The 56994-nt window shown below is 70.2% G+C and carries 49 protein-coding genes, 1 tRNA gene and 1 pseudogene; 21 read left to right on the top strand and 30 right to left on the bottom strand.

The annotated features are described in order from the left end of the window. Together G6048_RS15535 and G6048_RS15530 are read right to left on the bottom strand one after the other, a co-directional pair. Positions 1-1143, bottom strand: a 1143-nt coding sequence (locus G6048_RS15535) for a serine/threonine-protein kinase (RefSeq protein ID WP_165340113.1), incomplete at its 3' end; no start/stop codon positions are given. A 92-nt stretch (positions 1144-1235) separates the two neighbouring features. Continuing rightward, positions 1236-2198, bottom strand: coding sequence for an ABC transporter substrate-binding protein (locus tag G6048_RS15530; RefSeq protein WP_165340112.1), 963 nt, complete (start codon positions 2196-2198; stop codon positions 1236-1238). Positions 2199-2552: 354 nt separating this feature from the next. Here G6048_RS15530 and G6048_RS51380 point away from each other — a divergent pair, with 354 nt between their 5' ends. The 4 genes from G6048_RS51380 to G6048_RS15510 all read left to right on the top strand — a co-directional run bounded on the left by G6048_RS51380 (position 2553) and on the right by G6048_RS15510 (position 6911). Next, the gene (locus G6048_RS51380) at positions 2553-5369 is read left to right on the top strand and encodes an ATP-binding protein (protein ID WP_328826052.1); all 2817 of its coding nucleotides are present in this window, start codon (positions 2553-2555) and stop codon (positions 5367-5369) included. A 7-nt stretch (positions 5370-5376) separates the two neighbouring features. Then, positions 5377-5853 (top strand): roadblock/LC7 domain-containing protein, encoded by a 477-nt coding sequence (locus G6048_RS15520; RefSeq protein ID WP_165340125.1) that lies wholly within the window; start codon positions 5377-5379, stop codon positions 5851-5853. A 61-nt stretch (positions 5854-5914) separates the two neighbouring features. Next, the gene (locus tag G6048_RS15515; RefSeq protein WP_165340111.1) at positions 5915-6346 is read left to right on the top strand and encodes a DUF742 domain-containing protein; all 432 of its coding nucleotides are present in this window, start codon (positions 5915-5917) and stop codon (positions 6344-6346) included. Continuing rightward, positions 6297-6911, top strand: coding sequence for a GTP-binding protein (locus G6048_RS15510; protein WP_165340110.1), 615 nt, complete (start codon positions 6297-6299; stop codon positions 6909-6911). Before G6048_RS15515 ends, G6048_RS15510 begins: the two co-directional genes overlap by 50 nt. Positions 6912-6949: 38 nt before the next feature. Here the strand turns inward: G6048_RS15510 and G6048_RS15505 are convergent, their stop codons facing one another. The 4 genes from G6048_RS15505 to G6048_RS15490 all read right to left on the bottom strand — a co-directional run bounded on the left by G6048_RS15505 (position 6950) and on the right by G6048_RS15490 (position 9805). Beyond that, positions 6950-7624, bottom strand: a complete 675-nt coding sequence (locus G6048_RS15505; protein WP_165340109.1) for an ABC transporter permease — start codon at positions 7622-7624, stop codon at positions 6950-6952. Continuing rightward, entirely contained in the window at positions 7621-8364 is a 744-nt protein-coding gene (locus tag G6048_RS15500; RefSeq protein WP_165340108.1) for an ABC transporter permease, read from the bottom strand. Before G6048_RS15500 ends, G6048_RS15505 begins: the two co-directional genes overlap by 4 nt. Next, on the bottom strand, positions 8361-9539 hold the full coding sequence (locus G6048_RS15495) for an ABC transporter ATP-binding protein (RefSeq protein ID WP_165340107.1): 1179 nt from the start codon (positions 9537-9539) through the stop codon (positions 8361-8363). Before G6048_RS15495 ends, G6048_RS15500 begins: the two co-directional genes overlap by 4 nt. A gap of 128 nt (positions 9540-9667) precedes the next feature. Next, positions 9668-9805, bottom strand: a complete 138-nt coding sequence (locus G6048_RS15490; RefSeq protein ID WP_165340079.1) for a hypothetical protein — start codon at positions 9803-9805, stop codon at positions 9668-9670. Positions 9806-10005: 200 nt separating this feature from the next. Here G6048_RS15490 and G6048_RS15485 point away from each other — a divergent pair, with 200 nt between their 5' ends. The 3 genes from G6048_RS15485 to G6048_RS15475 all read left to right on the top strand — a co-directional run bounded on the left by G6048_RS15485 (position 10006) and on the right by G6048_RS15475 (position 11780). Continuing rightward, positions 10006-10410, top strand: coding sequence for a VOC family protein (locus G6048_RS15485; RefSeq protein ID WP_165340106.1), 405 nt, complete (start codon positions 10006-10008; stop codon positions 10408-10410). 279 nt (positions 10411-10689) lie between these two features. Next, entirely contained in the window at positions 10690-11049 is a 360-nt protein-coding gene (locus tag G6048_RS51375) for a S1C family serine protease (protein WP_206341629.1), read from the top strand. 152 nt (positions 11050-11201) lie between these two features. Beyond that, on the top strand, positions 11202-11780 hold the full coding sequence (locus tag G6048_RS15475) for an AMIN-like domain-containing (lipo)protein (protein ID WP_165340105.1): 579 nt from the start codon (positions 11202-11204) through the stop codon (positions 11778-11780). Between the two features lie 89 nt (positions 11781-11869). Here G6048_RS15475 and G6048_RS15470 read toward each other — a convergent pair whose 3' ends face one another. The 4 genes from G6048_RS15470 to G6048_RS15455 all read right to left on the bottom strand — a co-directional run bounded on the left by G6048_RS15470 (position 11870) and on the right by G6048_RS15455 (position 17751). Beyond that, the gene (locus G6048_RS15470) at positions 11870-13279 is read right to left on the bottom strand and encodes a Cys-Gln thioester bond-forming surface protein (protein ID WP_328826046.1); all 1410 of its coding nucleotides are present in this window, start codon (positions 13277-13279) and stop codon (positions 11870-11872) included. Positions 13280-13534: 255 nt separating this feature from the next. Beyond that, positions 13535-14005, bottom strand: a complete 471-nt coding sequence (locus G6048_RS15465) for a single-stranded DNA-binding protein (protein ID WP_165340103.1) — start codon at positions 14003-14005, stop codon at positions 13535-13537. Between the two features lie 156 nt (positions 14006-14161). Beyond that, entirely contained in the window at positions 14162-16033 is a 1872-nt protein-coding gene (locus G6048_RS15460) for a YfjP family GTPase (protein ID WP_235989881.1), read from the bottom strand. Between the two features lie 110 nt (positions 16034-16143). Beyond that, a complete protein-coding gene (locus tag G6048_RS15455; protein WP_165340102.1) occupies positions 16144-17751 on the bottom strand; it encodes a dynamin family protein in 1608 nt (535 codons plus the stop codon). Positions 17752-18061: 310 nt separating this feature from the next. On the opposite strand from G6048_RS15455, the gene G6048_RS15450 reads away from it, so the two are divergent. Continuing rightward, positions 18062-18134 (top strand) — tRNA-Arg (locus tag G6048_RS15450). 694 nt (positions 18135-18828) lie between these two features. Here G6048_RS15450 and G6048_RS15445 read toward each other — a convergent pair. Further along, entirely contained in the window at positions 18829-19623 is a 795-nt protein-coding gene (locus G6048_RS15445) for an SAM-dependent methyltransferase (RefSeq protein WP_165340101.1), read from the bottom strand. A 319-nt stretch (positions 19624-19942) separates the two neighbouring features. Here G6048_RS15445 and G6048_RS15440 point away from each other — a divergent pair, with 319 nt between their 5' ends. The 3 genes and pseudogenes from G6048_RS15440 to G6048_RS49530 form a co-directional block, all read left to right on the top strand. Beyond that, positions 19943-22084 (top strand): hypothetical protein, encoded by a 2142-nt coding sequence (locus tag G6048_RS15440; RefSeq protein WP_165340100.1) that lies wholly within the window; start codon positions 19943-19945, stop codon positions 22082-22084. Between the two features lie 4 nt (positions 22085-22088). Next, positions 22089-23726, top strand: a complete 1638-nt coding sequence (locus G6048_RS15435) for a type 1 periplasmic-binding domain-containing protein (RefSeq protein WP_165340099.1) — start codon at positions 22089-22091, stop codon at positions 23724-23726. 81 nt (positions 23727-23807) lie between these two features. Beyond that, positions 23808-24167: pseudogene (locus G6048_RS49530) on the top strand (hypothetical protein); the annotation flags it as partial. Positions 24168-24173: 6 nt separating this feature from the next. Here the strand turns inward: G6048_RS49530 and G6048_RS15425 are convergent. Beyond that, positions 24174-24773: a TetR/AcrR family transcriptional regulator gene (locus G6048_RS15425; protein ID WP_165340098.1), complete on the bottom strand. Its 600-nt coding sequence runs from the start codon at positions 24771-24773 to the stop codon at positions 24174-24176. A gap of 101 nt (positions 24774-24874) precedes the next feature. Between G6048_RS15425 and G6048_RS15420 the strand changes: the two genes are divergently transcribed. Continuing rightward, on the top strand, positions 24875-25522 hold the full coding sequence (locus tag G6048_RS15420; protein ID WP_165340097.1) for a peroxiredoxin-like family protein: 648 nt from the start codon (positions 24875-24877) through the stop codon (positions 25520-25522). 51 nt (positions 25523-25573) lie between these two features. On the opposite strand, the gene G6048_RS15415 is transcribed toward G6048_RS15420, so the two are convergent. The 3 genes from G6048_RS15415 to G6048_RS15405 form a co-directional block, all read right to left on the bottom strand. Next, positions 25574-30511 (bottom strand): DNA repair ATPase, encoded by a 4938-nt coding sequence (locus tag G6048_RS15415; protein WP_165340096.1) that lies wholly within the window; start codon positions 30509-30511, stop codon positions 25574-25576. Between the two features lie 96 nt (positions 30512-30607). Further along, the gene (locus G6048_RS15410) at positions 30608-32653 is read right to left on the bottom strand and encodes an SPFH domain-containing protein (RefSeq protein WP_165340095.1); all 2046 of its coding nucleotides are present in this window, start codon (positions 32651-32653) and stop codon (positions 30608-30610) included. A 78-nt stretch (positions 32654-32731) separates the two neighbouring features. Further along, positions 32732-33265 carry a hypothetical protein gene (locus tag G6048_RS15405; RefSeq protein WP_165340094.1) on the bottom strand — a complete coding sequence of 178 codons (534 nt, stop codon included), beginning with the start codon at positions 33263-33265 and terminating at the stop codon, positions 32732-32734. Positions 33266-33625: 360 nt separating this feature from the next. Here G6048_RS15405 and G6048_RS15400 point away from each other — a divergent pair, with 360 nt between their 5' ends. Beyond that, the gene (locus G6048_RS15400; RefSeq protein ID WP_165340093.1) at positions 33626-34432 is read left to right on the top strand and encodes a hypothetical protein; all 807 of its coding nucleotides are present in this window, start codon (positions 33626-33628) and stop codon (positions 34430-34432) included. Between the two features lie 75 nt (positions 34433-34507). Here the strand turns inward: G6048_RS15400 and G6048_RS15395 are convergent, their stop codons facing one another. The 4 genes from G6048_RS15395 to G6048_RS15380 all read right to left on the bottom strand — a co-directional run bounded on the left by G6048_RS15395 (position 34508) and on the right by G6048_RS15380 (position 38402). After that, positions 34508-35686 (bottom strand): aromatic ring-hydroxylating oxygenase subunit alpha, encoded by a 1179-nt coding sequence (locus G6048_RS15395; RefSeq protein ID WP_165340092.1) that lies wholly within the window; start codon positions 35684-35686, stop codon positions 34508-34510. Positions 35687-35811: 125 nt separating this feature from the next. Next, positions 35812-36561 carry a hypothetical protein gene (locus G6048_RS15390; protein ID WP_235989879.1) on the bottom strand — a complete coding sequence of 250 codons (750 nt, stop codon included), beginning with the start codon at positions 36559-36561 and terminating at the stop codon, positions 35812-35814. Positions 36562-36739: 178 nt separating this feature from the next. Then, positions 36740-37276 (bottom strand): MarR family winged helix-turn-helix transcriptional regulator, encoded by a 537-nt coding sequence (locus G6048_RS15385; protein ID WP_165340091.1) that lies wholly within the window; start codon positions 37274-37276, stop codon positions 36740-36742. 58 nt (positions 37277-37334) lie between these two features. Continuing rightward, positions 37335-38402, bottom strand: coding sequence for a PP2C family protein-serine/threonine phosphatase (locus G6048_RS15380; RefSeq protein ID WP_165340090.1), 1068 nt, complete (start codon positions 38400-38402; stop codon positions 37335-37337). A gap of 169 nt (positions 38403-38571) precedes the next feature. Between G6048_RS15380 and G6048_RS15375 the strand changes: the two genes are divergently transcribed. The 3 genes from G6048_RS15375 (at position 38572) to G6048_RS15365 (ending at position 40486) form a co-directional block, all read left to right on the top strand. Further along, positions 38572-39093, top strand: a complete 522-nt coding sequence (locus G6048_RS15375) for a nitroreductase family deazaflavin-dependent oxidoreductase (RefSeq protein WP_165340121.1) — start codon at positions 38572-38574, stop codon at positions 39091-39093. A 344-nt stretch (positions 39094-39437) separates the two neighbouring features. Next, positions 39438-39944, top strand: a complete 507-nt coding sequence (locus G6048_RS15370) for a hypothetical protein (protein WP_165340089.1) — start codon at positions 39438-39440, stop codon at positions 39942-39944. A 173-nt stretch (positions 39945-40117) separates the two neighbouring features. Next, positions 40118-40486 (top strand): hypothetical protein, encoded by a 369-nt coding sequence (locus G6048_RS15365; RefSeq protein WP_328826039.1) that lies wholly within the window; start codon positions 40118-40120, stop codon positions 40484-40486. Positions 40487-40595: 109 nt separating this feature from the next. Here the strand turns inward: G6048_RS15365 and G6048_RS15360 are convergent, their stop codons facing one another. Genes G6048_RS15360 through G6048_RS15310 form a run of 11 tightly spaced genes read right to left on the bottom strand, consistent with a single transcriptional unit; the run spans position 40596 to position 48774 of the window. After that, entirely contained in the window at positions 40596-42278 is a 1683-nt protein-coding gene (locus G6048_RS15360) for a Na(+)/H(+) antiporter subunit D (RefSeq protein ID WP_206341627.1), read from the bottom strand. Then, positions 42278-42637 carry a hypothetical protein gene (locus G6048_RS15355; RefSeq protein WP_206341626.1) on the bottom strand — a complete coding sequence of 120 codons (360 nt, stop codon included), beginning with the start codon at positions 42635-42637 and terminating at the stop codon, positions 42278-42280. Before G6048_RS15355 ends, G6048_RS15360 begins: the two co-directional genes overlap by 1 nt. Then, positions 42634-44115, bottom strand: coding sequence for a proton-conducting transporter transmembrane domain-containing protein (locus G6048_RS15350; RefSeq protein ID WP_206341625.1), 1482 nt, complete (start codon positions 44113-44115; stop codon positions 42634-42636). The genes G6048_RS15355 and G6048_RS15350 overlap by 4 nt, the downstream gene beginning before the upstream one ends. Continuing rightward, complete coding sequence (locus tag G6048_RS15345; RefSeq protein ID WP_165340087.1) at positions 44108-45586, bottom strand: monovalent cation/H+ antiporter subunit D family protein; 1479 nt, start codon at positions 45584-45586, stop codon at positions 44108-44110. The genes G6048_RS15350 and G6048_RS15345 overlap by 8 nt, the downstream gene beginning before the upstream one ends. Next, positions 45583-45987 carry a cation:proton antiporter subunit C gene (locus G6048_RS15340; RefSeq protein ID WP_206341624.1) on the bottom strand — a complete coding sequence of 135 codons (405 nt, stop codon included), beginning with the start codon at positions 45985-45987 and terminating at the stop codon, positions 45583-45585. The genes G6048_RS15345 and G6048_RS15340 overlap by 4 nt, the downstream gene beginning before the upstream one ends. Continuing rightward, positions 45984-46976, bottom strand: coding sequence for a DUF4040 domain-containing protein (locus G6048_RS15335; protein WP_206341623.1), 993 nt, complete (start codon positions 46974-46976; stop codon positions 45984-45986). Before G6048_RS15335 ends, G6048_RS15340 begins: the two co-directional genes overlap by 4 nt. Further along, on the bottom strand, positions 46973-47287 hold the full coding sequence (gene mnhG / locus G6048_RS15330; protein WP_206341622.1) for a monovalent cation/H(+) antiporter subunit G: 315 nt from the start codon (positions 47285-47287) through the stop codon (positions 46973-46975). The genes G6048_RS15335 and mnhG overlap by 4 nt, the downstream gene beginning before the upstream one ends. Next, positions 47284-47565 (bottom strand): monovalent cation/H+ antiporter complex subunit F, encoded by a 282-nt coding sequence (locus G6048_RS15325; RefSeq protein WP_165340086.1) that lies wholly within the window; start codon positions 47563-47565, stop codon positions 47284-47286. The genes mnhG and G6048_RS15325 overlap by 4 nt, the downstream gene beginning before the upstream one ends. Beyond that, the gene (locus tag G6048_RS15320; protein WP_165340085.1) at positions 47562-48101 is read right to left on the bottom strand and encodes a Na+/H+ antiporter subunit E; all 540 of its coding nucleotides are present in this window, start codon (positions 48099-48101) and stop codon (positions 47562-47564) included. Before G6048_RS15320 ends, G6048_RS15325 begins: the two co-directional genes overlap by 4 nt. Further along, positions 48098-48313: a hypothetical protein gene (locus G6048_RS15315; RefSeq protein ID WP_165340084.1), complete on the bottom strand. Its 216-nt coding sequence runs from the start codon at positions 48311-48313 to the stop codon at positions 48098-48100. Before G6048_RS15315 ends, G6048_RS15320 begins: the two co-directional genes overlap by 4 nt. Next, complete coding sequence (locus G6048_RS15310) at positions 48310-48774, bottom strand: CBS domain-containing protein (protein ID WP_165340083.1); 465 nt, start codon at positions 48772-48774, stop codon at positions 48310-48312. Before G6048_RS15310 ends, G6048_RS15315 begins: the two co-directional genes overlap by 4 nt. Before the next feature lie 245 nt (positions 48775-49019). Here G6048_RS15310 and G6048_RS15305 point away from each other — a divergent pair, with 245 nt between their 5' ends. The 5 genes from G6048_RS15305 to G6048_RS15280 all read left to right on the top strand — a co-directional run bounded on the left by G6048_RS15305 (position 49020) and on the right by G6048_RS15280 (position 56804). Beyond that, entirely contained in the window at positions 49020-50201 is a 1182-nt protein-coding gene (locus G6048_RS15305; protein WP_235989877.1) for a PucR family transcriptional regulator, read from the top strand. A 122-nt stretch (positions 50202-50323) separates the two neighbouring features. Further along, positions 50324-51181: an NmrA family NAD(P)-binding protein gene (locus G6048_RS15300; RefSeq protein WP_165340082.1), complete on the top strand. Its 858-nt coding sequence runs from the start codon at positions 50324-50326 to the stop codon at positions 51179-51181. Positions 51182-51391: 210 nt separating this feature from the next. Beyond that, positions 51392-52318: an aminoglycoside phosphotransferase family protein gene (locus G6048_RS15295; protein WP_165340081.1), complete on the top strand. Its 927-nt coding sequence runs from the start codon at positions 51392-51394 to the stop codon at positions 52316-52318. Between the two features lie 223 nt (positions 52319-52541). After that, entirely contained in the window at positions 52542-55298 is a 2757-nt protein-coding gene (locus tag G6048_RS15290; RefSeq protein WP_235989876.1) for a GH59 galactosidase, read from the top strand. 177 nt (positions 55299-55475) lie between these two features. Next, positions 55476-56804: an aspartate aminotransferase family protein gene (locus tag G6048_RS15280; RefSeq protein ID WP_165340080.1), complete on the top strand. Its 1329-nt coding sequence runs from the start codon at positions 55476-55478 to the stop codon at positions 56802-56804. Positions 56805-56994: the final 190 nt, after the last annotated feature.

Genomic DNA, 56994 nt, shown 5'->3' with positions numbered 1-56994 from the left:
GGTCGGGGTCGGTGCGGGGGTCGTCTGCCGGTTCGGCTCGGGGGTCTGGCGCGTCGGCTGCGTCACCGGTGTGGGGGACGTACCGCCGCGGGCCTCCTTGTCGGTCTTGTCGCCGAGCATGAGGGCGAAGGCGGTGGCGGCGGTGACCGCGAGGGCGACCGCGATGACCGCGATGACGATCGACGTACGGCTGCGGGTGCGGGTGCGGCCGGGCGCCTGGTGGTACTGGGGGTGCGGCGGCGTCGGCCGCGGGGTGTCGACCTGGGTGAGCGGGTGCGGCACCGGGTCCGGGGCCGGCGGTCCCGTCGTCGTCAGCGTGGGCTGCGCCCAGTGCGGGGCCGCGCCGTGCTCCACCTGCGCGAGCATCGCGTCGAGGTGTGCCGGGGCGGGGCGGGCCGCCGGGTCCCGTACGAGCAGGGCCTGGAGTACGGGTGCGAGGGGGCCGGAGCGCACCGGCGGCGGTACGGGGTCGTCGAGCACCGCGGCGAGGGTGGCGAGCGTGGTGCCGCGGCGCAGCGGACTGACGCCCTCGGCGCAGACGTACAGGACGAGGCCCAGGGACCAGAGGTCGGACGCCGGGAGGTCGTCGTTGCCGCGGATCCGCTCGGGGGCGATGTACTCGGGGGAGCCGATGAGTTCGCCGGTGGCCGTCAGGGAGGTCGAGCCCTGGAGGGCCGCGATGCCGAAGTCGGTGAGGACGGCGGTGCCGTCGGGGCGCAGGAGGATGTTGGCGGGCTTGACGTCGCGGTGCTGGATGCCGGCCGCGTCCGCGGCCCGGAGGGCGGCGAGTACCTGACGGCCGATGCGGGCGGCCTCGACGGGGAGCAACGGGCCGTTGTCGAGGCGCTCTTGGAGCGAGATGCCGCTCACCAGCTCCATCACGAGCCAGGGGTGCGGGTCCTGGTCCACGATGTGGTGGATGGTCACCACGTTCGGATGGCTGAGCCGGGCGAGGGCCCGCGCCTCCCGCAGCACCCGCTCCCGCATGGCATCCGACGCCGCCGCGTCCGCCCGTACGGCCTTGAGGGCGACCTCCCGGTGCAGGACGCTGTCGCGCGCCCGCCACACCGTGCCCATCCCGCCACTGCCGAGCCGCTCAATCAGCTCGAACCGGCCGTCGATCACGTCCCCCGGTGCGTTCATGTGCGACAGGTTAGAGGAGTGACGGGAGGGTTCGCCGGGCGGGAAGGGGCGGCCGGGTGGGCGGAGGCTCGCCCACCCGGCCCCCGCAGCCGTCAGGTCAGTCCGTTGGAGGACAGCCAGGTTTTGGCCACCTCCAGCGGGTCCTTTTTGTCGTTCTGCACCTGGCCGTTGAGACTGATCAGGGTTTCCGTGTCGAGCTTCTCCGATACGGCGTTGAGCGCGGAAACGCCCTCTGCCGGGAGATCGCTCTTGTATGCCAACGGAGTTACGTTCTGGAAGCCGAAGAGGTTCTTCGGGTCCTGAAGGATGAGGAATTTGTTCTTTTCGATACCGGGGTCGGTTGTGAAGATGTTCCCGGCCTGGATGTTGTTGCCCTTGAGCGCCGCCGCCGTCAGCGGGCCGCCCGCGTCCAGCGCCTTGAAGGACTTGAATTCGAGCCCGTAGTCCTCCTTCAGGCCCGGCAGCCCGTGGTGCCGGGTCTGGAACTCGGGCGAACCACCGATGACCAGCTCAGGCGCCAGTTCGGCGAGGTCGGCGAGCGTCGACTTCTCCGTCAGCTTGTACTTCTTGGCCGTGGCCTCGTTGACCGCGACGGCGTCCTTGTCCTGGGCCTCCGAAGACTCCAACAGCGTGAGCTTGGAATCGAGTTCGGACCCGATGGCCTTGTTGGCCTCCTCAGACGACGTCGGTTGCGTGTCCTTGTTCAGGTAGGACAGCAGCGCCCCGTTGTACTCGGGCAATACCGTGATCGTGCCGTTCTTGATCAGACCGTAGGTCGTTTCGCGGCTGCCGATGTTCAGTTTGTAACTGACCTTGACGCCCTTGGACTTGAGGGCTTCGCCGTATATGTCGGCGAGCAGGATGCTCTCGGGGAAGTTGTTGGAACCGACCACGACGGTCCCGCCCTTGGCTTCGTCCTCCTGCAAGGGGTCGGAGCTGCCGGAGGAGTCGTCGGAGGAACCGCAGCCCGCCAGCGCGGCCGTGGCCACAACCAGCAGGGAAACGGCGTACGTTGCGGATTTTCTGGTGCTTCGTGCGATGGTCACGTTCGTCATCCAGACTTGCCGGGGGCGTGGGCGGTGGTGGCAGTGCGGCCGTGGTTGCGGCGTCGCGACGATCCAAGCGATGCCGGTCACGGGCCGTCAAGGCACGAATAGATCACCGAAGGACACCGGGCGGCTTCGTCGCGTATGCACAACGGGGCCGATATACGAGCGAAGTGGGCATATCTTGGTGCCAGTTTTTGGTTGATCATGGCCGTACTCTTGCGCCAGCCGCTAGTGTTGGCCGCGTCGGGGGTCCTGTTCCACCCAATTCCACTTGTCGGTCGAAGCGTGCTGTCGCGACCCTGCAACCCATCAGTTTCGGACAGCGGGTTTCCCATGTGACGCAAGAAGCAAGGAGGTTCGGTGCCCGCGCACAGAAAGGTTGCCCGGGATGACTTCCCCGCGGCTCCCCGCACCGGCCCGACGCCGCCCCTCCTCGACCGCTGGCCCTTCCGGCGCAAACTGAACGTTCTGGTGATCGTTCCGCTTACGGTCGTCTCGGCGATCCTCGCCTACGTGGTCTACGCCCAGGTCGACCAGGCCCGTTCCGCCGCCTCCACCGCCGAACTCGTGCGCGACAGCGCGCAGGTGACCCGGCTGATCGACAGCGTGCAGACCGAGCACCGGCAGGCTCTGCTCATCTCCCTGCGCTATGAGGCCGCGGGTCCCGAGGAAGGCGCGCCCGACACCTCCGCGTATCTCCAGGCGCAGCAGAAGGTGAACTCCCAGATAGAGACGGTCCGGGAGACCTACGGGGACCGGCTGCCGGAGGGCGAGGCCCAGGCGCTGCAGGAACTGGAGGGCCTGGACAGTCTCCGGCAGACCGTGGAGAAGGGGCCCATCCCCGCCGACAACATCGACCCCGCGTACGGATCGGTGATCGAGGGCCTGATCAGCGGACTCGAACTCGGTGAGGGCGCCGAGTCCTCCTCGTCCGCGGGCAACCTGCTCGACGCGCTGCTGCGGGCCGACACCGCCCACGCCTCCTTCGAGACCAGCGTGTTCGCCGCCCGGACCCGGGACCCGAACGCACTCATCCAGTTCACCGCCGCCGTCGGCGACCTCGAGCAGTACACCTACCAGGCCGAGCGGTTCACCGGGTACGCCAGCCAGAAGCAGGGCGCCGAACTGGCCGGGATCGAGCAGAGCCCGTACCAGAGCGTCATCGCCCAGCACTACGTCTCGCTCCAGGTCGACCCCGGCGCGCTGGTCGCCGAGAACGCGACCCAGCTGCGCAGGGCCCTCGGCGAGGCGCTGCAGGCCGAGCCCACCTACGAGCGGCAGGCACAGAACCGGCTGAAGATCACCCAGTCTCTGATCGGCCAGATCGCCGACGACACCCAGTCCGCGTCGAACGCCGCCTGGTGGCAGGTGGCCTGGCTGGTCGCCGCCACGCTGCTCGCCTTCGGGGCCTGGCTGCTGTTCTCCGTACTGGTCCGCCGCTCCGTCGTACGGGTCGTACAGAGCCTCACCGGTGCGGCCCAGCACGTGGCCGCCGCGGCCGAGACCGAGTTGGCGCGGGTCGCGGACGACGACGCCGATGACGCGAGCCCGCCGCGCCTGGAAGCCGTTCCCGTGCCCGTACGCGACGAGATCGGTGAACTCGCCGAAGCTTTCAACCAGGTTCAGGTCACCGCGACCGCCCTGCTGGAGCGCCAGGTCGTCAGCCGTCGCAACATCGCCGAGATGTTCGGCAACGTCGGCCGCCGCGTCAGCAACCTGACCGCGCGTCAACTCGCGCTGATCGACTCGGTGGAGCGCGGCGAGACCGACCCGCAGGTACTGGACCGGCTCTACCGCATCGACCACATCGCCGTACGTCTCCAGCGCAACGCCGACAGCCTGATGCTGCTCGCCGGAATCCGTGAGACGGGCCTGAGCAGCGGGCCCATGCGGCTCAGCAACATCGTCCGGGCCGCGCTCGGGCAGATCGAGGGCTATCAGCGCGTCGCTCCGCACGCCGAGGGCGATGTCACCGTCGCCCCCGACATCGTCGGCGATCTGACGCTGATGCTCGCCGAACTGCTGGAGAACGCGGTGACGTTCTCCCCGGCGCACACCAGCGTCGAGGTGGTCCTGCGGCCCCGGTTCGGCTCCGGCGGCGCCGTGGTCGAGATCATCGACCACGGGCTCGGGATGAGCGCCGAGCGGCTGGACGAGGAGAACGCCCGGCTGATCCGCCGCGAACGGCTCGACCTGGCGCCGACGGAGGTCCTCGGCCTGTTCGTGGTCGGCGGTCTGTCCCGGCGCTGGGGCATCGAGGTCGTCCTCTCCCGCACGCCGGGTGGCGGTGTCACCGCCACCGTCGCGGTCCCCGCGGAACATCTGCTGACCACAGACCCGACGGCGCCCGCGGCCCGGCCCGCGCAGATCCTGCCGCCGGCCCGCCGCTCGGGCCCGTCCGAACCGCGTCCCGCGATGGTGGAGGCGGCGCCCGGGCGCTCGTCGCTGCCCCGCCGGATCCCCGCTCGTACGCGGGCGGAGCAGGAGGCGCCACAGCCCCAGTCGCCGGCCGAGCCCCGGTCCGCCGGGCATGCGCGTCGCCTGGAGGCCACGGCGGAGAGCGTGCGGGGGCGCCAGGAAGTCACGGCGGATGGCTTGCGCGGGCGCCAGGAAGCTACGGCAGAGAGCATGCGCGGACGTCCGGAAGCCCGGGCGGAAAGCATGCGCGGGCAGCAAGGAGCCACGGCGGAGAGCATGCGCGGGCGCCCGGAAGCCATGGGCCACACACCGTACGGACCCGGCACTCCCCCGCTGCCCAGGCGAGGCGGCCTCTCGCCAAGGCCGGTATCCGGTACGGGAGTCGGCGCCCACGAGGCGACCGGGCGCGGCGGTAGCGGCGTCGGCGACAGTGGCAGCGGCACTCGCGGGGGCGGCAGCACCGGATCCTCCGGTACGGCCCCGCCGCGGCCCGACGCTCCCGGCCCCCTGCGGCGCCGGGTGCGTGGTGCGACCCTCGGCGCCACCACCGCCTCCAGCCGCCAGCCCAAGCGGGCGCCGACGACTCAGCGGCCGTCCGCCTGGCAGCCCGTAGACCCGGAGGCGGCGCGGACCGAGATCGACGAGTTCGAGGCCGCAGTCCAGCGGGCCCAGCGCGAGGCCGCCGCCGAGACCCGGCCGGACTCCGCGTACAGACCTACCGACCCGAGACCTACAGATCCCCATTCCCGGAAGGCTTGAGCAAGTGATGATGTGGACAGGTGGACCGCAATCCGGGGCCGTCGAGCCGGTGACGGATGTGAAGGCCGCCGCTGCCGACTTCAACTGGCTGCTGAACCGCTTCGCCACCGAGACCGCCGGGGTTGTCGACGTGATCGGTGTCTCCTCCGACGGGCTGCTGATCGCGGTGTCCCAACTGCGCGGCCAGGCGGACTCCGAACGGCTCGCGGCGATCGTCTCCGGTATCACCAGCCTCGCCATGGGGGCGTCGGGCAACTACGGACTCGGCAGCCTCAACAAGGTCATCATCGACCTCGAGGAAGGCCACGTCCTGGTGTCGGCGCTCGGCGCGGGCGCGGTACTCGGCGTGGTCGCGTCCAAGGAGGCGAAGCTCGGCAACATCGCGTACGAGATGACCCTCTTCGCCAATCGCGCCGGTGCCGCGCTGAGCCCGCAGCTGGTCATGGAGCTGAAGAACACCGTGGGGATCGCGCCGGCCGGGTGACGGCGGCCGAGACCGGGGGCGTGCCCGACCATGGCGCCCGTGAAGGTGAAGGGGGAACGTGATGACGGCCGGTGAGCCACCAGCCGCCGACGACTCCGCGTGGGGAGCGGAGCCTCCCGCGCCTCTTGTCCGGCCGTTCCTGCTGACGGCGGGGCGGATCGCCGGCGGCGACAGCCTCGTACCGCCGATTCCGATCGAGACACAGGTGATCGCGACCGACGTGGGTCTGGCCACGCTGGACGCCTTCGCCTTCGACCAGCACCGCGACATCATCATGATCTGCCGCCAGCCGCAGTCACTGGCGGAGATCGCGGCGAAACTGCGGATGCATCTCAATGTGATCCGGGTGCTCGCCGACGATCTGCGCGCGGACGGCCAACTGGCCTTGTACGTACCGCAGGACGGTTCCGCCCGCGACACCTCTGTATTGCGAAGGGTTATCGATGGTCTTCGAGACATCCCCGACTCCCGGGGCCGGGTCCGTGAACGGTGAGAACCAGGGGACCCGGCCGCCGCTGCCGGTGAAGATGGTCATCGCGGGCGGCTTCGGCGTGGGCAAGACGACCACGGTCGGCGCCATCTCCGAGATCGAGCCGCTGACCACCGAGGCGTCCATCACCTCGGTCGCGGCCGGCGTCGACGACCTCTCGCACACCCCGGAGAAGATGACGACCACCGTCGCCATGGACTTCGGCTGCGTCACGCTCGATCCGACGCTGAAGCTCTATCTGTTCGGGACGCCCGGCCAGCAGCGGTTCGGCTTCATGTGGGACGACCTGGTGGACGGCGCGCTGGGCGGCCTCGTCATCGTCGACACCCGCCGCCTCGACGACTGCTACGCGGCCGTCGACTACTTCGAGCACCGCCAGATCCCCTTCGCGGTCGCCGTCAACGCCTTCGACGGCAAGGTCGAGCACGACCTGAACGACGTACGGTGGGCCCTCGACGTCGCCGACCACGTCCCGCTCACCGTGTTCGACGCCCGCGAACGCGGCTCGGTCCGGGACGCGCTGCTCGTGGTCCTGGAACACGCCCTGGCCACCGCCGAACAGCGGTGACCGGGCGGTGACCCGGGCTCGGGTGCCAGGCTCGGGTGTCAGGCCGTGCCGCGCCTACGGACCCCCGGGGACACCGCCGTCCGGCCCGCGGCCCAGAACAGCACGAGGACGAGCAGGGCGAGGGCCGCGGTGAGGGTGGCGCCGCCGACGACCTTCTCGTAGTCGCGCTGGTAGAGGCCGTCCACGATGTAGCGGCCGACGCCGCCCAGAGAGACGTACGCCGCGATCGTCGCCGTGGAGACGATCTGGATCGCCGCCGAACGCAGCCCGCTGAAGATCAGCGGCAGCGCGGCCGGCACCTCGACCTGGAACAGGATCTGCGACTGTGACATGCCCATACCGCGGGCGGCGTCGACGGGCGAGGGGTCCACGGTGCGCACCGCCTCATAGGTGGTGATGAGGATCGGCGGGATCGCCAGCACCACCAGCGGGATCATCACGGGCAGCACGCTCAGCCCGAGCCACACGAACATCAGCACCAGCAGCCCGAACGTCGGCAGGGCACGGGCCGACGCCGCCACGAACGCCATCGCGTTGCCGCCGCGCCCGGTGTGCCCGGTGATCAGACCGATCGGCAGGCCGATCGCCGCGGCGATCGCGAGCGCGGCGGCGGAGTACTGGATGTGCTCCCACACGCGCTGCGGGATGCCGTCGTAGCCCTTCCACTGGGCGCTGTCGCTGAAGAAGGCTTCGATGAAGTTCAGTACGTTCACGAGACGCGCTCCGGTGCGCGGGCGGCGCCCGCCGTTGTGGACGTGTCCGGCGCCGTGGGGCCCGCGGCGGTGCGCAGGGCCGTGCGCCTGGCCTTGCTGTCGGAGGGCGGCATCCAGGGGGTGAGCAGCCGACGCGCGAGGACGAGCAGGGCGTCGACCAGCACGGCGAGTACGGCGGTGGTGACCACCGAGTTCAGGGCCAGGACGGGGCGCTGGTAGAGCAGTGCCGTGGTCAGCAGATTGCCCAGGGCGCCCTGGTTGCCGATCAGCGCGCCGACGCTGACCAGGCTGATGCTGGAGGCGGCGGCCACCCTCAGTCCGGCGATGATCGCGGGTACGGCGATGGGCAGTTGGACCTGGACATAGCGGCGTACGAGCCCGATGCCCATCGCCGAGGCGGCGGCGTTCGTCTCCTCGGGAACCGACCGGATGCCGTCGACGACCGACGGGACGAGGACGACCAGGCTGTACAGGCACAGCGGGATCATCACCGTGAGCTTGCTCAGCCCGGTGTAGTCGATGAGCACCACGAAGAAGGCCAGCGAAGGGATCGCGTAGATCACCGTGGTGGTCCACAGCACCGGCGGGTAGAGCCAGCGGACCCGGACGCACAGCAGACCGATCGGCAGCGACAGCAGGAACCCGACGAGCACCGGGATCAGGGCCTCCTGCAAGTGCGTGGAGATCAGGCCGAGATAGCTGCTCTGGAGGTCGCTCGGGATGTCGAAGAAGCCGTTCATCGGGTGGCCTTCACCGGGGGCGGGTCCTGCGGGGAGTCCTTGCCCTGCCCGGAGGCAGCGGAGCCGGCGGCGTGCTGCCGGCGGGCGGCGCGGATCGCGGCGGAGATGGTCTCCTGACCGGCGATGCCCAGCACGCGTCCCGAACCGTCCACGGCGACCGCGTGACCGGTGGTCGAGAGGACCGCCCGGTCCAGGGCGATCCGCAGGGAGTCCCGGCCGATCTCGAAGCTCTGCCCGTACGGCGTCAGGGTCCCGGCGTCGCCGTTCCAGGCCGCGGGGTCGGTCCAGCCGATGGGCTTGCCGTCGATGTCGGTGACGAGAACCGGCTGGGCATCGGCGGGTTGAGCGCTCGTCGCCTGGGCGATCCGCTGCCGGTCGGCGTCGATCGGGAAGACCCGGGAGCGGTCGAGCTCGAGGTCGCCCGTGGACAGGAACGACAGTCCGCGGATGCCCCGGTCGCCGCCCAAGAACTCCTCCACGAACTCGTCGGCGGGCGACGACAACAGCTCGTCCGGCGCCGCGAACTGGGCGAGCCGGCCGCCCTTGCGCAGTACGGCGATCCGGTCGCCGATCGTGATGGCCTCGTCCATGTCGTGCGTGACGAACACGATCGCCTTGCCGAGCTCGCCCTGAATACGCAGCAACTCCTCCTGCAACCCCCGGCGGACGACCGGGTCGACCGCCGAGAACGGCTCGTCCATCAGCAGGATCGGCGGGTCCGCGGCCAGCGCACGGGCCACGCCGACCCGCTGCTGCTGGCCGCCGGAGAGCTGGTACGGGTAGCGGCGGGCCATGTCTTTGTCGAGGCCGACGCGTTCCATGAGCTCGGCCGCGCGGGCGCGGGCGCGCTGCTTGGACCAGCCCAGCAGCCGGGGCACCGTGGCGATGTTGTCGATGATGGTGCGGTGCTGGAAGAGCCCGGCGTTCTGGATGACGTAACCCATGGAACGGCGCAGGGCGTTGACCGGCTGACGCTGGACGTCCTCACCGTTCACCCGGATCGTGCCGCTGCTGGGCTCGATCATGCGGTTGATCATGCGCAGCGTGGTGGTCTTGCCGCACCCCGAAGGCCCGACCAGCACGGTGATGGAGTGATTCGGAATCTCAAGGGACAGGCGATCGACGGCCACCGTGCCGTCGGCGTACCGCTTGCTGACCTCTTCGATGGCTATCAAGCGTCGAAACCCTTCGGGAACGGCATGGCCCGTACGTGGCGCGATCACGTGCCCGAGGGCACGAGGCCCGAAGTCTAGCCAGTCGGTGGCTGCCTGTGATCGGTCCGGGGCCCGTTCGTACCACTCTGCTACACGGGTGTGATCACCACGGTTACCGTTCGGTTTCGGGCGGCGCTGTCGTACGGGGCGTCCTGCTGGTCCGCGCTGGCGGTGGTGAACGCGGTGAGGGGCTTGCCGCTGGCGGTGCTGAGTTCGCGTGCGGCCACGAGGGCACGCCACAGGGCGAGGACGGAGCCGCCGCCGCGCCCGCCTCGCGAGTCTGCGGACGACGCAAGCGACTGACCATGGAAGGGAGTTGGAATCCGGATGGACACAGGAGGGTTGTACCGCCGGGGCGCCGGGCCCCCTCCCGGAGCGGCAGGCTGGGGGCGTCCCTGGTCACGTTCGAGATCTGCGAGGAGCCGATATGCCCGACGAACCCGCCGTACGCGAACTCCGCCTGGTGGTCACGGCAGCCGACTACGACGCGGCGCTGCACTTCTATCGCGACGTCCTCGGACTGACCGAGCGCGGCGCGTTCTCCTCCCCCGGCGGACGGGTCACCATCCTCGACGCCGGCCGGGCCACGCTGGAGCTGACGGATCCGAACCACGCCGCCTTCATCGACGAAGTCGAGGTCGGACAGCGGGTCGCCGGCCACATCCGGGTCGCCTTCCAGGTCGACGACTCCGCCACCACCACGTCGCAGCTGGCCGCTGCCGGAGCCCGGGTGCTCGCCGAGCCGACCCGCACCCCCTGGAACTCCCTGAACTCCCGGCTCGAGGCCCCGGCCGCCCTCCAGCTGACCCTCTTCACCGAACTCGACGATTAGCCGGTGGGGCGGCCTCAGGCCCTCGTCCTTCGCCATATCACCGGCCACAACGTGTCGAGCGCGGCCTGCTCCCCGCGGGAGCGGTCGGGCTCGGAGACTGTCTCGGCCACGAGTCGACCCTTTCGGCTTGCCCAAGGTTTCGAATTACATGATTACAACCTTGCGCGGCTTACTCCCAGGTCGTCGTCTCGGTCGCCGCCGAGCTCACTCCGAAGATGGCGGCCCTGAACGTCGCGCACCGGCGCTACAGCCGAAATCGGCCTCGGCCTCGCGATCCCGGTGAACGACACCAGCCGGCGGATCGTCGCCGCCCTGCTCGCCGACGGCCGGGTCCGCCGCGCCTACCTCGGCCTCGCCGGTACGCCCGCACCGCTGCCGCCACCACTCCGGGCACGGCTGGACCAGCGCACCGGCCTGCGCATCGTCGAGGTCGTACCCGCCTCGCCCGCCGCCCGCGCCGGGCTGCGCGCCGGCGACCTGCTGCTCACCGCTCACGACGAGCCGGTCACCAGCGCACAGGCCCTCCAGCGGCTGATGCTCGAGGACGCCATCGGACGGCCACTCGCACTGACCGCGCTGCGCGGCGACGCCCTCGTGGACGTCATCGCCGTACCGGCGGAGCTGGCCTCGGACGACTGACCCGTCCGGTGCTACGTCCGGAAACCCAGGCCCGGAAATCCCAGGCTCGGAAAATCCGGCGAATCACACCACAAGCAATGCAACCGTACGGCCCGTCCGGATGTCACACATAATGAAATCGCTGCCCCTCACCAGGAGAAATCGGGGGCGTCATGCAACACCATCCATCGCGCGCGGCCCTCGCCGCAGGCATCCTTCTCACCGCCGCAGTCGGCACCACGATTCCCGCCTCAGCCTCAGCCTCAGCCTCAGCCTCTGTCGCTGGCTCTGGCTCGGCCTCCGCCCCTGCCTCCGCTTCCGCACACGCCGAGGCGTCCCGGCAGACCCCCGCAACCGCACTCGTCGTCAACGCCCGCTGGGGCGGGCACTGTTCGTACGACCGGATCGTCATCGACGTCCGGGGCACCATGCCCCCGGTCACCGTTAAGCCGGTCAGGGAGCTGCGCTACGACGGAACCGGAGCGAAGGTCCCGCTCACCGGCAAGCACTTCCTGGAGATCAAGCTCTCCCCCGCCGCCGCGCACAACGAGGCGGGCCGGTCGGTCTACCAGGGGCCAAGGCTGCTGAAGATCCACCTGCCCAAGCTCAAGGGCCTCGCCCTGACCGGCGACTTCGAGGGCACGGTCTCGTTCGGAGCCGCGTTCCACACCAAGCCCACGTACAAGGCCTTCAAGCTGCACTCCCCGGAGCGCTTCGTCCTCGACATCAGCCACCCCAACCGGTGCCGCTGACGCACACGGTCCCTCACTGTGCAGTTGTCAAGGTGCGGTCATGCATCGCTCAGCCCCGAGGCACTGGGAGGCATTCAGTCACTCGCCTCTCAGCCCTGAGGCTTCTTCTTGTGGACGAGGAGCAGCGCGGTGCCGCCGATCACGAGCAGGGCGATCGCGATCTCGATCATCACCGGGGTGGCGCTGGAGCCGCCGGTCTCGGCGAGGTCGGTGCCGCCGGTGGAGGTGCCGCCGACTGTGGCCGGGCTCGGTTCGCTCAGCGTCTGCGTGGTCTCACCGCCCGCGCCGCTGCTCTGCGTCTGGCAGTCGAGGACGCCCTTGAACCGCTTCTCGTAGCCGTTCGGCCCTCTGATCGTGAAGTCGTACGCCTGGTCCTCCTGCAGCGGAATCGTCACGGTCTGCGACACGCCCGCCTCTATGGTGTGCTGGGCCCCCATCAGCTCGAAGGTGAACGGCTCGTCCCCCGCGTTGGCCGCCGTGATGTCCACGGCTCCCTTCGCGCAGTTCTTCTCGGCCGACAGCGCGGGTATCGCGCCCTTCTCGGCCCAGTTCGCGGTCGCCGTCGCGGAGACCGTCGACTCGCTGGAGCCCGCGAGGATCTGCGTCTGGCTTCTGCTCTCGGAGACGAAGGCCCGGCCGACCGGCACCGTTGTCGAGCCCTGCACCGTCAGCGCGGCCGAGCCGTCCGCGGCACCCTCGGGCACGTCGAAGAACAGCTGACTGCCGTGGGTCGCGGAGGTGACGGCCCGGCCGTCCTTGTCGACGACCTTCACGCCGCTCGTCGCGTCGGCGGGCGGCGTCACCCGCACGCTGTCCGCGTTGGTGTGGACCGTGACGGGACCGAGCAGCTCACCGGCACGCCCGGAGACCGCGGGCGGTCCCAGGGTCAGTGAGGCTTCTGGCTCCGCGACGTTCCGCGCGCTCTTGTGCAGGTAGTCGGCGAGCTTTTCCGCCTTCGGGTTCACCGCGTCCACGTCGGCACCGTCCGAGTACCGCCATATCGCCACCTGCGTCCCGACCGCCGCGTCCTCTTCGGTGAGACCACTGGCGCCGGCCCGCTCGGCCAGCGCCGAGAGGTCGTTCACCTGCGGGTAGGAGTTCTGCAGGATCCAACGGATCTTGCCCGCGTCCGGGTTGCCGCTCAGCGACGTACCGCTCCAGGGCGTCTCCTGGTACTTGGCGGACATCTGCGTCGGGTGGTCCATGTCGACGCAGTAGGTCTGCAGAGTGCCGCCGTTGTCGACGGACATCTCGAACAGCCCCGCGGGCACCTGCCTGTCCTCGCCGTTGTCGTGGATGACGGCAAGCCCGGACGTCTTCAGACCGCCGATGGTGGCGGTCGCGCCGCCCCGGCTCTGCGGGGTCTCGTCGGCGGCAGCGACGGCCGTACCCGCCGTGGCCACCGCGCTCACCACGACGAGCCCGGACACCAGCGTCGCCGCCGCGAGGCGGGCAGCACCTCGCCCGCGTAGGGACAACGCAGAGAACGAAGAAAGCACAGAATTCCCCTTCGAGCAGGACCCGTTGACGTGGGGGGTTACGGTCCCACCAGCAGAATCAGAAGCCCCGAGAGCTATGCCCGGCATCCTAGGTACGAGGCGCACCACGTTCCCCAGGCATCCCATCGGATAACCGATCCGACTCGGAATTGTTATCGCCAAGATCGCATCCGAGTTGGAAGTGTCGATAAATCCACGGGGGACCGCCTGGGACACATTCGCCGATAAGCCGCACTTCGACCGACGTGCCTGACGTCACGTCACCAATGCTGGCTCCGCCTGCTGTTGAGCAGCCACGGTTGGCTGACCTCCCGGCTCCGTTTCCCAGCTCGGCTCCGGCCGGGGCGGCGCGGCCGATGCCAACTCCCCCTTGTTCGCCCGCCGGAACGCCGCGGTGCCGCGCGACAGATCGTGGCCGACCGCGGTCGCCTCGATGTCGGCGTACGTCCATGTCTTGCCGTCGCGTTGATCGGTGCGGACCTTCAACCTGCCCTGGACGACCACCGGATCGCCCAGTGTCACGGACGCCTGCACATTGGTCGCGAGCGACCGCTTGGCCCATACCGTGAAGAAATTGGTGTGCCCGTCCGTCCACGCGTTCTTCTCGCGGTCCCAGTACCGCTGTGTCACCGCCAGCCGGAACCTCGCCGACGCCCCCGCCGCCGTCTCCCGGTACACCGGCTGCGTAGCGACGTTCCCCACCGCACACACCGTCATCTCGTTCATGGTCGAATCCCTCCCGTGTCCACACGCCTGCGGGCCCGTCCCGCACGGCTGCGTCTGTCGCGGCGATCGCGCTGTGATCGCCGCGGTCCCAGACTGCCTCCGCCGGCCCGAGCCCGCTGAGCGCTGTGGGCTACCGCCCGGTTGTGGACAACTCCGTCACCCGATCGGGGTTCCGACCCCCGTGACCCGCACGTACTGCTCCCGTACCTCCCGATATCGCAGCAGCTCCGCCGCCATCGGATCCAGCACCCGCGCCCGGCCGCACGCCGCGGCCGCCTCCCGCAAACGCCGTTCCGCCTCGTCCCCGTACCGTCGCGCCGGCCCGCGTACCGCCAGTTTGCAGGCCCACTCGATGCCCGGCCCGCCGACGATGCCGATCGCCATCAGCAGCACCGGCACCCCGAGATTCGGTGACATGAATCCGATGATCTGGCCCAACAGCCAGAGCCCTCCGATGACTTGAAGGATGGTCATGGAGGCCTGCGCCAGCACGGCCAGCGGCCACCAGCCGGGCCGCGGCGGTCGGTCGGCCGGACTGCCGGCCCCTGCCGCCAGCTCGTCCAGCGCCTCGGGCAGCCCCTGCGACCCTCGTACGGCCGCCTCGCGCACCGCCTGCGCCCAGGGCCCCGGCAGTCCGCCGGACGCCTGCTCGGCCACCGTACGCACCGCCTGCTCCACCCGCTGGCGCGCCGTGGCCTCCTCCTCGGCGTACGTCCGTACGGCCTGGCGCCCGGTCGGCGGTTCACGCAGGTCCTGGTACCAGCGCCACAACCGGAGCCAGGGCGTACCGCAGGCGCGGTTGGCATGGCGGCGCCAGGCGCGCTCGGCGGCCTCTCCGGCGGCCGTGGCGCCCACCGCGTCCGCGAGCCGGTCGGCGAACTCGTCGCGCGCCTCCTCGCTGAGCCCGGCCCACTGCCCGTTCGCGTAGACGGGCCACAGCCGAGCCGCCGCCGAGTCCAGGTCGGCGGAGATCCGGCGGGCCGCGGCGCCCCGCTCCGCCACGAAGTGGCCGAGCGCCTCGCGGAGTTCACCGATGCCCTTGCCGGTGAGGGCGGACACCGCGAGCACGTTCGCGCCCGGTTCGCCGTATTCACCGAGCGCGATCCCGTCCTCGTCGAGCAGTCGCCTGAGGTCGTCCAGGACCAGATCGGCGGCCTCCCCGGGGAGTCGGTCGATCTGATTGAGCACTACGAAGGTGACCTCCGCGTGGCCCGCCATGGGCCGCAGATAGCGCTCGTGCAGCACGGCGTCGGCGTACTTCTCCGGGTCGACGACCCAGATGACCGCGTCGACGAGCCCCAGGATGCGGTCTACCTGCTCGCGGTGCTGGACGGCCGCGGAGTCGTGGTCGGGCAGGTCGACGAGGACGAGCCCGCGCAGCTGCGCCTCGGCCTCGGGGCTCTGCAACGGGCGCCGCCGCAGCCGCCCCGGGATGCCGAGCCGGTCGATGAGCGTCGCGGCGCCGTCGCTCCAACTGCACGTGATGGGCGCGGCGGTGGTGGGCCTGCGTACGCCGGTCTCCGAAATGGCCACTCCGGCGAGCGCGTTGAAGAGCTGGGACTTGCCGCTGCCGGTGGCTCCGGCGATCGCGACGACGGTGTGCTGCCCGGAGAGCCTGCGCCGTGCCGCTGCCGCGTCGAGGACCCGCCCCGCCTCGGCGAGCGTCTTGCTGTCGAGCCGGGTCCGGGACAGGCCGACCAGTTCACGCAGTGCGTCGAGACGGGACCGTAGCGTCCTGTCGTACGCGAGAGGAGCCACAGGCGGCGTCCAGGGCTCCCCGACCGGCTCCCGTACGACCTGTCCGTGCCCCTGCGCCTCGTCTGTCGCGGACACGCGCCGCGCGATCAGCCCGTCGTCCCAGAAGCCTTCGGAGTCTGCGCCGGTGTCGGTGTCTGCGCCTGGGCCTGGTCCTGGGTCTGCGGCTGTCTCTGTGTCTGCGTCCGTGGAATTCGCGGACTCCATGGAATTCACGGCCTCCAAGAGGGCGCTTTCCTCGGCGTCGTCCACGCGCGCGTGCCCACCGTCCATGTGTCCTCCATCCCCAGGCCCCTCGTCCCCTTGTCCCTCGCCCCCGTGTCCCTCGTCGTCTCCGGTGTGGTCGGAGTGATCCCTGTGATCCGTGGCGGCGGTCACCGTGGTCACCTCTCCTTCTGCAGTACGGACAGCGCGGCGATGAGTTCGGCCTGGGGTTCCGGGCGTACGTCGAGGGCGTCGAGCGGGGCGAGCCGCCGCTCTCGTTCGGCGTGCAGCGTCTTGTCGAGGTAGTCGGTGAGCAGTCGCCCGGCCCGGTCGCGCAGCCGCAGAGCGCCGTGCGCGCCGATCAGCTCGGCGAGGCTCTCGCCCGCGGACCGCGCCCGGCGACCACCCAGAAGCGAGGTGGCGACCAGCGCGGCCACCACCTCGGCATCGGGCGCGATGCTCTTGTCGAGGTGACGTACCTCGTCCTCGGCGTATTCCTCGACGACCCGACGCCACCGCCGTACGGCCAGCCCGATCCGGTGCTCGGCGTCTTCCGGGCCCGGATCCCGGTTCATCAGTCCGGGGGCTCTCGCGGCGGGTTCGCGGCGCCAGGCCTCGTCGATGCGCTCGTCTGCGGCGGCAACGGCGCACAGCAGCAGGGCGGCCAGGCTCTCCACGAGCGCGTCGAGCAGTTCGCCGGCGGTGCAGTCCAGCGGATAGGCACGCCACCGCTTCAACGCGTCCCCGGCGAGCACCGCTCCGGCCTGCAGACGACCCCGCACGCGCGCGTGCTCGCTGTTGTACGCCCCGTCGACGTCCGCGGTGAGCCGCAGCGCGGCGGCATGCTGCGCGGCCGAGGCACTGGCCAGTTCGGGCATCCGCGCCTTCAGCGAGTCGAGCACTCCGTACGCCGTACGCGCCATCACCTGATGCCGGGCGCCGGGATCCTGCACCTGATGGATGAGCCAGGTCCGCAGCGGCGCCACGGCGGTAGCCGGAAGCAGCCCGCCGCCCCACGCGGACTCTGGCAGCTCGGGCACGGTGAAGCGGGGCACGTCGCCGAGTCCCGCCTTGGTGAGCAGGGCGCCGTACTGCCGCGACACCTCGGAGACCACCTGGTGCGGGACGCGGTCGAGGACGGTGACGAGGGCGGCGTCATGTTCCTTGGCGGTACGCAGCAGATGCCAGGGCACGGCATCGGCGTACCGTGCGGCCGTGGTGACCATGATCCATACATCGGCGGCGCAGATCAGCTCGGCGGCGAGGACGCGGTTGTCGGCCACCAGGGAGTCGACGTCGGGCGCGTCGAGGAGGGCGAGCCCGCGCGGGAGGGTGTCGGCGGTTTCGATACGCAGCACGCGCGCGCGTGGCCCAGCCGGCTGCAACACGTCGCCCCTGGGGTCAGGTTGCGCCCTCCATACGCGCGTGAGGTCGGGCAGTACGCGCATACCGCTGAACCAGTGATGGTCCTCCGGGTGGCATACCAGCACCGGAGTGCGGGTCGTGGGCCGCAGCACTCCCGCCTCGCTGACACGACGGCCCACAAGGGAGTTGACGAGTGTCGACTTTCCGGCTCCGGTGGATCCCCCCACTACGGCGAGCAATGGCGCTTCGGGTTCCCTCAAGCGGGGCACCAAGTAGTCGTCGAGTTGTGCGAGAAGTTCGTCGCGATTGGCACGCGCGCGTGGGGCCCCCGCCAAGGGCAGCGGGAAGCGTGCGGCGGCGACACGGTCGCGCAGGGCGGAGAGTGCGTCGAGCAGCTGAGGCCGTACGTCCAAGGTCACCACATGCGAAGAATGCCCAATTTTGGAGGCTTTCTGAAGCATATGACTACATCTGCGCGCCGATCGGACACACGGGGCGGAAGGGACGACTGGGGCGCAGGCATAACGAGTACACAACACCAGGGACACGAGACGCCAAAAGCGATGCACGATTCGCACCTGCCTGCGATTATCAGGACCGCTTCACCGAACCTCCACATTGAGCCACGGAGGCGAAGCACCGGGGACCAGGGCAAGGGAGCCCTATCCTTGTCCCCGGCAAGGTCACGGATCCGCCCACACCGGGCATCAGTGCCCCAGGCAACCACACCTGGCCCCCGTAGCTCAGTGGATAGAGCAGGCGCCTTCTAAGCGCTTGGCCGCAGGTTCGAGTCCTGCCGGGGGCGCACTCTTCCCGTCAGGGCACGCACACCGCCCTGACCTGCAGGAACCTATGGTTTCTGATCTTCTGGGTGAAGGTACTCACTTGTCAGTACGCGAAATGTGCCCGTCGGTGCCTGGTCAGCCGCCAGTCGCGCCCATCGGTCGACTGATCCTGGTCGGCCCACAGCTGAGCGCTTGACCGACCAGTCGAGAAGCAACTGGGTCAGGGCATCGACGGCGTGCCGTTCCTGCTCGGCGCTGAGCGGTACGAAGCGCGGAGCGGCCACGGTGACTGGCTGTGTGCGCGAGCCCTTGCCGCGTGGGGGCGTCGTCGCTGCTGTTCGTGGTTTCTTCATGCCCCTCATCACACCGTCGCGGCACAGAGTGGGCACGCCCCTTGCCGACCGCGTCCAGAGCCCGGGCGCTCTTGGCGCGGAGAGGCAGTGCGGGGGCCCGGCTGCTCCGCTCAGCCGACGCACACACGACCCCCGCCTGCCCGGGCCGGCCAAGGGCAGCCGTGTCCACCGGCTGCTGCAGGGGCCAGGGGTGCACGGGACCCTGGGGATGCGTGGCTGGATCACCGTGGACTCCCGAACCTGCGCGGCCTCCCCACGCCTGGCCGCCTTGGGTGCGCCGGGGCCTCAGCCACGCCCACACCCTCCCGGCAAAATGCTGATTCGCCTGTGTCGCGGGGACGGCAGGCCTCTGGACCAGTGACTACTGCTTGCGCGCCACACCGCCGAAGTCGTCGACCTCGGTGGGTGGTTGCTCGCCGGACTGGCTGGGGCGCCACCGGGAGACGGAGACCAGGCCGGGCTCCAGCAGTTCCAGGCCCTCGAAGAACCGGGCGAGTTCTTCCGGGCTGCGGTTGATACGGGGGTTGTCGCTCGCCTCATTCCACTGCTCGATCATCTCGCGCATCTGCTGTGGGTTGAGTACCTCGGTGTCGTCGCACAGCACGAGGTAGCTGCCGGAGGGCAGAGCGTCCATCAGGCGGCCGACGATGTCATAGACGGTGTCGTCGGTGATGTGGGCGGTGATCCCCAGCAGTATCAGCGCTACCGGCTGGGTGAAGTCCAGTGTTTTGGCGGCCTGTTCCAGGATGGCGGTGGGCTCGCTCAGGTCGGCGTCGATGTAGTCCGTCGCTCCTTCGGGCGTGCTGGTGAGCAGCGCCTCGGCGTGGGCCAGGACGACCGGGTCGTGATCGACGTAGACGATCCGGGTCTCGGGGATCAGCCGTTGGGCGACTTCGTGGGTGTTGTTCGCGGTGGGCAGGCCGGTACCCACGTCCAGGAACTGGCGGATGCCGACCTCGCCGACGAGGTACTCCACCGCCCGGACGAGAAACGCCCGCTGCGCCACGGCGATGTCGAGGATCGCCGGGTTGGCGCCCGCGATCTGGTCGCCGACCTCCCGGTCGATCTCGTAGCAGTCCTTCCCGCCGAGCCAGTAATTCCAGATCCGGGCGGAGTGCGGCACGCTGCTGTTGATGAGCGGGCGCTCAAGTGGCATGGGAACTCCCCGAGTTGGGCGGATGACACTCCATAACCTAGACGAGTGAATCAATCGCTGGACGCGAAGGAAGCCGACCGCGGCGACACCGTCACGTACTACGCCACGCTGGGCGGCCGTACTCATACCCTCTGGAGCTCAGGCACGTCGCCCCCCCACCACGCCATGAAGCAACGACACGAGGCACCAAGGATCCCCACCACCAACTTCCTTTCACATAACAGCCGTTGTCCTGGCTGAAGGTCTCGTGTTCCACTAATTTCCATCCACCACATCGACCACCCGCTCCCGGGCGGGAGAGCATCCACGGGGGAGATGCGTGTATGAGGACCTTGGCTTCGAGAAACTCCTCAACGCGGACGGTTTCTTCGCACGCCTGTTAGGGCGGTCGCCGTCGGGTGCCGACTGCAAGCCGTTGTACGGCCCCGACCTGCCCGTGGTGCTGCTCACCGGCGGCCCGGGGATGGGCAAGGGGCGGCTGCTGCGGGCGGTGCACGACCGTTTCGCCCGCCAGGTGCCGGTGATCCGCCTGGACTGCGCCTCACTGGTGTACGCGGACCGGGCCAGGCCGGAGCCCGGTGCCCGCTCGGCGGTGACCGAAGCCCTGGTCGAGGCCGCCCTGCTGCTGCACACCTGGCGGGGAACGGGCGGCGCGTTCACCTTCCCGCGGTTCTTCGCGGGCCTGGCGGTGATCGCGACCGGCGTCGCGGACGACACCGGTCAGGCGATCAGGACAGAGGTCGAGCGGTACGAGGAGCTGATCCAGCAGCCGCGCCTGCGCGGTCTGGGGGCGCGCGACTTCTGGCGCGGCGTGCTCCTCGGGGCCGTACGGAAAATGCTGGAGGTCCTGGCCGGACAGACGCTCGGCCCGTACGGGGCCGCCGCGCTCACCGCGCTGCTCGACGCCCTCTTCGAGCGCGTGACGCCCCGGGCCGAGGCGGAACTGACCCGGATCTACGGCGAGTATCCCGGCGCGGCCGGCCAGCCCAAGCACGGGCTGCGCAAGCTCGCCACCGACTTCCAGACGGGCGGCGAGCGGCGGAAGGACGCGGAGCGCTTCCTGTTCCGGGCGCTGCGCGAGGATCTGGAGGCGGCGTACGGCGGACTGGGCGGCTGGCTGGGCCGGGTCGGCCGCCCAGGACTGCTGCTGGACCACGCCGAACAACCGCTGGGCGAGCGGCTGCTGCGCGCCGTGCTCACCGACCGCCGGGACGGGCAGCGCGACCGCGTGGTGATCGTGGGCACGGCGCGCCGGGCGGACGGCGGCGACTTCCTGCACGGGGGTCTGCCACCGAGGGAGGTGGCGGCGTTCCGGCCCGCCGACGGGGTGCCGGCCACCTGGTCCCGCCGCAGGGACCCGGAGGGGGACCGGGGCCCACTGTCCGCGGGGGTGCTCATGCTGCGGATGCCTTTCCTCACCGGCGACCAGCTCCGCAAGGCGACCGAGCGCATACAGCTGGGCGCGGAGCGGGAAGACGGTGCGCATCGCCGCCGTATCACAGCCGCCGTGGCCCAGCTGAGCGGCGGACGGCCACACACGGTGATCCGGCTGGCCACCGCTGCCGCCGACCACCGGATGGAGACGGACGCCAACGACCGGGCCATCCTGGACGCCAAGCTGCACCACCCGGACGGCGCCCCCGAGCGGCCGGTGACGGACGTACTGCTTCAGGAGCTGATCCTCGACCAGCTGCCGGTGCGGCTTCCGGACGAGCACCATGACCAGTGGCTCGATCTCCTCACCCATCTGTCGGTGGCGCACGACCCGGAGTGCGCGGACGTCCTGCTGCGCCATCACCAGGCGGGCCATACCCTGCGCCTGACGGCAGATGAGGTCGCGCGGTATCTCAACGACACCGGGTGGCCCAGCTGCGAGCGGCACTTCATCGGGGACTTCGGCCTGCGCCAGCTGCTGGTGCACCGGCTGTACGGACTGTCGCGCGACGGTGCCGCCTGGTACGCCGACCACCATCTGCTGCGCGACCACTACGCCGTGAGTGGGCGGCGCGGCGGTGCGTTCCACTCGGTGACGACCCACCGGATGAACCACCACCTTGTCTCCGGCGGCGTCGACGACGTGGTTCGCCACCTCGCCGCCACCCTTCCCGGCCGCTCTCGTCAGTGGTGCGAGGAACTGCTGGAGATCGCCCAGGCGCCGTATCCGGGCGGGGCGGACGAGCGCCGCAAGCGCGCCCAGGGTCTGGTACGGGACGACGGACCGCCGCTGCGCCGCACCGTCGACCAACTGCTGCACGCCGTATGGCTGTGCGAGGAGCGCACGAGGCCGACCGGGAGCGAAATGGCCCGCACGCTGGAGCAGTTGCTGAGGCAACTGTCGACCATGTACTTCGACGGCGCCGGAGAACTCGGCCCGACAGCCACCGAGTGGAGCCACCTGGCCGCGAACGAGCAGCCGTTGCTCCGCTGCGACTGCACCGATGAGCTCGGCCGAAGGAGGTAACGGGATGCCCAGCTGGATACCCAGGTGGAACAGACTGCCCAGGTGGGGAAAGATCCTCTACGCGCTGGCGGGCGTGGCGGTGCTCGTGGCCGCCGGCGTATACGGCGTTCCCGCCCTCCAGAAGCCGGACACCTGCCACGACGGCATCGAGAAGATCGGCGGCGAGTGCATCGGCGTCGACGGCGCGGGCTACGACTTCGGCACACCGGAGATCAGCGCCGTGGCCAAGGCCATCTCGGAGGAGAACGAGAGGATCGCGAACCAGCCCCACGTCACCGTGGCGATGATGCTGCCTCTCCAGTCGGACACGGCGGGGCTGCGGCGGCAGATGCGCAGCGACCTCCAGGGCGCGTATCTGGGACAGCGACGGGCCAACTCGGGCGAGGGCCAAGTGCCCAGGATCCGGCTGGTGCTGGCCAACCCCGGGCTGAACTACGGCCATCAGGACAACGTCGTGAGCACGCTGCTCGACATGGCCGAATCAGACAAGGACAAGCTGCGAGCCGTCACGGGCTTCAACCTCACCCTCGACGCCACCGAGGAGGCCGTAGAACGTCTGACGGAAAACGGTGTCCCGGTGCTCGCCTCCCGGATCAGCGGAGACGGGATCGCGAACGTCGACGGGGAGAAGCAACGATTCCCCGGCCTGGCCCGGATCATCCCCACCAACGGCAACGCGGCCGAGGCCCTGGCCAACTTCAACGGCGAGCGGGGCCGGGAGAACGCCAGGACGGTGCTGGTCTACGACACCCGCCCGGACGCCTACGCCGAGTCGCTGGCGAACGCGTTCCGGGGGATCAAGGAGACGGGTCCGGCCGGTCCCGCCGATATGCCCTTCGAATCCCCGGGGATCGACGAGGCCGGCTCGACCGGCAACCAGTTCGAGCAGGTCGCCAACAACATCTGCGGTTCCGCGGCCGACACCGTCTACTTCGCGGGGCGCACGCTGCATCTGCGGATCTTCGCGCTCACGCTCGCCAAACAGACCTGCGCGAACCGGCACTTCACCCTGGTCAGCGGCTCCGACGCCGCCTCGCTGCGGCAGGCCACGTCCGAGAAGGACTGGGCGCAGTTGCGCGGCGAGGACGGCGGGGCGAAGGTGACGGTCCAGTACGCCGCCCCCGCGCACCCGGCCGCCTGGGACACCGAACTGGCCGCCTGGGCCAAGCAGTGGAAGGAGACCCACCACCGCGAGCCCACCGCGAACGAACTCCCCCAGTACCTCACGGAGCCCAAGGCAGCCCTGGACGCCCTCAGCGACCTGATCAAGAGCACGAGCAAGGCGGGCACAGACCTCGGCTCCGCCCCGAACCTGGAGGACTCCCGCACCATGCTCGTCTACGACGGCCTTGTCACCATCGGCACGGCTCTGCACGAGGTACAGGGCAACGACGCCGAGCAGGCGCCCAGCCTCGCGGACGTCCGCCAGGAGTGGTCGAAACTCCAGTCGGTGCACCGGGTGAAGGGCACGAGTGGCCTGATCTGCCTGACCAGCGGCGGGAATCCGTACGACAAGCCGGTCGCGGTGGTCGAACTGAACCCGGGCCAGGGCGTGCGCGGGACCCTGAAGTTCGTCGGTCTGGGCTGGCCCACCGGCAAGGAACAGCCGAAGAACTGCGTGATCCCGAGTGGCACTTCCTGAGACAGCCGACCCCTCTCTCAGCTCACCCCCAGCAGACTCTCGGCGATTCCTCGGTTTGCTGTCGCACTCCTCCCTGCCGAGCACACGTACACGGCCGCCGAGGCCGAGCAGTGGTCCGCCCTCGACCCGCTCTTCCCGTACAGCCGCCACCCGCACCGCAGCGCGGGCCTGCCCTGCCGGACGGGCGAGTCCGTCAAATCCGTGAACGGCGAGGGCACGGTGCACCGCTGCCATTTCGTCCGCTCGGAACTGGGCAACCTGTACGACGTGTTCGCGGGAGGCGTCCTGGAGCGCATCCCGGCCGCGCTCCCTGCAGTTCAGCGCGTGCGCCGGGAGAAGACTGACCGGCGGCCCTTCGACGAGGACCTCGGTTTTCGCGTTCTGACAAGTTGGGGGCGCCCACAGCATCTGTACGCGCTTTGGCCCGGCGCTGATGGGTAGGAGCCGTCAGGGTGCCGCCGGGCTGCCGAGCGAGGCGAGGGTTGCGGTCACCGTTCTGCTCAGGTCGCGGGCGTCCGCTCCGGCGCGGGAGCGGAGGTTGACGCCGTACGCGAGCAGCGCCAGCAGGTCGGCCCAGGTGCCGGGGTCGCAGCCGGGGGCGAGCCCTTCCCGGGCATCGGCGGTGACCAGTGCCGCGTTCATCGCCTCCCGCAGCTGCTCGTGGTGCCGGTCCAGGACGGCGCGTACCCCGGGATCACTGTTCTCGGCCCCGGCATGCGCGTTGGAGACCATGCAGCCCCAGCGGGCGTACTCGCCCGAGCAGCGCGCATCGATCAGGCCGGTGAAGAAGTCGGCGATGGCGGGCAGTCCCCGCTCGTCCTCGGCCAGCCGCCGGAACGCCGGCTCGGACCGCTGTTCCACGTAGCGGCGCAGCGCGGCGCGGTAGAGCTCCTGCTTGCCGCCGAACGTGGCGTACAGGCTGGAGCGGTTGAGACCGGTCGCGGTGACCACGTCCTGGATGCCGGTCGAGGCGGCGCCTTGCCGCCAGAAGAGGCGGACCACAGCCTCCAGGGCCGCGTCCGGGTCGAAGTGCTTGATGTCCGGCATGCCTCACCGCCAACTTGAAACGAGGGTTCCAGGATACCTTCGCCTCCATTATCTTGGAACGATCGTTCCGAGTTGAGTCGTGCCCCAGGAGGCCCATCCCCATGAACCTCAACGCCGAGCTGCACGCCTTCTACCAAGCCCGCCAGCAGCAGATCCCCGCCGAGATACGCGAGATCATGCGCCGGGCCGGCCAGGAACTCGCCGACTCCGGCCAGTCCGACCGCGCCCTGACCGTCGGTACCCAGGCCCCCCGCTTCACCCTCCCCACGGCGACCGGACACACCCTGTGCCTGGACGACCTGCTCGCCGAGGGCCCCGTCGTGCTGACCTTCTACCGCGGCGCCTGGTGCCCGTACTGCAACATCGCGCTGCGCGCCCTCCAGCAGCACCACGACGCCATCACCGCACGCGGCGCCCGCCTGGTGGCCGTCTCCCCGCAGATCCCCGACGAGTCCCTCACCCTGACCGAGAAGCACGCCCTCACCTTCGACGTCCTCAGCGACCTCGGCTCCGACATCGCCAAGCAGTACGGCCTCGCCTTCGACCTCCCCGACGACCTCGCCGCCGTCTACGACAAGCTCGGCTTCGACCTCCAGCGCGTCAACGCCGGCCACCCTCGCACGCTCCCACTGCCCGCCACGTACGTCATCGACCGCGCCGGCACCATCCGCTGGGCCTTCGCCGACACCGACTACACCCGCCGCGCCGAACCGGCCGACATCCTCACCGCCCTCGACACCCTGGGCTGACCCACCAGCGCGGCGGCCAGTACGCACGGTTGCGCCTGCACGTCGGGCGGCTCAGCGCTCCCCGGGACCAGGGGCCGGGCGTACCGCATGGCGGGCCCCTGGGTTGGCCATGAGGTGGCGAGGGTCGGTGGCGCGGGTGATGGCGGACTCGACGGCGGCGACGCGGTCGGCGAGGAGGCCGAGGGCGGCGACGGCCCTGGTGAGGGGGTCGCCGTCCGGGCCGCCGAGGGTCTGTGTGCGGACGTACGTGGCCCTCAATTCCGCCCAGCGCGCCGTCTGTTCGGCGGTCAGCATGCCGCGGAGTTCGGCCAGTTTCAGCAGGTTGGCCTCGGCTCCGGTGGTGAGAGTCTGGGCCTCGGCCGCGTAGTGGTCGTCCAGGACGGCGGCCAGCTCCGCGTCGTTCATGACGGGCTGGATGCGCTGGGTGATCTTGTTCATGTTGCGGTAGGAGCCCTGGAGTTGGAAGGGCGGCTCGGTGCGTGTGCTGTCGGTCTGGGCGGCGGAGGCGATGTAGGCCGCGTTCACCGCGAGGACCGTCTCGCGAGCGGTGAGCAGGTGGCGCAGGACCGCGAGGATCTGCTCCAGTTCGGCGGGGGCGTACGGGTGGGTGAGCTGGTCGGCCCTGGCCGTGGAGTCGCCTTCGGCCAGCCGGATCAGCAGGTCGAGGTCGGCGCGGTCGCGGCCCGCGAGGGGAGCCAGGAACGCGTTCGCGGTCAGGGCGTTCTCGATGAAGCTGACCGCGAAGGCGTTCTCCTTGCCGGTCAGGACGTCACCGAGGTTCCATACGTCGGCACGGTTGGCCAGCATGTCCGGGACGCGGAAGCGGCTGCCCGACTCGGTGTAGGGGTTGCCGGTCATGCAGACCGCGAAGCGCTTGCCGCGCAGGTCGTAGGTGCGGGGCTCGCCGTCCCGTACGCCCTCGATGCGGCGTGTGGCGTCGCACAGTGGGATGAACTTCTGCAGCAGCTCGGGCGAGGTGTGCTGGATGTCGTCGAGGTGGAGGAGCGTGTTGTTGCCCGCCTCCAGGGCGAAGTTGATCTTCTCGATCTCCTGGCGGGCGGTGACGTTCGGGGCCTCGGCCGGGTCGAGCGAGGTGACCGTGTGCCCGAGGGCCGGGCCGTTGACCTTGACCAGGACGAGACCGAGGCGGTCGGCGACGTACTCCATGAGCGTCGTCTTGCCGTAGCCGGGCGGCGAGATGAGCAGCAGCAGACCGCCGCTGTCGGTGCGCTTGCCGTCGCCGGTCGTGCCGAGCTGTTTGGCGAGGTTGTCGCCGATGAGGGGGAGGTAGACCTCGTCGATGAGGCGGTTGCGGACGAACTCGGTCATCACTCGCGGGCAGTACTCGTCCAGTCGGACACGGGACCGCTCGGCGGCGACCAGGGCCGTGCGCTGCCGCTGGTAGGTGCGGTGTCCGGGCACGTCGTGGGCGCGGAAGTCGCCGGTGCGCGCGAGGAGTTCGTCGATGCGGACCGTGAGCGTACGGCCGGTGAGGCGCGGGTGGGCGCCCAGAAGTCCCCCGACCGTCTCGGTCAGCGGCGCGTCGGACTCGTAGCGCGTCAGGTCCGGGCAGAGTTCGGCGGCCACGGCTTCGGCGAGGTCGCCGGGGTCGAGGTCCGTGCCGGTGACGGAGGTGTACGCGGACAGCCACGCCTCCACCAGCTGGCGGCGTGCGGCGAGGTCGTCGAGTGCGGCGAGGTCCTCGTCGTACGCCGAAGTGCCCACCGTGCGGCGGAACTTGTCGAGCAGTGTGCGCGCGGCCGAGCTGATGACGAACCCTTCGGGTCCGGCCGTCAGCTCCTCGAAGAGGTACGCGGCGGCGAGAGCGCCGGTCTTCTCCTGGCCCATTGCGGTCGCCAGCTCCGCCTGGAAGTCGGCGATCGCCGGGGCGAGCCCGAACGTGTCCCGGGCGCGGGCCAGCGACACAGCGCGGCGAGTCCAGGCCGCGCGCTCGTCGTCGGTGGTGCCGTGGGCCCAGAAGAGCTGTGCGGCGGCGCGGGCGGCTGGCCGGTGCCGCAGCGGGCCCGCCGCCTCGTGCAGCCGCAGCAGCACGGCGAGGATCGCGGTCGCGTCGTGGTCGTGGACGCCGCGCTCGTAGCCCTCGTCGTACGACGCCTCCGCGGCCTGTCGTACCAGGGCGGCCAGGTCATCGGTCTCGGCCAGCGCGGCCGGGCCGTGCTCGTCCAGGAGCCGGGCGGCGAGGTGTTCGGCCCGGTAGACGTCGGGGGACTCCGAGGGCAGCGGCCGGTCCCAGTACGGGCGAGTGGCCGCGAACCCCGGGTCCGTCACCGGCGAGCGGTAGTCCGTGCCGGTGAGCGCGAAGGCGAGACCATCTCCGTGCGGGACCAGCGTGAGGTCGAGCGGCTGGGTGTTGACGGCGAAGCGGTGGCGGCCCAGGCGGAGGGTGCGGCCTCCGTCCGCGTACAGGTCGGTGCGGTCACGCAGAGCGCGGGACGCCTCCTGACGGGCGGCCTTCAGTCGGCCGTCCAGCTCCTCCGCACGCACCTGGTCGCCCAGTTCGCGCAGCTCGTCCGCCGTACGCCGGACCTTGGCGACCATCGGGTCGGAGGCGAAGTACGTGCTGACCGCCTCGGTGTCGGCGAGCGTGGCGGCGCGGCGTGCCACGGTCTGAAGGACCCGGGAGGCCGAGGCGGCGAGCTGTTCGGCCCGGCGGGCGCGGGCGTCGGCGAGGGTCTGCTTGCGTGCGGAGAACGCCTCGTAGACCTCGGTGCGCTTGTCCGCCAGCTCGCCGAGGAAGTCGTCGAAGTCGGCGAAGCGTGCTTCCAGGTTCTCCAACTGGACCAGCAGACGGGCGAGTTGCTCGTCGCAGGACTCCACGCTGTCGGCGGCGGTGAGCGCGCCGGCGGCGGACTGGCCGAGGAGGGCGAACTCGGCAGCGAACTCGGCGCGCCCCTCGTGGTCGAGGAGTTCGCGGCGGCGGGCGTCGAGCGTGGCGCGGGCACGGTTGACGCCGCCCAGGACCTCGGCGATGCGTTCCAGGATGGACGTACGGACCGTGGCGTCGCCGATGTCGATTCCGGCGACGACCTCGGTGACGGTCTGCAGCCCGTCTGTCAGTTCGTCGAGGCGGGCCGTTACGGGTGCGGCCTCGACGACGGTGGCGAGCGACTCGGCGTCCGCGACGAGTTGTTCGAGGTCCTGGTGGTGGCCGGTGAAGGCGTCCTCGCGAGCCAGGAAAGCGACGGCACGCTGCCCGAAGGTGGCCAGGTCCGCCTCGGCGCCGGCGGCGAGTTCGTCGATACGGGCGGTGTCCGCGTACCGCATCTCCTTCAGGGTCAGCAGATGCCCCTGGGCGTGGCGCAGTTCGGTCAGACCGCTCACCCAGGCGGCGGCGTCCCGCGGTGCCTCGCCCCGCAGGCGCCGCACGAGCGAGGCGATGCGTGTGGCTGCCTCGCCCAGCGCGTCGGAGGCCTGCCGGGTCAGGGCCTGCACGGTCTCGAACTCGGCCAGCACCTGCTCGGCGGTGACCCGCACCTGCTCCAACGGAGCGCGCAGATCGCCCAGTTCGGGGTCGCCCAGCCAGTGGTACGAGTCCGCCGCCCGGACGCAGGCAGCGGCCAGCGCCGCGTACACCTCGGTCGTCGGGGTCGTCTCGGTGACGGCGCGCGTGACGGACAGGCAGTCGGAGATGCCGCGTACGAGGTCGGCGTTGCCGACGCGGGCCAGCGGTCCGGTGCCGGTGGGGGCGGTGGCGGCGTGCGTGTCGGAGACATACGGGGACTGCCAGATCTGCAGAGGATGCACGCGGGCCGGTTCGTCACTGTCGGCCCGCAGGACCATGAGTGTGCCGTCGTCGAACAGGGCCCAGCCGTGGCAGGACAGCGGGGTGGCGACCTCCTTGCGGATCATGTTGTACGGCAGGAGGAGGCTGCGGCCCTCCACGCGCGCGTGGAACGCGAACAGCACGTCCTCGCCGTTGGGAGAGCGGACCACGCGCTCGTACTCCAGGTCGGCCGTATCCGTGCCGTCGAAGGTCTTGTACGCGCCCGTGGCCAGGCAGTAGCCGCCCGGGAAGACGATGCCCTGGTCCTCGGGCAGGCGGCGGCAGGCCTGCCCGATGCCGTCGAGGCGTACGACCGCCTTGGTGAGCGTGTTGAACACCAGGTACCGGTGGGCGTCCTCCTTGTAGGGGCGGATCCGCAGCAGGATCAGGGCCCCCACGCGCGCGTGGGCGATGTCCGCGTCGGCCAGCGACTGCAGCGGCTCGTCGACCGGCTCGGCGTAGATCCCCTCCCCGGTCTCGGTGTTGTCCTCGACCTTGACGGTGAGGGTGCCGCCGACCGTCTCGACGAAGAGCTCGCCCTGCACGGACACGTGCGGGTGGCGGCCGAGGACGTGGTCCTCGCGCGTCGCGTCGGTCCACTCGAAGTCGTGGGACGGCGGGAAGACGTGGTCGCGCTCGCCGCGTGCGTCGAGGAAGGTCGCCCGGCCGTCGTCGGACAGCGCCCAGCGCAGGACGCGGATGTCGTCGGTCTTCTCCCCGGTCTGGAACACCGCCAGCAACTTGCCGTCGATTCGGCGTAGTTGGAGGAGGTGGGCCTGACGGTAGTAGCGGTAGAGGGCTGCGAACTCCCGTACGAACGCGGGGTCGTCGAGGAGACCTGGGACGACGTCTTCGGGCAGCCGGTTCAGGTCGTGGTCGTGCAGCGCGAAGACGTCGCCCACCGTCGTCTCCGGCTTGAGGCCGAGGAACACGTTGTAGCCGAACAGCAGGTGGTCGCCGACGGCGACGATGTCGCGCGGCACGCAGTTGTGCTCGGTGCGGATGCGCTCGGTGCCGGTGAGTTCGAGCCGCGTCGAGCCGAACTCCTCGGTGCGGCGGGCGTTGAGCGCCTCGGCGCGCCGGGCGAGCTCGCCGGCCTGCGCGGCGAGACGGTCGCGCAGCACTTCGTACGTACCGGTGTCGAGTACTTCGTGCGTACCGGTGTCGAGCGTGTCGTACGTACCGGTGTCCAGGCCGGTTGCCATGCTCCAGCTTCCCTTCACATTCACGCAGTTCGCGAAAGAGGGGGTCCGGAGCCGCCGTCCCCTGTGCGGCGGCTCCGGACCCGTTGGGGCGGGTGATCAGGCCTTGACGCCGCCGTTGAGTTCGGCGAGCGGCAGGTCGGCCAGGCCCAGTTCGCCCGCCCGGTCCATGAGTTGCTCCAGTCGGCCTGCGTTGGCTCCGCCCGTGTTCATCAGCTTCATCAGGAGCGCGGAGACGGTCAGGTTCTGCACGTCGGCCGTGGAGACCGAGCCAAGGACGCGGCTCAGGTCGTCGGTGAAGCTCGACGTGCCGTCCAGCCAGGGCCCGGCGAGCGCCTGCGCGGTCTCGGAGTGCTGGACGAAGCCGTCGACGCTCTTGCCGAGCGCGATCGAGGAAACGAGACGGTCGAAGAAGACGGACTCCCCGCCGACGATGTTGATGTCAGCGTTCTCCAGGCCGGTCGCCAGCACCGTGGCCTGTGCCTCGGCGACCTGCCGCTGCACGTCCAGACCGGCCAGCCGGATGTCCTTCTCGGCCTCCAGACGCAGCCGGTACTCCTCGTGGCCGCGGGACGCGTCGTCGAGGGCGGCCATCGCGGCGGCCTTCTCGGTCAGACCGGCCGCCTCGGCCTTCAGCTTGCCGCCGATCGCCTCGGCCTCCGCGTGGGCCTTCGCCCGTGCCCCCTCGGCCTCCGCCTTGAGGCGTGCCTGGGTGGCCTCCGCCTCCGCGAGGCCGGCCTTCTCGATGACCTCGGCCTCCTTGTCGCGGACCTGGACGGCCGCGAGTCCTTCGGCCGCCGCCTCGGCCTGGATGCCCTCGGCGAGCCGCAGCTTGGCCCGCGCGTCCAGGTCGGCGGCCTTCAACCCCGCTTCCGCGAGCGTGAGTTGCTCCGCCGCGCGGTGCGTGGCCGCCTGCTCGGCCGCCTCCGCCGCCTTGATGTCCTTGACCAGCTTCTCCTGCGCCTCCGCCTCGGCGGCGATGATCACGGCCTGCCGGCCGCGCTCGGCCTCCTCCACGGCGCGCAGCTTCTTGATGGACTCCTCCTGCTCGGCGACCGTACGGTCCACCGCGACCCGCTCCCGGATGACCTCGGCGATCTCCCGCTTCTCCGCCTCGACCTCCTTCTCGGCGGAGATCCGCGTCAGCTCGGTCTCCCGCTCCCGGGCGATGACTTCGAGGAGGCGGTCCTTCTCGATGCGCTCGTTCTCGATGGCGATGACCCGCTCGCGGTTCTTCTGCGCGACGGCCACCTCACGGGCCTGGTTCTCACGCTGGATGCCCAGCTGCTCCTCGGTCTTGAGGAACGCGCCCTGCGACCGCAGCCGCTCCTCCTCCATCACCCGTGCCGTCTCGGCCTCTTCCCGGGCCCGTACGGTGTCGATCTCCCGCTTCTGCTTGATCTCCGCGTCGGCCTGGCGGCGCTCCAGTTCGAGGATGGCCTCCCGGGCGTCGACGTTCTGCCGGGTGATCTCCTTCTCCTCGGTGCGCTGGAACTCGTTGGTGCGTACGTGCTCGATGGCCGTCAGCTCGGTGATCTTGCGGATGCCCTGCGCGTCCAGGACGTTGGCCGGGTCGAGCTGGGTCAGCGGCGTCTGCTCCAGGTAGTCGATCGCCGCGTCCTCCAGGCTGTAGCCGTTGAGGTCGATACCGATGATCTCGATGATCCGGAAGCGCAGTTCCTCGCGCTTGGTGTAGAGGTCGGCGAAGTCCAGCTGCTTGCCGACGGTCTTCAGCGCCTCGGAGAACTTGGCGTTGAACAGCTCCTGCAGCGTGTCCTTGTCGCTGGCCCGCGCCGTGCCGATCGCCTGGGCGACCCTGATGACGTCCTCGGCGGTCTTGTTGACCCGTACGAAGAACGAGATCCGGATGTCGGCACGGATGTTGTCCCGGCAGATCAGCCCGTCCCGGCCGGCCCGCATGATCTCGATGGTCTTCACCGAGATGTCCATCACCTCGGCCTTGTGCAGCACGGGCAGCACGACCTGCCCGGTGAAGGTCACATCGACCTTCCGCATCTTCGAGACGATCAGCGCCTTGCCCTGCTCCACCTTGCGGAACAGCCGGGAGAAGACGAACAGCAGGGCGAGTGTGGCGAGCAGGACAACGGCGACGAGCACGCCGATGCCCACAGTGGTGGCATCCATGGCATACGTCCTTGAGGCGTAAGGGAGTTGAGTGGTGAGGGTGGAAGGCGCCGGGGTGTATCCGGGTGGCGGCGCGGCTCAGGCAGCGCGGTCCCGCGGACTGAGCGCGTCGGCGCGATCCCGCGGGTCGAGCACGGCGGCACGCGGCATGGGGCGGACGGGTTCCTCGACGTCGGGGGCGGCATGCGGCGAGGTCGCGCCGTCGCCGACGCGGGCCTCGGTGACCTCGGTGCGCCGGGGCGGCTCGGGTTCATCGGGGCAGAGGCGGTGCAGCGGCCGTACGAACAGGCAGGTCAGCCGCCAGGCGGCGAGCAGCACCCCGATCGGCACCACCAGGCGCAGCAGTCCGCCGAGGATTCCCGAGGGCACGTACGCGTCCAGCAGGATCGCCGCCCCCAGGCTGAGGAACCAGGCAAGCACCGTCAGCAATGAGAATGCGACCGCGACCGGCACCCCGCCCATGCCCCAGGCGTCGAGGTCCGCCTCCGCGTCGAAGCTGTCGGAGCCGGCCGCGCCGAAGGCGACGAGAACCCAGAATCCGACGGCCACGACGAGGGCGGCGGTGAACAGGAGGGTGGGAAAGCCGCTGGCCGCTTCGAGAAAGGCCCGCATGTCCACCCCCGCTCATCACGTCATCGCATCTGGTCTGTGGAGAGGAACAGGCCCTGGTGCCGGGTATCGGCGTCCCTGCCGATACCCGGCACCAGGGCTACCTGCGGCTTCCCCCGAGGACATCTTCCCTGCGGGAGACCCGCCCTCGCATTGCCGGATCCCGGCAGCATTCACCCGGGCCTCCATGCCGGTTCCCGCTAAGAGGGCGTCACTGGCGCATCAAGAGGCGGGGCACTCCAGGAAACGAACGTCGTCCTCCTGATGCACCAGAGGGATGGCCCGGAAACCGGCAACCAGACCGGGCTCGTCGCTGCCGGGTCACCCCCTGACTCGGCACCGTCGGACGGCCACCATTGGCGCATGGCCCGCTTTCAGCACACGGTGACACTCACCCCCGTACCCCGCCGCTGGTTCGAGTCGTGCGTCGTCATGCTCCACGACCTCGCAGAGAGTCTCGAAGAGGACGGGGCACGGCTGCGGCTGCCCGACGGACGTCACCTGCCCGAACTGTTCCTGGACAAGGGACGCCATCTGCAGCGAGGCGCCCGTTACCACCCCGAGAGCGACGAGGAGGGGCCGGATCTCGACGCGGCGCTCACGGTCCTGGCCTGGGACCGGCGGCGGGAGACGGCCCTGGAGATGGTCGCCCTCGACGACAACCCCCACAAACCCACGCATATGGTCTGCACGCTCAGACTCACCAGCGTCGAACGGCCACGGGAAGCGGAGCTCTCGGGGAAGGCGCAGGCAAGCGGCGGCAGATGGACGAGGTACACCAGCGGCAGCGGACGCCTCCACCTTGACCTCGGCGCGTGGTGGCCGTCCGCAGCGGGCCGCGGCCGCCGCACGGGGCCACCCGTCACCGGCACCCTCGACCACCCACTCACCCGCGCCACGGCGACGGTCGTACCGCGTCCGGCACAGGACGGGCGGTGGCGAGTCACCGTCAAGGTACGAGTCACGGGCCGCTCCTTCGCCCGTCTGCTGCTCCCCGTCGCCATGGCCGTCTTCCGACGGCGGGCCCGCGCAGCCTTCGCCGAGGCGCTGGACGAAGCGGCGGAGGAGTGGAACCGGCAGGTACCGGAGCTGGTCAGCAAGGACCCGGAACAACTGCGCCTGGAACTTGTCGAGTCGCTGTTCAAGACCGACGAGGAACATCAGGCGTAGGCAGCGGGACGTCGTCGGCGACGAACACGTCCGGCTTCCGATGCCCGCCCGGCTCCGCGCCCGCCGCCTCGGGAGTCAGTCGTGGCCGGACACTGGCTCCGGGCCGTCGCAGGCCCCAGCGGTGCTGCGGGCCTCGGCGGTGCTGCTCGCGGCGGCTTGAAGGCGGACAGGGATGCCGTTGGCGCGCAGCACCTCGCGTACGTCGAGGATCAGGGGGGAGACCTCGTGGTTGCGGTCCTCGCCCTGTTGCTCCCAGGCCCGCTGCTCGGCTTCAACGGCCATGCGGTCCTCGGCGAACACGCGCTCGGCAAAGCGCCTGATGAGCGGCCAGGCGAGATGAAGGGCGCCGGGAATCCCGGGCCTCTCGATCATGAGGAGGCCGTAGGCGTGACAGCTGCGCTGCTCGGCGTCCTCGGGCACGTACGCGGCCCAGAGGCTGAAGGCCGGACGCTCGGCGTTCTCCGGGACGAGGTCGAGTGTCTGGTACGGGTATGCGGTGCGGATCGTCATGACGTCGCGGGAGTCCCCGCCGCCCATGCCTTCGGCGGCCAGCAGGGAGGCGCCGCGGTTCCGCTTCCCGCCGGCATGGGTGAACAGGTACGTGGCCTCCACCGACCGTGGGCCGGTCCGGTACTCCAGCAACTCCGGGTGGAGCCTGCCGACGACGCCCCGGTGGAGGAACTGGTGGTTCATGTCGAGCAGGTTCTCGTGCATGAACGAGTAGTGGCAGCGCACCGTCCGGGAGAAGGTCATGGTCCTGTACTTCGGTGAGCGGAAGGCCGGCAGGTCGGGCAGCGCGGTGACCGCTGCTTTCTCCGGGTCGCCCGGGAAGACGAACACGAGGCCGTACGCCTCGCGGACCGGGTAGCCGCGCACGCCGCGCGGCGGCCGGCCATCGCCTTTGGACAGGTACGGGATCTGAGAGATGCGGCCGTCGCCGCGATAGGCCCACGCGTGATAGCAGCAGCGGAGTGTCTCGCCCTCCACGACACCCATACTCAGCGGCACCTGCCGGTGGGCGCACCGGTCCTCCAGCGCGTGGACGGTTCCGCTCGCCCCGCGGTAGAGGGCGATGCTCTCGCTTGCGAACGCGGTCGCGAGCACCCGTCCTGTGCGCACACTCCGGGACAGTGCGACCGGGTACCAGAAATCCGGGTTCGCTCCGACGCGCCGAAGGTCGTCCACGGCGGACCTTGGATCGCGATACCCCGAGGGCGGACTGCTCCCGGACCTGTCGGCGTCGGCCTCGGTCATGCCTCTCCCTCGTACCTCGGACAGCACCCTCCATCCTGGCCGCCGCCCGCCGCCATGCCCTGCCGGCGCGTCCGGACGGGTGAGCGGCTCGGCACCCGGCGCCGCCCGGCCCGACTGCCGAATGATCAGCAAGGCGGCGGCTGAGCCGCCCTGTCCGGTCCCGCCGCGGAGGCCTGCCGGCCAGGAGGGCCGGATGAGGTGCGGGAGAGCCGATAGGAGCGCACGACGGCGACCACACACGCGGTGACGAGCGTGGCCGCCCAGCCGCCCAGGCCTCGCAGGGGGCCCGACGGGGACGTTCCGGCCTCCATGCCGCGCGGCGGCACGTGCCCCTTCGCGTCGCACACGACGGCGAGCTCGTCGCCGGGCTGGGTGGCCTGGCCGCAACCGCGCCAGATGCGGACCTTCAGCGGTACGCCGTCACTGTCGGCCACCGAGCAGAGGTAGCGTCCGCGGCCGGAGAGGGCTCCCGGCCCGCCCTCGACCGCCGTCACCACTGCGGACTCGACTCGCCCCCGCTCCGCCAGAACCAGGCCCACGGCCGCCTGGGGCGCCTGAAGCGCGAGGCAGACCCCGAGCAGGGCGACGATGCCGACCAGCGCGCGTCCGGCCCGCACCACGCAGAGATACAGAACGAGCGCGACAGCACACACCAGGCCGCCCTCGCCGCCCGCCAGCCCGGGAATCCCGTACCAGGCACCGACGACCGCAGCCCCGACGATCGCCCCCGCTCCAAGACATCCGACCAGGAGCCCTTCAGCTGCCAGCCACCACGGCGGCAGGCCGACGAATTCGGCGGGCCCCCACACCGTGCTCCGCAGATGCGCCATCAGGTGCGCTTCCGGCATGGGCCCGGGGCGACGTCTTCGGCGCATGCGCGTCTCCCCTCCCAGCGTTGCCCGGCTCCCTTGCATTATGCAAAACCCGCCAGGCACTGAGAAGCGGTACTCGAATACGACGGTGCCTCGAGGGCTCCGTCCGCCTGCGCGCCGGTTTCAGACCGTCCGGCCGGAGTGCCTCGGGCCATCCGGCCGGAGTGCCGGGGCGGTTTTGTCAGGCGTCCCGGGCCACCGGGACGTCCACCGCCCAGCCCAACGGGTGCGGTTCCGCATCATCCAGAGCCGTCACGAGCGGCTCTCCGCCGGCCTCGTTGAAGGCGTTGAGGGCCTCGATGAGGGCCAGCCGCTGCGTAGGGGTGAGCCGCTCGACGATCGCGGCGATCTCGGCGCGGCGCCGGGCGGTGACGTCCTCGACCGTACGGCTCCCCTCCGCGGTGAGCTGCAGGAGGGTCTCGCGGCGGTTGCCGGGGTTGAGGTGCCGGTCCGCGAGCCCGGTCGCGATCAGCCGGTCGACCATCCGCATCGCGGTGGACGGCGCCACCTGGAGCAGGTCGGCGAGCGTAACCAGCTTCGTGGCCCCGCGTGTGGACAGCACCACCAGCATCCTGAACTGCGGGAGCGTCACTCTCTCCTCGACCTCGGCGAGGGAGCGAGCGGAGACCGCCACCAGCAGCCGTGACGCCGTCAGCACCGCACGGGTCACCGCGTCAACATCTTCCATCGCCCCCGCGGGGGTCTCGCGCTCCGGCATACGTCCTTTCTACCGCGCCGAAGTCACCGCTCATCCCTGCGATGGGAACCGATTTCCCCTACCCATGACCGTGGTACCGGAGCAGGAGCATCGCGGCGTCGTCGTGGGGCGGCCCGTCAGCATGCTGGGCAAGGTCCGCACGCAGCGCCTCCAGGGCACGGTGCGCGTCGGGATCCTTCAGCAGGTGCGCGCGCTCGCCGACGGGATAGAAGCGGCCCTCCTCGTCGCGGGCCTCGGTGACGCCGTCGGTGTACAGCAAGAGCTGCTCGCCGGGGGCGAAGTCCACCCGATAAGGCTTCGGGCCCTCGCCTCCGTGAGCGCCCAGCCCCAGCGGAAGGGCGTAGGCGGGCGGCTGCGGGAAGTCGGCGGTGCCGTTACGGCGTACGACCATCGGGGCCGGATGGCCGTAGTTGAGGAAGACGGCCTCGTGGCGTGCGCCGATCTCGGCGAGGATCGCGGTGACGAACTTCTCGCCCTCCAGCTCCCGGGCCACGCTCCGCTCCAGGCGCTCACCGAGCCCCGCCAGGTCCGGCTCGTCGTGCGCCGCCTCCCGGAAGGCACCGAGGACGACGGCCGCCGTCTCCACGGCGGCCAGGCCCTTGCCCTGCACATCGCCCACGATCACCCGGATGCCGTGCGGCGAGGCGACCACCTCGTACAGATCTCCGCCGATGCGCGCCTCTGCGACGGCCGAGGTGTACGACACCGCTGCCTGCAGCGGCCCCGCCGTCAGCGGCACCGGCCGCAGCAGCACCCGCTGGGCCACCTCCGCGATCGACCGGACACTGGCCAGCTCCTCCTCGCGCCGCGAGCGCATCACGGCTGCCGCGATGCCCACCCCCGTCACGCCCGCCACCGACGCCAGAGCCGTGAAACCGCGTCGCTCCTCGAACAGCAGCCCGTCGTACAGCCCGAGTGCCACGCACAGCACCAGTGCCGCCAGTCCGAACACCGCCGTACGACGCCACCCTCCGACCAGCCCGGAGAACGCGGGCCCGAGCGACACGAGCGGGAGAAATCCCACCCCCGGCCCGGACACGACGTCCGCGACCGCCACCGCGGCCATCACCAGCACCGGCATCCAGGAGAGCACCGTCAAGCTCGATGGCGGCTTGTGGTCGGTCATGGCGTACTCCAGCGGTGTCGAGGCGCTCGAGAGCCGCCCCTTTCCTCCGCAGGCGCGCCTCCCCCACCTTTAGACTATGCAAAGGTTGCCCGAGTGAGGAGGCTCCCGACCCGGGGCCTTTATCCAATCGAGTCCGTGAGCCGACATTCCCGATATGCGGAAGGTGACCATGGCGCACAGCGACAGCGCACCTCGCCGTACCCAACTCCCCACCGGGTGGCGGCGCCTGGCCGTGCGGCTGCCGATCCTGCTCTTCCGCGTGGGGCTGGGGCCGCTCTTCGGGAAACGGTTCCTCCTGCTGCACCACGTCGGCCGTTTCAGCGGCCTCGACCGCCGGGTGATCCTGGAAGTGGTGTCCCACGACCCGGCCGGTGCGAGCTGGACCGTCGCCTCCGGCTTCGGGCCGAAGGCCGACTGGTACCAGAACCTGCGTCGGCAGCCGAAGACCCTCATCCAGTCCGGCAACCGCCTGCGCGCCGTCACCGCCCGCTTCCTCTCACCCGACGAAGGCGCCGAGGCCATGGCCGACTACGCCCGGCGGCACCCCCGTACGGCCCGCCGCCTGTGCGCCTTCATGGGCCTTCCTGCGGACGGCGGTGAGGCGTCGTTCCGCGAGGCGGGGCGAACCATCCCCTTCGTCCGGCTCGACGACGCCTACGGAAGCCGCCGCCCCCGACGCGGAATCGAGTAGGTGGGTCGAGTCGCCCGGCCCACCTACCTCTCACACCACCGGGGATGCGGGCCATGCGTCCGGCGCGACATCCACAGACAGCCACCGCGGCACACGCCCCGCCGCCCGAGGCGTAGCGGAAAGTGACCCAAAGCCTGGCGATCTCATTTTGCACCATGCAATGATCAGGCAGGGGAGCCGACGGCCGACTGCTGTCCGGCGCCCAGGAGGGAACCGGCAAGGCAATGCGGCACAGGACGGCACCGGCAGGCCGTCGGCCCCCCGCCGAGCGCGGAGTCGCGCGGAATGTTCAGGGGTGAGGCGGGCACTGTCCACAAACGTGAACAGGAGGGGAAGGGGGGATCATGACCACCCAAGGGCCAGGCGGCGGCCAGGGGACGCCCGAAGAGAGGGACGGCACGCTGTCCGGCTCCGAGGAGGTCTGGCTGAAGTTCCTCGCGGACAGCGAGGGCGCCATTCGTCGTTCCGCTCCCAGGGAACCCTCCGCCCGGGAGCGCGCGACGCGGCGGCACCCCGGAACTATCGACGCGGACAGTGCGGAGCGGCGGTCGCGGCATCCGTATGAAAAGCCGGCCTACTGTGAGACGGACGCGGTGGGCGAAATGTGGCAGCCGGACGACCCGTGGGCCGGCCCGACCTGGCGGGAGCTGGACGGCCGCGCCAGGCTCCGGCGCGTCAGCCGCGTAATGGTCACGGCTGCCGCGATCACTTTGGCCTTGGGCGCCTGGTCCTGGCTTTCCACCAGCGCGGACACCCCGGACGGACGGCCGGACGGCACCATCGTGCAGCAGGTGGAGGACGCACCCCCCGGGCAGTCCCCGGCAACCCGTTTCCCAACCGGACCCGCCTGACCCAGCAGTCGGTAGCCCAACCGCCGCGTGGAGGGAGCCGACAGCCGCGAACCATGGCACTATGCAAAGGTGCTCCGCCGCAGGCGTCCGCGAAGAGGACGTCGTCCGGGGCTGGAGCGCCGGGAAGCCTGGTCGGCACGGAAGATCGCCGTACGCCAAGAGGGGACTCGGCCGTGTCAGCCATCCAGGTCGCGCTCAACCGGTCGATGCTCCTCGAAGGTGCGCTCGGCGCCGCCGTCGTCGACTACATCAGCCGCATGCCGCTCGGCGCCCTGAGCCACCGGAAGGATCTCGACCTGAACCGGGTGGCCCACGGCGCCACCGATGTCGTACGCGCCCATCTCTCCGCCCTGAACCTGATGGGCCGCAAGCCGGAACAGCTCGAGGACATCCTGATCACCCTCGACGGCGAGTACCACCTCCTCCGCCCGCTGACCCGCCGGACCCACGAGGGGCTCTTCCTCCTGCTGGTCCTGGACCGCGAGCGCGCCGAGCCGGACACCGCGCGCCAGGAACTTCGCCGGATCGAGACCCTGTTGTGAGAACGGCTGCGAGAACGGCGCCGCGGAGGGAGCCCGTCTCATCGGGCTCGATCACCGTCGCGGACTCGTGCCGCACGAAATCGGCGCAGGCTCTGTGAGCCGGGGCGCGCTACAGCAGCGCCAGCAAGAGCACGGCTCCCAGCAGGAAGACGGCCCACCAGACCATCAGGTGGGTCGGCCATGGCGTCGCGAGCTTTGCCTCCGGACGCAAAGGGCGGGTGGTCGCGCTCCACAGATTTCCGCCATGGTGGCGCAGCGGTGGGCCCAGGGTGCGGCGCAGCCGGGGGACGGCGCGGGAGAGCGCGTGCCAGCTGCGCGGCAGCACCCGGCGGTAGACCACGTCGGTGTCCAGGTTGACCGAGCGGAGCTCCGGGGGGTACAGGCCGGTGCGGACCAGCAGGGTGAAGGCCATCGAGGCGAGCAGGAGCAGTTGCAGCTGGTTGATCACGTGCGGGGTTGTGTAGGGCACGTAGTCCACTGGGTGTGGGAGGAGTTCGTACAGCAGGTTCGGCGCCACCCCGATGCCCACGCAGATGAGGGCAGCCAGCGTCATGGCCACGCGCATGTTGACCGGGGCCTCGGCCACCCGGTGGCCGCGGTCATGGGCGAAGAAGGCGAAGTACGGGATCTTGATGCCGGCGTGGTGGAAGACGCCGGCCGAGGCGAAGAGGAGCAGCAGCCAGACCACGGTCAGGTGTTCCTGTCCGACCGCCTCCATGATCATCGATTTGGTGGCGAACGCGGAGAACAGCGGGAAGGCGGAGATGGAGGCCGCGCCGACCATGCACAGGGCCGCCGTCTGGGGCATGGACTTGTAGAGGCCGCCGAGTTCGGAGCCCTTGGTGGTGCCCGTACGCAGCAGCACTGCGCCCATGGCCATGAACAGCAGGCTCTTGAACACCATGTCCGCCACGGCGTGCGCGCTCGCGCCGTTGACCCCGAGGGCGCCGCCGATGCCGACGCCCGCGACCATGAACCCCAGCTGGTTGATCATGCTGTAGGCGAGCACCCGGCGCAGGTCGTTCTCGATCACGGCGTAGAAGATCGGGAAGACCGTCATGGCCGCGCCGACCCAGATCAGCAGGTCGGTGCCCGGGAAGCCGCGGGCCAGTACGTAGACCGCGAGCTTGGTCGTGAACGGGGACAGTGCCACCGCGCCGACGACGGTCGCCTCGGGGTAGGTGTCGGTCAGCCAGGCGTGCAGGAGCGGGAAGGCGCACTTGATGCCCACCGCGAGGAGGATCAGGGCGTCGCCGGGGCCGTTCAGCCCGAGGTAGCCGAATTCGATGCCTTCGCCGGCCTGGACCCGCAGCGCGATTCCGGCCAGCATCAGCAGGCCGGAGATCAGTTGCGCGACCAGGTAACGCATTCCCGCGCGGTAGCTGCGTTCGGTGCGGCCCGCCCAGATCAGGAAGGCAGAGGACAGGCCGGCGAGCTCCCAGAACACGAACAGGGTCACCAGGTCACCGGCGAGTGCGCCGCCGATCGCGGTGCCGGAGTAGAGCAGGATGAGCGCCTGCTCCAGGGGGCTCCGCAGGTGCAGGGCGTAGATCGAGGTCAGCAGGGCGGCGACCAGGAAGCCTGTGGCGAACAGACGGGACAGGGCGTCGATCCGTACCGGGGTCAGCTCCAGGCCGAAGAGCGCGAAGGTGGCTCCGGGTCCTTCGGGCAGCAGCCACAGCATGATCAGGCCCGCCACCGGGAGCAGCAGCATGAGGGCGCGGCGTGGCAGGCCGCGCAGCAGCGGCACGCCGGCCGCGCCGAGCATCAGCAGCAGAGCGGGGCTGGTCATCATCGCGGTCCCGTAGCGGGGGGTTCGTGGCGGTCCTGTTCCGGCGGGTCGTAGTAGTCCTCGTCGCGCCGCAGCAGCCGCCGCAGCTCCTTGGCCACGAGCACCAGCGTCACGCTGCCCACAAAGCCGTAGACGGCGTAGAAGCCGGGCCACCCTTCGACGGAGAAGTGGGGGTGCTTGGTGTAGAGGAAGTCGGCCAGCAGGGACAGCGCGCACAGCACGGCCAAGCCGTACACGAGGCGGGTCACGTTGCGCGGCTCGTCCAGCCAGCGGCGGTCGTCGGGCGCGCGATCGTTGTCGGGCGCGCGGTGGTCGTCGGGCGCGCGATCGTTGTCGGGCCGGTGTCGGTCGTCGCTCACGGCAGCTCCAGGGTCCTGGCCAGGGGGGCGAGCACGGCGTCCGCACCGAAGAAGAGGGCGACGCAGCCGAGTGCGGTCAGGGTCAGCGGCCCGGTCATCACGAGCGGGGCCTCACCGTGCGCCGCCAGGCCGGCCGGCGGCCGCAGGAACGCGCGCACCGCGATCGGCATCAGGTAGGCCACGGCGAGCAGCGAGCCGGCGAGCAGCACTACGAGCGGTACGACCTGGTCCGCCTCGGCGGTGCCGAGAAGCATTAGCCACTTGCTCCAGGTGCCGCCCGTCGGAGGCAGGCCGATGATCGAGACCGTGGCCGTCAGGAACGCCGCGAACGTCCACGGCATCGCGCGGCCGAGCCCGTCCAGCTCGCTGACGCGGGTCTTCCCGGCCGTGACCGCGATCGCGCCCGCGCACAGGAACAGGGTGATCTTGCCGACCGCGTGGGTGACCATGTGCAGGGCGCCGCCCGCGGCGGCGACCTCGTGGGCCAGCGTCGCGGCCAGCACGATGTAGGCGAGCTGGCTGACCGTCGAGTAGGCCAGCCGGCGCTTGAGGTTGTCCGACCGTATCGCCACGATGGCGGCGGCGATCAGCGTGAACGCCGCCACCCACGTCATCGGCACCGCGGCACCGCTCTCGCGCAGCGTGTCCAGGCCGAACACGTACACCGCGACCTTCAGGACCGTGAAGACCCCGGCCTTGACCACGGCCACCGCGTGCAGCAGCGCCGACACCGGGGCGGGTGCCACCATGGCCGCGGGCAGCCAGCGGTGTACCGGCATCAGCGCCGCCTTGCCGATGCCGAACAGGTAGAGCGCGAAGAGCAGGGTGAGCACCCCGGATCCTGCCTGGCCCGCCAGGATGCCATCGGGACGGAAGTCGGTGGTGCCGGCCAGGACCCAGGTCCAGATGATCGCGGGCAGCAGCAGCCCGATGGACGTGACGAGCAGCACCACCACGTACGTACGTGCCCCGCGCCGGGCCTCCTTGTCGCCGTGGTGCGCCACCAGCGGCCAGGTCGCCAGGGTCATCAGCTCGTAGCCGATGAGCAGGGTGACCAGGTTGGCCGACAGGGCGATCCACATCGCGGACGCGATCGTCAGCGCGAAGAAGGCGAAGAACCTGTCCAGGGCGGGCTCCCGCGCGGCGCGCAGGTAACCGGCGGCGTAGACGGTGCTGACCGGCCAGAGCACGGCGGCGACCGAGGCGAACAGCAGGCCCAGCGGTTCGAGGGCGAACTCCAGTGACAGGCCGGGCAGCCACGTCCACAGCTCGAAGCGCAGCCCGTCGTCGGCCGCCGGCCACAGGGTGAGCACCACGCCCGTCAGCGCGAGGCCGCAGGCCACCGAGGCCGCCTCACGTGCGAGGGGCCGGTGCCGCAGGAGCAGTACGGCAGCGCAGGCCAGCAGGGGGATGGCCACCGCGGTCGGCAGGGCGGCGGCCCGGTCGGGGGAGGTCCAGGCGGCGGTCAGCTCAGCCACCTCCCTTGCCGAGCAGCGCTTCGGCCGCGGCGTCGGCGAGGTGGGCCGGCAGGGAGGCGTCGATCCCGAAGTAGAGGGACAGCAGGACGAGGAACCAGATGGCCGCGACCATGGACGCCGGTGGGCGCGGCGGTTCGGCTCCGTCGGGCGGTTCGCGGAACCAGGCGACCTCGACCACGCGGCCGACGTAGACCAGGGCGAGCAGCGAGCCGGCCAGCATGGCCACGAGCACGGGCCACTGGTCGCGCTCGACCAGTGCCGTCACCAGTGCCCATTTGCTGACGAATCCCGCGGCCGGCGGCACCCCGACCAGGCCGAGGCCGGCGACCACGAACGCGGCGAACGTCCAGGGCATCCGGCGGCCGATCCCGGCCAGCGCCGAAAGGCGGACCGAGCCGAGCCTGAGCAGCAGCAGCCCGGCGATCGCGAACAGCGCGGCCTTGGTCACCGAGTGCGTGATCATGTGCAGGTACGCGGCGGAGACGCCGGCCGTGGTGGCCAGGCTGACTCCGGCCACGATGTAGCCGACCTGCGCGACGCTGGACCAGGCCAGCACATACCGCAGGTCGTCCTGGAAGCATGCGGCGGCGGAGCCCGCCAGGATCCCGAGGGCGGCCAGGAGCAGGCCGATCCGGTCGACGGGCATCTTCCCGAACACCAGCGAGGCGCCGAAGACGGTGAAGGCGAACCGGCAGAACACGTAGATCGCGACCTTGGTTCCGGTGGCGGCGACGAACGTGCTCACCGCGGACGGGGCTTCCCCGTAGGCCGCGGGCAGCCAGGCGTGCAGCGGGAAGACGGCCATCTTGACCGCGAGGCCGACGAAGACGAAGACCACGGCGGCCTGCAGCGCACGGTTGTCGTGGCTGCCGGTCAGCCGCCCGGCCAGGTCGTCCATGTTCAGGGTGCCGGTGACCGCGTACGCCAGGCCGATGCCGATCAGCATGAACGTCGCCCCGATGGTGCCGATCACCAGGTAGCGGAAACCTGCCAGCAGCGCCTGTCTGCGACGCCCCATGGCGATCATCGTGTACGTCGACAGGGAGCTGATCTCCAGGAACACGAACGCGTTGAACACGTCCCCGGTGATCGTCAGTCCCAGCAGCCCGGCCAGGGTGAGACACAGGCAGGCGTACAGCAGCGTGGCCCGCCGGGAATCGAGCTCGGCCGCGACACTGCGACGGCCGTAGACCGCGACGACCACGGCGGTCAGCGACACCAGCAGCAGCACCGGGGTGTTGAAGCCGTTCACCACGAATTCGATGCCGTACGGCGGCTGCCAGTCGCCCATCGCGTACCGCAGCGCCCCGGCCTCGTCCACACGCTCGGCCAGCCAGACGGCACAGGTCAGCGAGGCCACGGCGGCGGCGAGGAACAGCAGCCACGCCACGAGCCGGGAGCGCAGCAGCACACACAGCGGCGCGCAGAGCAGTGGGACCGCCACCTGAAGCACCGGCAGCTGACCCGTCATGAGCCACCGCCGTCCTGCTCGGCTGCCCGCTCACGGTCCTGCTCGGCGACGCGTTCGGTGCTGTCGATTTCGAGTACCTCGTCCTCCTCGACCGTGCCGTAGGCCTCGAAGATCCGGACGGCCAGGGCCAGCCCCACCGCGAGCGTGGCGACGCCGACCACGATGGCGGTGAGTATCAGCACCTGCGGCAGCGGGTGGGAGTAGGTCTCGACGTCGTCAGAGATGATCGGCGCGCTGCCGCCGTCCCGCTTGCCGAGGCTGATGTAGAAGAGGAAGACCCCGACCTGGAAGAGGCTGAGGCCGATCAGTTTCTTCAGCAGGTTGCCGTGGCTGATGACGACGTAGAGCCCGATCAGCATCAGGGCGAAGAACGTCCAGTAGACGTAGTGGGAGGCGATCACCGTGCCACCCCCCGGCCCGCGAAGCCGAAGAAGATCGTCGTCATGACGGATGCGACGGTGATGCCGATGGCCGTCTCGACCACCAGGATCCCGAGATGCTGCCCGGTCTCGGGGTGGCTCGCGAGGACGTCGTAGTCCAGGAAGGAGCCGCCGAGCAGCATGGTGGTCACACCGACCCCGATGTAGAGCAGCAGGCCGAGCGAGACCAGGAACCACAGCGCGGCACGCGGCACCACGCGCTGCGCCCGGTCAAGGCCGAACACCAGACCGTAGAGCACGAAGCCGGACGCGAAGATCACGCCGGCCTGGAAGCCGCCGCCGGGGCCGTAGTCGCCGTGGAAGAGCACGTAGAGCGCGAACAGCAGGATGAACGGCATGAGCGTGCCGCTGACGACGCGGATGACGCGGTAGTCGGCGAGATGGAAGTCCGCGGCCGGCCGGGTCTGCTCCGGCCGCGCCAGCGGGCCGAGCAGCGACAGTACGGCCAGGCCCGCGGTGAAGACGACGACCAGCTCACCCAGGGTGTCGAGCCCTCGGTAACTGGCCAGCACTGAGGTGACGGTGTTGGGGATGCCGATGTCCTCCTGGGACTGGTGCAGGTACTCGTCGGTGACCGGGTGGCGTTGCACGGGGCTGTCGGCGCTGCCGAACTCGGGCAGATCGAGGCTGGCGTAGCCGAGCGTGCCGCCGACCAGCAGCACGGCGATCGCGCCGGGCAGGCGCCGCCGACGGGGTGTGACGGACTCCGAGGAGCGGGTCAGCGCGAGCACACCGAGGAGCAGCACCGTGCTGATGCCGACGCCGACCGCGGCTTCCGTGAACGCCACGTCCACGGCGTCGAGGAGGACGAAGAGGCATGCGGTGGCCAGGCTGAACAGCGCCGCCAGCATCGTGGCCTCGTACAGCGCGCGCAGCCGCGTGATGGTCACCGCGGTCGCCGTGAGGATGGCGAGCAGCGATACGTTGATCAGGGTGAAGGTCGTCGTCACCGGCGCGGGTCACCCTTCCGCCACATGGGCACGCCGTCCCGTCGCGCGGCGTGCGCCAGGATGTGCGTCGCGGTCGGACTGGTCAGCGCCAGGAACAGCAGAATGATCAGCAGGCGGACCGCGGTGTTCCAGGTGTCCACCCGCAGCAGCAGGCCCAGCAGGATCAATCCGGCACCGGCGGAGTCGGTGATGCCGGCGGCGTGGATGCGGGTGTAGAAGTCCGGGAAGCGCAGCATGCCCACCCCGCCGGTGAGTACGGCCAGGGCGCCGGCGATCAACAGCGCGCCGCTCAGCACCTCGAGGACACTCACTTTCCCTCGCCCCTCTCCGTGTCGCTCACGAGTTCCTGGTAGTGGGTCAGGCGGAGCACCGCGACGGTGGCGACGAAGTTGACCAACGCGTAGAGGATGCCGATGTCGAGGAACTCGGGCCTTCCGAAGAGGAAACCGGCCACCGCGACGAACAGCACGGTCTTGGTGCCGAACGTGTTGACCGCGAGGATGCGGTTGTAGCGGCCGGGGCCCATGAAGGCGCGCAGCAGCGTGAGCACCATCGTGACCAGCAACGCCGCCATGACGGCGAAGATCATCGTTGCGCCTCCGTCTGCCGCACCCGCCTCAGCATGAGCCCTTTGCGGAGCTCGTCGACGCCGGACCGTTCCAGGCTGTGCACCTCTATGTGGTTCGCCTCGACATCCAGCGACAGCGTGCCCGGGGTCAGCGTGATCGAGTTCGCGTAGACCACCTGCGACAGCTCCTGCAGGTGCGGCGTCGGAATCGGCTCCACCACGGGCCGCAGGTCCGGGCGCGGCGACCAGACCTTCCGCGCCACCGCGAACGTCGAGACGAGCACGCTCCCACTCAGCCACAGGAAATACCGCGGCAGCCGCAGGGCGAAGGCGAACGTCACGCTCCGGTGGTCGAGACCGGCTCGCCGGGTCAGCCAGCAGACCACGGCGACCGAGAGCGCACCGAGCGCCAGCAGCAGCGGCTCGTAGTGACCGGAGAGCAGCAGCCAGAACACGACGGGAAGCGGAGCGGTCCGGAGGAAGCGCATGGTGTTCTTGCGCCGGGGTTGCTGCTGCGCGCTCGCGGCGCCGGCGGAGTCATGGTCGAGCAGGCTCACACAGCTCCCTCACGGTCGCGCCGACCGGTCGGCCGGGTGCCGAGGACGGTGATCTGCTGGTTGGGCCCGGCGTACACGTGCCGGGCGCCGACGGACGACAGCGCGCACCCCGCAGCGGGCGGGAGAGCGTGGACCGCCGGTGTGCGCCGGTCGGGAAGGCCGCCTGCGAGCTCCCGCGACGATGGCCATTCGGCGTGCACATTCCTGGTCATCGGGGCGTGCCCTCGGCCGCGGTGGCGAGCAGGCCGAGCAGGCGGTTGGCGGTGACGATCCCGAGGATCCCGCCTCCTTCCCGTTCGACCAGGGCGAAGGGGCACTGTCGCCGTACCATCAACTCGGCGATCTCCACGGCCGTCGCTCGCGGCCCGACCCTCGGAATGCGCAGCGCAACCCAGGTGAGGACGTCGCGGACGCGGGTGCCGACCATCGTTGCGGCTATCCGGTCGGCATGGCCCTCGTCGATGACGTGGGTGAGGCCGGGATCGTCCAGTAAATAGTGGGGAAGCGCTGCCCGGAGCAGGTCGACCGACGACATACAGCCGATCAGTTCGCCCTGTTCGTCAGCGACGACGAGGCCGGGCAGACCGTGTCGGGAGACCATCTGTACGGCGGACAGGATGTCGTCGTCCGGGAGCGCGGTCGGCAAGGTCTCGATGACATCGGCGGCATGCATGCGTGTCTCCCGTCATCGAAACATCGGCGCGGGCACCTCGATTACCACGATTATCTGGGACGTCGTGAACATGGCCAACGTCCGACGTGGTCAATCAGTGGCCCACATTCTTTGCCGACGACCGGCAAGAAGGGCTTTGCCACGCCGCAGGCAGCGCTCTCCTGCCGGACAGCCGGTAGTGGTCGGGCGCGCGACATAGCAAGCTGGCCGGTGTGCCACAGCATGAGAAACGAATCGAGCCAACCATGACGAGGGGAACGTCATCGGTCCCCGCCGGTGCAGAGCCGCCCAGTGCGGCAGACCTCGCCGTGGCAGCCCTCGCCGGACGGGCGAGCGATGAGGCGCGCGGCGTACCGGCGGATCTCCTGGAGGGGTACCTGCCCATGCTGGCCAAGGTCAGCACGGGAGGACGGCTCCGCCCGGACGAGCTCCGCCGTCGGCGCGACATCGGCGCCCGCGCGGCCGAGCAGAACGTGCCCATCCGCGGAGTCGTCGACCTCTACCTGAGCGCGACGTGGCTCGCCTGGCCCTCCTTGCCCGGTGTGCGGGAGGCCTCAGGCGCGGACGCACTGCGCCGGATCGGCGAGGCGGTCTTCCGCGCCGCCGACGCGGCGATCACGACGGTGGCTGAAGGGTACGAAGAGGCCCAGCGCTGGTCACTGCGCCAGGAGGAGTCGTTCCGGCGTGAGTTCGTCGACGACCTCCTCGACGGGCGCAATGTCGAGACCCTGGTGGGACGCGCCGAACGGTACGGCCTGCGGCTCGCCGGCAGCTATGTGGTGATCGTGGCGGCGGGCCCGCAGCCGTTCGTCGACGGCGGCCCGATGACCCGCCAGGTCGAGTCCCTCGTCGGCCTCGACCCCGCGAGCAGAGACGTACTCGTGACGACGAGGGACAGTCTGCTGGTGTGCATCGTGCCCGACGTGCGCCGCACCGTAGAGGAGTTCGTCACGCGCGTCATGGAGAACCTGGGGCCCGACGGCGCCTGGCGCGTCGGCGTCGGACGCCCGCAACGTGGGCCCGGCGGTGCGGTCCGGTCCTTCGAGCAGGCCCGGCAGGCCCTGCAGATCGGCCAGCGCCTGCAACTGCCCGGCCACGTGCACCGAGCGTCCGACCTGCTCGTCTACCAGGTACTGATCCGGGACAGGAGCGCGCTCGCCGACCTCGTCGAGGAGGTCCTGGAGCCGATCAGAAAGGCACGCACCGGCCCTGGCACCCTGCTGCACACGCTGGCGACGTACTACGCGGCGGACAGGGTGGCGACCGCAGCGGCGCGTGAACTGCACGTCGGGGTACGGACCGTGACGTACCGCCTCGACCGGGTCGAGAAACTGACCGGGTACTCGGTGCACGACCCGCAACAGAGCTTCACACTGCAGGTCGCAGTCCTCGGGGCACAGCTGCTCGGCTGGCCCGAGGGGTCCTGACTCCTACCCGCGACCGGCCAGCGGGCCGACGAAGGCGTAGGTAGGGATACCGGCGTCCGCCGTCACTCCTGGGCCAAGCATCGCGGACAGGACCTGACCTATATGACGCCTACGGTCGTGCCATGACGCAAACGCAGAAGATTCTTGTCACCGGCGCCACCGGAACCGTCGGCCGTCAGGTCGTCGCCGAACTGCTCGCCCGCGGCCACGCGGTCCGCGCCCTCACCCGGGATCCGGCGACGGCCAACCTCCCGGCCGGCGTCGAGGTCGTCCAGGGCGACCTGACCGCACCCGACAGCCTGATCCCGGCCCTGGAGGGCGTCACCGGTCTCCATCTGATCACCTTCGGCGGGCCCTACTTCGCTCCACTGGAGAGCGGCCTGCGGATCCTCGAGCTGGCCCGCGCGGCCGGCGTACGCCGGATCACCGTGCTGCACGGCGGCGGGCCGTCCCTGCTGGAGGACGCCGTGCGGGCCGACGACGGTGTCGACTGGACCGTGCTCATGCCGGTCGAGTTCATGGCCAACGCCCTGGAGTGGGCGGACCAGATCGTGGCCTCGGGCGAAGTCCGCGAGCCGTTCGTCTCCCGGCTCAGCGCCATGGTCCACGAGGGCGACATCGGCGCCGTCGCCGCGGTCGCGCTCACCGAGGAGGGCCACGGCGGCCAGGAGTACGTGATCACCGGCCCCGAACTGCTGACCGTCGGCGACAAGGTGGCGACGATCGCCGCCGCCTGCGGCCGGGAGATCGCTCTGGTCGAGCTGACCGAGGACGAGGCCGTCGCGCGGTGGCGGGCGGCGGGCCACCCGGAAGAGGTGATCGGCTTCCTGCTCGAGGCGTACGGGAACACCCCGGAGGTGGGCCGTACGGTCGTCGACACCGTCGAGAAGGTCACCGGCCACCCGGCCCGCACTTTCGCCCAGTGGGCGGCGCAGCACGCGGACACCTTCACGGCAACCGCCCCCGCCGCCACGGCATAGCCCCGGCGTAGTGCGTGGGACGGACGCGGAAGGAACCGCAACACCGGTGACGACCACGTCCGCGCCCGCGCCCGGGGGCCGGGGCCGCCCGACGTCCGACAGCGCAACGGACACGACGCCCCACTCACAGCCAGGGTGGGGCGTCGTCATGCGCACCCGATTCCGGAGAGTGAGCGTTCGCTCCGCCTGCCTCACGTACCGTGGCTTCGCATGACCGACTCCGAGATCGAGATCACCGCAGAGCTGGTCCGCGACCTGCTGCAGGAGCAGCATCCAGACCTCGCGGGGCTGGCCATCCGCGAGGTGGCGGGCGGCTGGGGCAACCAAATGTGGCGCCTCGGGGACGAGTTGGCCGTACGCATGCAGCGCATGGACCCCACCCCGGAGCTCCAGCTCAAGGAGCGGCGGTGGCTGCCCGTGCTGGCCCCGCGCCTGCCGCTCCCGGTGCCGACCCCGGTGCGGTTCGGCGAACCGTCCGAGCGCTTCCCCAAGCACTGGACCGTGATGACGTGGGTTCCCGGCGAGCCACTCGACTACGCCTCGATCAGCCGCGGCGAGCACGCGGCCGACACTCTGGCGGGCTTCCTCAGGGCGCTCCATGTGGAGGCGCCCGCCGAGGCGCCGGCCAGTTCGGACCGCGGCGCTCACCCCAAGGAGTGCACGGGCGGCTTCGAGGAGTTCCTGCAAGGCATTGCCCCCGGCGGCCTTGGCGCCGACGTCCGGGCCGTCCGGGACGTCTGGGACGACGCCGTCGCGGCGCCCGAGTGGGAGGGCCCGCCGGTATGGCTGCACGGTGATCTCCATCCCGCGAATGTCGTGGTCTCGGACGGGACGCTCTCGGGCGTGGTCGATTTCGGTGACCTCTTCGCCGGTGATCCGGCGTGGGACCTCGCGGCCGCATGGCTGCTCCTTCCCGCGGGCGCGGCCTCACGGTTCTTCGAGGCGTACGCACATGCGGACGAGGCGACGGTCCGGCGCGCCCGAGGGCTGGCTGCCATGAAGAGCCTTTTCCTCATCCTCATGGGCCAGGCCGGAGATCGGGGCCTGCCTGGCGGCAAGCCGACATGGGGACCCGCGGGCCGGGCGGCGCTCGATCGCGTACTGACATCCCACTTGGGCCGGCCCTCGCCCGCATAGGCCCCGCTCCCCTCACCTGACACAGGAAGCCCAAGAAGCAGTCTCAGCACGGGGATTGACTGTGAAAGCGCTTTCCTCCTACCGTTCCTGCGGCAAGGCGAACAAGGTTCGAAATGTCGAACTCGGAGCGATTTCCGACTGACGCGTGTCCGGTGCCCCGTGGGCCCAGGTCTTTTGTGCGCGACGTACGAGACGTACGACGAGGAGAAGGAGTCGAGGCCGGATGGGCACGCAGAGGAGATTCGGGTGGGGGTCGGTCGCCGCGGCAGCCGCCATGGCGCTGGCGGCGGGAGTGGTCAATGCCCCCGCCGCGTACACCGCGGAGGATCCCGTCGAGGTCATGGTCAACGGGGACGACGTGCGCCTCGACAACGTGAACGGCTTGACGTACAAGGGACTTGGCCTGCTCAGCTGCAACAGCACGACCAATCTGCTGATGGATTACAAGGCGGAGCAGCCCGACCGGTACTGGCAGCTCGTCAAGGTGCTGTTCGGCGGGAAGAACCCGCTGATCAACCACGTCAAGATCGAGATGGGGACGGACACGAACACGTCGACCGGTTCCGATCCGGCGACGATGCGCACAGCGGACGAACTCGCCGATTCGTCCCGCTCCCCCGGCTTTCAATTGGCCGCCGACGCCAAGACGGTCAACCGAAATCTGAAGGTCTCGATTCTCCGCTGGGAAATGCCCGAGTGGGTCCAGAACGAATGGGACAAGGGCACCGGCACCGACGAGATGTACAAGTGGTACAAGGAGACGATCCTCGACGCGTACGAGAAGTACGGGTACATGGTCGACTACGTCAATCCGGACAAGAACGAGACGCGCACCCCCGACATCTCCTTCATCAAGTGGTACAAGAACGCGCTGGTGAAGGACACGGACTTCGCCGACGCACGGTACGGACTGACGCCCCGGCAGCAGAAGGCGGCCGCGAAGGCGTACCACGACATCAAGATCACCGCATCGGACGAGAACACCACGAAGAACATCGGCCCCGCCCTGCTCACGGACGCCGAACTCTTCGGCATGGTCGACGCGGTGGGCTACCACTACACCACCGACGACCGGCTGGACGGCGCCCCCGACAGCGCCACGTACCGGCCGTACACGAAGCTGGCGACCGGTGACAACACGTACGGCCAGGACAAAGAGGTCTGGTACAGCGAGGGCGTCGGCTCCTTCGGCCACACCGATTACCGCGTCAACAACACCGACGGCCCCAATGGCGCGAGCACCGGAATCGGCGGCGTCCAAAGCGCCCTCGACCTCGCGAACCGTTCCGTCAAGAGCTACGCGAACTCGAAGCGGACGCATTACATCTTCCAGCCGGCGATCGGTTCCTTCTACGAAGGCGCCCAGTACAGCCACAAGGAACTCGTCAGCGCCCGCGATCCATGGTCGGGCTATCTCCATTACGACGCGGCCCTCTATGTGATGCAGCACTTCACCCAGTTCGCCAAGACCGGCTGGGAGAACGACACCAACACGGCGGGTATTTGGCGCACCGTTCCGGAGGCCAGTTACAGCGGGGTGAGCGGCACCGAGAACGTCGACGGGTCGAACGGGGCGCCGAGTTATATGACGCTCGCTGATCCCCGTAAGAAGGACTTCTCGACGGTCGTGGTCAACGACAGTGACCAGCCCAAGACTTACCGCATCAAGGCCGAGAACATGCGGCTCGGCTCGGACCCGACCATGGAGGTCTGGGAAACCCGCGCGGCGGACGCGGGACAGGCCTACGACGCGAACTTCAAGCACCTCGCCGACCAGATCCGGCCCGGCGGCGACGGCTACTACACCTACACCGTCAAGCCGCGGTCGATCGTGACCCTCACGACGCTGGACAAGAGCCGCGACAAGGCGACGAAGCAACGTCTGCCCAAGTCCGGGGACCGCACGGTGCTCGACACCGACGCCACCGGCAAGAAGCGCAACACCCGCGACGACGTCCTGTACGCCGACGACTTCGGCTACGAGGAGGAGGGCAGGGTCCGGGTCGGCACCGCCGACGGCACGCACAAGGTGTCCCAGCCCTACCTGACGTCCCGTGGCAACCAGCCGCGCTACATGGTCGACCAGACCGGCGCCTGGGAGGTCGGGAAGGACGCGCGCGGCGACAACGTGCTGTACCAGTACATGGACCAGTCCATGAAGGACACCCACGCCTGGAACCGGCACACGCCGAACACCACGGTCGGCGACTTCCGCTGGGAGAGCTACAAGGCCACGGTCGACGTCTCCTTCCCGGACCCGGCCGGCGGGCTCGCCTCCCTGGGCGTCCGCCAGCAGAAGGGCATGGCGATCAGCGACGCCGCCTACAACGTGCGTATCCGCCCGGACGGCACCTGGACGTTCTACGAGTACGGCACCGCGATCAAGACGGGAACGGTCGCCGCGTCCGACGGCTACCGCCTCGCCATCGAGGCGAAGGGCGCGACGGTCACGGCGTTCATCGACGGGAAAGCGGTCGCCACGTACGAGGATCCGACTCCGCAGACCCAGGGCCGCGTCAAGCTCGGCAGCGACTTCTACAAGACGGGCTTCGACAACCTGAAGGTCGAGAAGATCGACGGGTACACGCCCTACACCGGCACCCAGCTCGACAACATGGATAGTTCGGTCACTTACGACGGTGCCTGGAGCCGGAAGGCCTCACTCGGCGACGCGATGGACTGGTACCGGTCGACGTCGACGAGCACGGCCGCCGGCGCGTCCTTCACCGTCCCGTTCACCGGTACGGGGATCGACGTCATCGGCGGCAACGACGGCAGCGCCGTTCTCGATGTCTACGTCGACGGCAAGCCCGTCGCGGTGGACGCGAAGACCGCCGCCGTCGACAAGCGCCTCGCGACGTACACGCTGCGCGGCCTGCCTGACGGCAAGCACACGGTGAAGTTCGTCCTCAAGTCCGGAAAGATCGTTCTCGACGCGTTCAACGTCGTTCCCGGTGAGGACCGCCGCACGAGGGGCTGAGCCGCAGCGGATCGCCGCCGTTGTCGTGCGCGTCACGGGACCCGAGTTCCCTGGTGGCGACGCGACAACGGCGGTCGACCGCCACGCCGGGCAACAGCGCAATCGACAGGCCTGGCAACAGCGTGATCGACGAGCGGGCCTCGACGTGTCGCTCAACGGCCGCTTACCGTCGCGGACATGACTGCCTCGAACCCCGCCCCGCCGTCCGCCGAAGCCTTCTGGGCCGATGCCGAGAGGCACCTCGTCCGGTACGGAGGTGAGTTCACTCGCGAGATCATCGAGGGTGCCGCCGGGAGTTTCCTGTTCACGGCGGACGGCCGGAAGATCCTCGACTTCACCTCCGGCCAGATGAGCGCGATCCTCGGCCACTCGCACCCGGAGATCGTCGCGACCGTCCAGCGGCAGGTCGCGAGCCTCGACCACCTCTTCAGCGGCATGCTCAGCCGCCCGGTGGTCGACCTCGCCCGGCGGCTGGCCGGCACATTGCCCGCGCCGCTGGAGAAGGCGCTGCTGCTGACGACCGGCGCCGAGTCGAACGAGGCCGCCATCCGGATGGCCAAGCTCGTCACCGGCCGGCACGAGATCGTCTCGTTCGCGCGGTCCTGGCACGGCATGACGCAGGCCGCCGCGTCCGCCACGTACAGCACGGGACGCAAGGGTTACGGCCCGGCCGCGCCCGGCAACTTCGCCATCCCGGTGCCGAACGCGTACCGGCCCGACTTCACCACGGCCGACGGCGCACTGGACTGGCGCCGCCAGCTGGACTTCTCCTTCGACCTGATCGACGCCCAGTCGACCGGCAGCCTGGCCGCGTGCCTCGTCGAACCGATTCTCAGCTCGGGCGGCATCATCGAACCGCCGCCCGGGTACTTCGCGGCCTTGCAGGAAAAATGCCGGGAACGCGGCATGCTGCTGATCCTCGACGAGGCCCAGACCGGCCTCTGCCGCACCGGGACCTGGTACGCCTTCGAGCGCGACGGCATCGTCCCCGACATCCTCACCCTGTCCAAGACCCTCGGTGCCGGACTGCCCCTCGCGGCCGTGGTCACCAGCGCCGAGATCGAGCAGGAGGCGTACGAGCGCGGGTTCCTGTTCTTCACCACGCATGTCGCCGACCCGCTGGTGGCCGCGGTCGGCAACACCGTCCTCGACGTGCTGACCGACGACAAGCTCGACGAGCGCGCGCGATCGCTCGGCGCGTTCCTCCGCCAGGGTCTGGAGGACATGGCCGGTCGCCACCCGATCGTCGGCGACATCCGCGGCCGGGGTCTGCTGGCCGGTCTCGAACTCGTCGTCGACCGCGAGACGAAGCGGAGCTCGAACGAGCTGGGCGCGCGGGTCACGCGGCGCTGCCTCGAACTCGGCCTGCACATGAACATCATCCAGTTCCCCGGCATGGGAGGAGTCCTGCGGATGGCACCGCCGCTGACCGCCACCGAGGAGGAGCTGTCGCTCGGCTTGACGATTCTGGACCAGGCGATCGCCGAGACCTGCGCCGCACTCTGAGACGCCGGACTCTGAGACCCCGCGCTCCGAAACGCCGCACTCCGAGACGCCGGGACTTCGGACTGCCGTAGTGATACGGACATCTTCTGGCCCGTGACCGGACCGTTGTCCACGGCTACTTTGTGGAACGGCAAGCGAGTTGGCCGGGGAAACGGGCGGGGTCGGAGAAGAGCACCTGCTCGCATCGGTC

Origin of the sequence: Streptomyces ureilyticus (assembly GCF_011045025.1) — a bacterium.
Taxonomy (GTDB): Bacteria; Actinomycetota; Actinomycetes; order Streptomycetales; family Streptomycetaceae; genus Streptomyces; species Streptomyces ureilyticus.
This window is presented reverse-complemented; position numbering and strand designations above follow the sequence as displayed.

Coding starts and splice junctions, on each gene's coding strand:
- G6048_RS15530 (WP_165340112.1), bottom strand. CDS start 2,198: ATGACGAACGTGACCATCGCACGAAGCACCAGAAAATCCGCAACGTAC.
- G6048_RS15520 (WP_165340125.1), top strand. CDS start 5,377: ATGATGTGGACAGGTGGACCGCAATCCGGGGCCGTCGAGCCGGTGACG.
- G6048_RS15515 (WP_165340111.1), top strand. CDS start 5,915: ATGACGGCCGGTGAGCCACCAGCCGCCGACGACTCCGCGTGGGGAGCG.
- G6048_RS15510 (WP_165340110.1), top strand. CDS start 6,297: ATGGTCTTCGAGACATCCCCGACTCCCGGGGCCGGGTCCGTGAACGGT.
- G6048_RS15500 (WP_165340108.1), bottom strand. CDS start 8,364: ATGAACGGCTTCTTCGACATCCCGAGCGACCTCCAGAGCAGCTATCTC.
- G6048_RS15485 (WP_165340106.1), top strand. CDS start 10,006: ATGCCCGACGAACCCGCCGTACGCGAACTCCGCCTGGTGGTCACGGCA.
- G6048_RS15475 (WP_165340105.1), top strand. CDS start 11,202: ATGCAACACCATCCATCGCGCGCGGCCCTCGCCGCAGGCATCCTTCTC.
- G6048_RS15465 (WP_165340103.1), bottom strand. CDS start 14,005: ATGAACGAGATGACGGTGTGTGCGGTGGGGAACGTCGCTACGCAGCCG.
- G6048_RS15460 (WP_235989881.1), bottom strand. CDS start 16,033: ATGGACGGTGGGCACGCGCGCGTGGACGACGCCGAGGAAAGCGCCCTC.
- G6048_RS15445 (WP_165340101.1), bottom strand. CDS start 19,623: ATGCCACTTGAGCGCCCGCTCATCAACAGCAGCGTGCCGCACTCCGCC.
- G6048_RS15435 (WP_165340099.1), top strand. CDS start 22,089: ATGCCCAGCTGGATACCCAGGTGGAACAGACTGCCCAGGTGGGGAAAG.
- G6048_RS15425 (WP_165340098.1), bottom strand. CDS start 24,773: ATGCCGGACATCAAGCACTTCGACCCGGACGCGGCCCTGGAGGCTGTG.
- G6048_RS15420 (WP_165340097.1), top strand. CDS start 24,875: ATGAACCTCAACGCCGAGCTGCACGCCTTCTACCAAGCCCGCCAGCAG.
- G6048_RS15415 (WP_165340096.1), bottom strand. CDS start 30,511: ATGGCAACCGGCCTGGACACCGGTACGTACGACACGCTCGACACCGGT.
- G6048_RS15410 (WP_165340095.1), bottom strand. CDS start 32,653: ATGGATGCCACCACTGTGGGCATCGGCGTGCTCGTCGCCGTTGTCCTG.
- G6048_RS15405 (WP_165340094.1), bottom strand. CDS start 33,265: ATGCGGGCCTTTCTCGAAGCGGCCAGCGGCTTTCCCACCCTCCTGTTC.
- G6048_RS15400 (WP_165340093.1), top strand. CDS start 33,626: ATGGCCCGCTTTCAGCACACGGTGACACTCACCCCCGTACCCCGCCGC.
- G6048_RS15395 (WP_165340092.1), bottom strand. CDS start 35,686: ATGACCGAGGCCGACGCCGACAGGTCCGGGAGCAGTCCGCCCTCGGGG.
- G6048_RS15390 (WP_235989879.1), bottom strand. CDS start 36,561: ATGCGCCGAAGACGTCGCCCCGGGCCCATGCCGGAAGCGCACCTGATG.
- G6048_RS15385 (WP_165340091.1), bottom strand. CDS start 37,276: ATGCCGGAGCGCGAGACCCCCGCGGGGGCGATGGAAGATGTTGACGCG.
- G6048_RS15380 (WP_165340090.1), bottom strand. CDS start 38,402: ATGACCGACCACAAGCCGCCATCGAGCTTGACGGTGCTCTCCTGGATG.
- G6048_RS15375 (WP_165340121.1), top strand. CDS start 38,572: ATGGCGCACAGCGACAGCGCACCTCGCCGTACCCAACTCCCCACCGGG.
- G6048_RS15370 (WP_165340089.1), top strand. CDS start 39,438: ATGACCACCCAAGGGCCAGGCGGCGGCCAGGGGACGCCCGAAGAGAGG.
- G6048_RS15360 (WP_206341627.1), bottom strand. CDS start 42,278: ATGACCAGCCCCGCTCTGCTGCTGATGCTCGGCGCGGCCGGCGTGCCG.
- G6048_RS15345 (WP_165340087.1), bottom strand. CDS start 45,586: ATGACGGGTCAGCTGCCGGTGCTTCAGGTGGCGGTCCCACTGCTCTGC.
- G6048_RS15325 (WP_165340086.1), bottom strand. CDS start 47,565: ATGATCTTCGCCGTCATGGCGGCGTTGCTGGTCACGATGGTGCTCACG.
- G6048_RS15315 (WP_165340084.1), bottom strand. CDS start 48,313: ATGACCAGGAATGTGCACGCCGAATGGCCATCGTCGCGGGAGCTCGCA.
- G6048_RS15310 (WP_165340083.1), bottom strand. CDS start 48,774: ATGCATGCCGCCGATGTCATCGAGACCTTGCCGACCGCGCTCCCGGAC.
- G6048_RS15305 (WP_235989877.1), top strand. CDS start 49,020: ATGACGAGGGGAACGTCATCGGTCCCCGCCGGTGCAGAGCCGCCCAGT.
- G6048_RS15300 (WP_165340082.1), top strand. CDS start 50,324: ATGACGCAAACGCAGAAGATTCTTGTCACCGGCGCCACCGGAACCGTC.
- G6048_RS15295 (WP_165340081.1), top strand. CDS start 51,392: ATGACCGACTCCGAGATCGAGATCACCGCAGAGCTGGTCCGCGACCTG.
- G6048_RS15290 (WP_235989876.1), top strand. CDS start 52,542: ATGGGCACGCAGAGGAGATTCGGGTGGGGGTCGGTCGCCGCGGCAGCC.
- G6048_RS15280 (WP_165340080.1), top strand. CDS start 55,476: ATGACTGCCTCGAACCCCGCCCCGCCGTCCGCCGAAGCCTTCTGGGCC.